The 55270-nt window shown below is 70.6% G+C and carries 53 protein-coding genes (1 of these 53 only partly in view); 25 read left to right on the top strand and 28 right to left on the bottom strand.

What is annotated here, in order from left to right; all coding sequences use genetic code 11:
* The 7 genes from ACZ7L6_RS13235 to ACZ7L6_RS13205 all read left to right on the top strand — a co-directional run.
* Positions 1-1024: the 3' portion of a BMP family lipoprotein gene (locus tag ACZ7L6_RS13235; protein ID WP_471923096.1), read on the top strand. Its footprint begins 23 nt before the window's first position; only the last 1024 of its 1047 coding nucleotides appear in the window; its start codon lies off the left edge, out of view; it ends in the stop codon at positions 1022-1024.
* Positions 1025-1346: 322 nt separating this feature from the next.
* Positions 1347-2399: a BMP family lipoprotein gene (locus ACZ7L6_RS13230; protein WP_471923092.1), complete on the top strand. Its 1053-nt coding sequence runs from the start codon at positions 1347-1349 to the stop codon at positions 2397-2399.
* A gap of 269 nt (positions 2400-2668) precedes the next feature.
* The gene (locus ACZ7L6_RS13225) at positions 2669-4246 is read left to right on the top strand and encodes an ABC transporter ATP-binding protein (RefSeq protein WP_471923088.1); all 1578 of its coding nucleotides are present in this window, start codon (positions 2669-2671) and stop codon (positions 4244-4246) included.
* The gene (locus tag ACZ7L6_RS13220) at positions 4246-5370 is read left to right on the top strand and encodes an ABC transporter permease (RefSeq protein ID WP_471923085.1); all 1125 of its coding nucleotides are present in this window, start codon (positions 4246-4248) and stop codon (positions 5368-5370) included. Before ACZ7L6_RS13225 ends, ACZ7L6_RS13220 begins: the two co-directional genes overlap by 1 nt.
* Entirely contained in the window at positions 5367-6644 is a 1278-nt protein-coding gene (locus tag ACZ7L6_RS13215) for an ABC transporter permease (RefSeq protein WP_471923081.1), read from the top strand. The genes ACZ7L6_RS13220 and ACZ7L6_RS13215 overlap by 4 nt, the downstream gene beginning before the upstream one ends.
* On the top strand, positions 6641-7048 hold the full coding sequence (locus tag ACZ7L6_RS13210) for a cytidine deaminase (protein WP_471923078.1): 408 nt from the start codon (positions 6641-6643) through the stop codon (positions 7046-7048). The genes ACZ7L6_RS13215 and ACZ7L6_RS13210 overlap by 4 nt, the downstream gene beginning before the upstream one ends.
* Before the next feature lie 94 nt (positions 7049-7142).
* On the top strand, positions 7143-8420 hold the full coding sequence (locus ACZ7L6_RS13205) for a thymidine phosphorylase (protein WP_471923074.1): 1278 nt from the start codon (positions 7143-7145) through the stop codon (positions 8418-8420).
* Between the two features lie 62 nt (positions 8421-8482).
* Here ACZ7L6_RS13205 and ACZ7L6_RS13200 read toward each other — a convergent pair whose 3' ends face one another.
* Positions 8483-9403, bottom strand: a complete 921-nt coding sequence (locus ACZ7L6_RS13200; protein ID WP_471923070.1) for an AEC family transporter — start codon at positions 9401-9403, stop codon at positions 8483-8485.
* Between the two features lie 173 nt (positions 9404-9576).
* Between ACZ7L6_RS13200 and ACZ7L6_RS13195 the strand changes: the two genes are divergently transcribed.
* Positions 9577-9963 (top strand): STAS domain-containing protein, encoded by a 387-nt coding sequence (locus ACZ7L6_RS13195; protein ID WP_471923068.1) that lies wholly within the window; start codon positions 9577-9579, stop codon positions 9961-9963.
* Here the strand turns inward: ACZ7L6_RS13195 and ACZ7L6_RS13190 are convergent.
* From ACZ7L6_RS13190 to ACZ7L6_RS13180, 3 genes are all read right to left on the bottom strand, one after another.
* A complete protein-coding gene (locus ACZ7L6_RS13190) occupies positions 9847-10863 on the bottom strand; it encodes a sigma-70 family RNA polymerase sigma factor (RefSeq protein WP_471923066.1) in 1017 nt (338 codons plus the stop codon). The two genes, ACZ7L6_RS13195 and ACZ7L6_RS13190, sit on opposite strands and share 117 nt — an antisense overlap.
* 194 nt (positions 10864-11057) lie before the next feature.
* Positions 11058-11429 carry an ATP-binding protein gene (locus ACZ7L6_RS13185; RefSeq protein ID WP_471923063.1) on the bottom strand — a complete coding sequence of 124 codons (372 nt, stop codon included), beginning with the start codon at positions 11427-11429 and terminating at the stop codon, positions 11058-11060.
* A gap of 137 nt (positions 11430-11566) precedes the next feature.
* A complete protein-coding gene (locus tag ACZ7L6_RS13180; RefSeq protein WP_471923061.1) occupies positions 11567-12730 on the bottom strand; it encodes an adenosine deaminase in 1164 nt (387 codons plus the stop codon).
* A 135-nt stretch (positions 12731-12865) separates the two neighbouring features.
* On the opposite strand from ACZ7L6_RS13180, the gene ACZ7L6_RS13175 reads away from it, so the two are divergent.
* Positions 12866-13627 carry an alpha/beta hydrolase gene (locus ACZ7L6_RS13175; RefSeq protein WP_471923059.1) on the top strand — a complete coding sequence of 254 codons (762 nt, stop codon included), beginning with the start codon at positions 12866-12868 and terminating at the stop codon, positions 13625-13627.
* A gap of 71 nt (positions 13628-13698) precedes the next feature.
* Here the strand turns inward: ACZ7L6_RS13175 and ACZ7L6_RS13170 are convergent, their stop codons facing one another.
* On the bottom strand, positions 13699-14652 hold the full coding sequence (locus tag ACZ7L6_RS13170) for a LysR family transcriptional regulator (protein WP_471923057.1): 954 nt from the start codon (positions 14650-14652) through the stop codon (positions 13699-13701).
* A gap of 63 nt (positions 14653-14715) precedes the next feature.
* Here ACZ7L6_RS13170 and ACZ7L6_RS13165 point away from each other — a divergent pair, with 63 nt between their 5' ends.
* Both ACZ7L6_RS13165 and dnaN read left to right on the top strand, forming a co-directional pair.
* Entirely contained in the window at positions 14716-15984 is a 1269-nt protein-coding gene (locus ACZ7L6_RS13165; protein ID WP_471923055.1) for an MFS transporter, read from the top strand.
* 172 nt (positions 15985-16156) lie between these two features.
* Positions 16157-17293, top strand: coding sequence for a DNA polymerase III subunit beta (gene dnaN / locus ACZ7L6_RS13160; protein WP_471923052.1), 1137 nt, complete (start codon positions 16157-16159; stop codon positions 17291-17293).
* Positions 17294-17370: 77 nt separating this feature from the next.
* On the opposite strand, the gene ACZ7L6_RS13155 is transcribed toward dnaN, so the two are convergent.
* The 5 genes from ACZ7L6_RS13155 to afsQ1 form a co-directional block, all read right to left on the bottom strand.
* Entirely contained in the window at positions 17371-17580 is a 210-nt protein-coding gene (locus tag ACZ7L6_RS13155; RefSeq protein ID WP_272112885.1) for a PspC domain-containing protein, read from the bottom strand.
* Between the two features lie 108 nt (positions 17581-17688).
* The gene (locus ACZ7L6_RS13150) at positions 17689-18240 is read right to left on the bottom strand and encodes a VanZ family protein (RefSeq protein ID WP_471923048.1); all 552 of its coding nucleotides are present in this window, start codon (positions 18238-18240) and stop codon (positions 17689-17691) included.
* A 434-nt stretch (positions 18241-18674) separates the two neighbouring features.
* Positions 18675-19310, bottom strand: coding sequence for a hypothetical protein (locus ACZ7L6_RS13145; RefSeq protein ID WP_471923046.1), 636 nt, complete (start codon positions 19308-19310; stop codon positions 18675-18677).
* Complete coding sequence (locus ACZ7L6_RS13140) at positions 19310-20890, bottom strand: ATP-binding protein (RefSeq protein ID WP_471923042.1); 1581 nt, start codon at positions 20888-20890, stop codon at positions 19310-19312. Before ACZ7L6_RS13140 ends, ACZ7L6_RS13145 begins: the two co-directional genes overlap by 1 nt.
* Positions 20887-21564 carry a two-component system response regulator AfsQ1 gene (gene afsQ1, locus ACZ7L6_RS13135; RefSeq protein WP_037886857.1) on the bottom strand — a complete coding sequence of 226 codons (678 nt, stop codon included), beginning with the start codon at positions 21562-21564 and terminating at the stop codon, positions 20887-20889. The genes ACZ7L6_RS13140 and afsQ1 overlap by 4 nt, the downstream gene beginning before the upstream one ends.
* A 281-nt stretch (positions 21565-21845) precedes the next feature.
* Between afsQ1 and ACZ7L6_RS13130 the strand changes: the two genes are divergently transcribed.
* Positions 21846-22592 (top strand): SigE family RNA polymerase sigma factor, encoded by a 747-nt coding sequence (locus ACZ7L6_RS13130; RefSeq protein ID WP_398820795.1) that lies wholly within the window; start codon positions 21846-21848, stop codon positions 22590-22592.
* 183 nt (positions 22593-22775) lie between these two features.
* Here ACZ7L6_RS13130 and ACZ7L6_RS13125 read toward each other — a convergent pair whose 3' ends face one another.
* From ACZ7L6_RS13125 to deoC, 5 genes are all read right to left on the bottom strand, one after another.
* Positions 22776-23105, bottom strand: coding sequence for a DUF6281 family protein (locus ACZ7L6_RS13125; protein ID WP_471923039.1), 330 nt, complete (start codon positions 23103-23105; stop codon positions 22776-22778).
* Positions 23106-23162: 57 nt separating this feature from the next.
* Positions 23163-23900 carry a uridine kinase family protein gene (locus ACZ7L6_RS13120; RefSeq protein WP_471923035.1) on the bottom strand — a complete coding sequence of 246 codons (738 nt, stop codon included), beginning with the start codon at positions 23898-23900 and terminating at the stop codon, positions 23163-23165.
* 116 nt (positions 23901-24016) lie between these two features.
* Entirely contained in the window at positions 24017-24943 is a 927-nt protein-coding gene (locus ACZ7L6_RS13115; RefSeq protein WP_471923032.1) for an aldehyde dehydrogenase family protein, read from the bottom strand.
* The gene (locus tag ACZ7L6_RS13110) at positions 24944-26401 is read right to left on the bottom strand and encodes an aldehyde dehydrogenase family protein (RefSeq protein WP_471923030.1); all 1458 of its coding nucleotides are present in this window, start codon (positions 26399-26401) and stop codon (positions 24944-24946) included.
* Between the two features lie 5 nt (positions 26402-26406).
* Positions 26407-27369, bottom strand: coding sequence for a deoxyribose-phosphate aldolase (deoC, locus tag ACZ7L6_RS13105; RefSeq protein ID WP_471923397.1), 963 nt, complete (start codon positions 27367-27369; stop codon positions 26407-26409).
* A gap of 114 nt (positions 27370-27483) precedes the next feature.
* On the opposite strand from deoC, the gene ACZ7L6_RS13100 reads away from it, so the two are divergent.
* Positions 27484-28179, top strand: a complete 696-nt coding sequence (locus ACZ7L6_RS13100; protein WP_471923026.1) for a PH domain-containing protein — start codon at positions 27484-27486, stop codon at positions 28177-28179.
* Between the two features lie 69 nt (positions 28180-28248).
* Here the strand turns inward: ACZ7L6_RS13100 and ACZ7L6_RS13095 are convergent, their stop codons facing one another.
* The 4 genes from ACZ7L6_RS13095 to ACZ7L6_RS13080 form a co-directional block, all read right to left on the bottom strand.
* Entirely contained in the window at positions 28249-29457 is a 1209-nt protein-coding gene (locus ACZ7L6_RS13095) for a hypothetical protein (RefSeq protein ID WP_471923024.1), read from the bottom strand.
* A gap of 190 nt (positions 29458-29647) precedes the next feature.
* A complete protein-coding gene (locus ACZ7L6_RS13090) occupies positions 29648-31279 on the bottom strand; it encodes a phospho-sugar mutase (protein ID WP_471923022.1) in 1632 nt (543 codons plus the stop codon).
* A 252-nt stretch (positions 31280-31531) separates the two neighbouring features.
* Positions 31532-32356, bottom strand: a complete 825-nt coding sequence (locus ACZ7L6_RS13085; RefSeq protein WP_471923020.1) for a purine-nucleoside phosphorylase — start codon at positions 32354-32356, stop codon at positions 31532-31534.
* 134 nt (positions 32357-32490) lie between these two features.
* Positions 32491-32928 carry a gamma-glutamylcyclotransferase family protein gene (locus ACZ7L6_RS13080; RefSeq protein WP_003998392.1) on the bottom strand — a complete coding sequence of 146 codons (438 nt, stop codon included), beginning with the start codon at positions 32926-32928 and terminating at the stop codon, positions 32491-32493.
* 96 nt (positions 32929-33024) lie between these two features.
* Here ACZ7L6_RS13080 and ACZ7L6_RS13075 point away from each other — a divergent pair, with 96 nt between their 5' ends.
* On the top strand, positions 33025-34473 hold the full coding sequence (locus tag ACZ7L6_RS13075) for an NAD(P)H-quinone dehydrogenase (RefSeq protein ID WP_471923015.1): 1449 nt from the start codon (positions 33025-33027) through the stop codon (positions 34471-34473).
* A gap of 166 nt (positions 34474-34639) precedes the next feature.
* Positions 34640-35572 carry a DeoR/GlpR family DNA-binding transcription regulator gene (locus tag ACZ7L6_RS13070; RefSeq protein WP_471923013.1) on the top strand — a complete coding sequence of 311 codons (933 nt, stop codon included), beginning with the start codon at positions 34640-34642 and terminating at the stop codon, positions 35570-35572.
* A gap of 109 nt (positions 35573-35681) precedes the next feature.
* On the opposite strand, the gene ACZ7L6_RS13065 is transcribed toward ACZ7L6_RS13070, so the two are convergent.
* Entirely contained in the window at positions 35682-36230 is a 549-nt protein-coding gene (locus ACZ7L6_RS13065) for a TetR/AcrR family transcriptional regulator (protein ID WP_471923395.1), read from the bottom strand.
* 217 nt (positions 36231-36447) lie between these two features.
* On the bottom strand, positions 36448-38223 hold the full coding sequence (locus tag ACZ7L6_RS13060; protein ID WP_471923011.1) for an acetyl/propionyl/methylcrotonyl-CoA carboxylase subunit alpha: 1776 nt from the start codon (positions 38221-38223) through the stop codon (positions 36448-36450).
* A 364-nt stretch (positions 38224-38587) separates the two neighbouring features.
* Here ACZ7L6_RS13060 and ACZ7L6_RS13055 point away from each other — a divergent pair, with 364 nt between their 5' ends.
* Positions 38588-39088 (top strand): hypothetical protein, encoded by a 501-nt coding sequence (locus ACZ7L6_RS13055; RefSeq protein WP_471923008.1) that lies wholly within the window; start codon positions 38588-38590, stop codon positions 39086-39088.
* Here the strand turns inward: ACZ7L6_RS13055 and ACZ7L6_RS13050 are convergent.
* Both ACZ7L6_RS13050 and mmpB read right to left on the bottom strand, forming a co-directional pair.
* Positions 39057-39677 (bottom strand): Maf family protein, encoded by a 621-nt coding sequence (locus ACZ7L6_RS13050; RefSeq protein ID WP_471923005.1) that lies wholly within the window; start codon positions 39675-39677, stop codon positions 39057-39059. The genes ACZ7L6_RS13055 and ACZ7L6_RS13050 overlap by 32 nt on opposite strands.
* Before the next feature lie 31 nt (positions 39678-39708).
* Entirely contained in the window at positions 39709-39837 is a 129-nt protein-coding gene (gene mmpB / locus ACZ7L6_RS13045) for a morphogenic membrane protein MmpB (protein ID WP_267132810.1), read from the bottom strand.
* A gap of 121 nt (positions 39838-39958) precedes the next feature.
* Here mmpB and ACZ7L6_RS13040 point away from each other — a divergent pair, with 121 nt between their 5' ends.
* Positions 39959-41089: an SGNH/GDSL hydrolase family protein gene (locus ACZ7L6_RS13040; protein WP_471923002.1), complete on the top strand. Its 1131-nt coding sequence runs from the start codon at positions 39959-39961 to the stop codon at positions 41087-41089.
* Between the two features lies 1 nt (position 41090).
* On the opposite strand, the gene ACZ7L6_RS13035 is transcribed toward ACZ7L6_RS13040, so the two are convergent.
* Entirely contained in the window at positions 41091-41300 is a 210-nt protein-coding gene (locus ACZ7L6_RS13035) for an acyl-CoA carboxylase epsilon subunit (RefSeq protein ID WP_234766924.1), read from the bottom strand.
* A gap of 17 nt (positions 41301-41317) precedes the next feature.
* Positions 41318-42937: an acyl-CoA carboxylase subunit beta gene (locus ACZ7L6_RS13030; protein WP_471922999.1), complete on the bottom strand. Its 1620-nt coding sequence runs from the start codon at positions 42935-42937 to the stop codon at positions 41318-41320.
* A gap of 110 nt (positions 42938-43047) precedes the next feature.
* On the opposite strand from ACZ7L6_RS13030, the gene ACZ7L6_RS13025 reads away from it, so the two are divergent.
* Together ACZ7L6_RS13025 and ACZ7L6_RS13020 are read left to right on the top strand one after the other, a co-directional pair.
* Positions 43048-43908 (top strand): biotin--[acetyl-CoA-carboxylase] ligase, encoded by an 861-nt coding sequence (locus tag ACZ7L6_RS13025; RefSeq protein WP_471922997.1) that lies wholly within the window; start codon positions 43048-43050, stop codon positions 43906-43908.
* 226 nt (positions 43909-44134) lie between these two features.
* Complete coding sequence (locus ACZ7L6_RS13020) at positions 44135-45265, top strand: adenylate/guanylate cyclase domain-containing protein (protein WP_471922993.1); 1131 nt, start codon at positions 44135-44137, stop codon at positions 45263-45265.
* Between the two features lie 123 nt (positions 45266-45388).
* Here ACZ7L6_RS13020 and ACZ7L6_RS13015 read toward each other — a convergent pair whose 3' ends face one another.
* A complete protein-coding gene (locus ACZ7L6_RS13015; protein ID WP_471922989.1) occupies positions 45389-45985 on the bottom strand; it encodes a hypothetical protein in 597 nt (198 codons plus the stop codon).
* 216 nt (positions 45986-46201) lie between these two features.
* Between ACZ7L6_RS13015 and ACZ7L6_RS13010 the strand changes: the two genes are divergently transcribed.
* From ACZ7L6_RS13010 to hutH, 3 genes are all read left to right on the top strand, one after another.
* Complete coding sequence (locus ACZ7L6_RS13010) at positions 46202-47002, top strand: enoyl-CoA hydratase/isomerase family protein (RefSeq protein ID WP_471922986.1); 801 nt, start codon at positions 46202-46204, stop codon at positions 47000-47002.
* A 130-nt stretch (positions 47003-47132) separates the two neighbouring features.
* Positions 47133-48281 (top strand): GGDEF domain-containing protein, encoded by a 1149-nt coding sequence (locus tag ACZ7L6_RS13005; RefSeq protein WP_471922984.1) that lies wholly within the window; start codon positions 47133-47135, stop codon positions 48279-48281.
* 269 nt (positions 48282-48550) lie between these two features.
* Positions 48551-50089: a histidine ammonia-lyase gene (gene hutH, locus ACZ7L6_RS13000; RefSeq protein ID WP_471923393.1), complete on the top strand. Its 1539-nt coding sequence runs from the start codon at positions 48551-48553 to the stop codon at positions 50087-50089.
* A 93-nt stretch (positions 50090-50182) separates the two neighbouring features.
* On the opposite strand, the gene ACZ7L6_RS12995 is transcribed toward hutH, so the two are convergent.
* Both ACZ7L6_RS12995 and ACZ7L6_RS12990 read right to left on the bottom strand, forming a co-directional pair.
* On the bottom strand, positions 50183-50944 hold the full coding sequence (locus tag ACZ7L6_RS12995; protein WP_471922981.1) for a hypothetical protein: 762 nt from the start codon (positions 50942-50944) through the stop codon (positions 50183-50185).
* A 153-nt stretch (positions 50945-51097) separates the two neighbouring features.
* A complete protein-coding gene (locus tag ACZ7L6_RS12990) occupies positions 51098-51433 on the bottom strand; it encodes a hypothetical protein (RefSeq protein ID WP_471922978.1) in 336 nt (111 codons plus the stop codon).
* 110 nt (positions 51434-51543) lie between these two features.
* Between ACZ7L6_RS12990 and ACZ7L6_RS12985 the strand changes: the two genes are divergently transcribed.
* The 3 genes from ACZ7L6_RS12985 to ACZ7L6_RS12975 all read left to right on the top strand — a co-directional run bounded on the left by ACZ7L6_RS12985 (position 51544) and on the right by ACZ7L6_RS12975 (position 55094).
* A complete protein-coding gene (locus tag ACZ7L6_RS12985; protein WP_471922974.1) occupies positions 51544-51897 on the top strand; it encodes a hypothetical protein in 354 nt (117 codons plus the stop codon).
* A 235-nt stretch (positions 51898-52132) separates the two neighbouring features.
* The gene (locus ACZ7L6_RS12980; RefSeq protein WP_471922972.1) at positions 52133-53383 is read left to right on the top strand and encodes a L,D-transpeptidase; all 1251 of its coding nucleotides are present in this window, start codon (positions 52133-52135) and stop codon (positions 53381-53383) included.
* Between the two features lie 235 nt (positions 53384-53618).
* The gene (locus ACZ7L6_RS12975; RefSeq protein ID WP_471922967.1) at positions 53619-55094 is read left to right on the top strand and encodes an ABC transporter permease; all 1476 of its coding nucleotides are present in this window, start codon (positions 53619-53621) and stop codon (positions 55092-55094) included.
* The last annotated feature ends 176 nt before the right edge of the window (positions 55095-55270 follow it).

The following is a 55270-nucleotide window of genomic DNA, read 5'->3' as shown; positions in this document are numbered from 1 at the left end:
CCGTGTCGCGGTGGGGGTCGCGTCGCTCGCGCTCGCTGCCACGGCGTGCGGTGGTACCAGCGGTGACAGCGGCAGCGACGGCGGCGACAAGAACCTGGGTCTCGCCATCGCCTATGACGTCGGCGGCAAGGGCGACCAGTCCTTCAACGACGCCGCGTACTCCGGTCTGGAGAAGGCGAAGAAGGAGTTCGGCTACAAGACCGCCGACATCGAGCCCACCGAGGGTGAGACGGACGCCGACAAGGAGCAGCGCCTCGCCTCGCTGGCGAAGCAGGGCTACAACCCGGTCATCGGCGTCGGCTTCGCCTACGGCCCCGCGATGGAGGCCGTGGCCAAGAAGTACCCGAAGACCACCTTCGGCATCGTCGACTCCGTGGTCGAGGGCGACAACGTCGCCTCCCTCGTCTTCGCCGAGGAGCAGGCCTCCTACCTGGCCGGCGTCGCCGCCGCCAAGGCCACGAAGACCAACGTCGTCGGCTTCATCGGTGGCGTCGACGTGCCGTTGATCCACAAGTTCGAGGCCGGCTACAAGCAGGGCGTCCAGGACACCAACCCCAAGGTCAAGGTCCTGTCGCAGTACCTGACGCAGACCGCCGAGGAGGGCGGTTTCGCCAGCCCCGACAAGGGCAAGGCCGCCGCGGAGGGTCAGATCGAGAAGAAGGCCGACGTCGAGTACGCCGCCGCCGGTCTGTCCGGTCAGGGCGTCATCGAGGCCGCCGCGAAGGCCAAGGTCTGGGCGATCGGTGTCGACTCCGACCAGTACAAGCAGGCCGCCCTCGCCAACTACAAGGCCTCCATCCTCACCTCCGCCCTCAAGGACGTCGGCGGCGCGGTCTACGCGCTCGCCAAGTCCGTCCAGGACGACAAGCCGCTGACGGGCACCCAGACCTTCGACCTGAAGGTCAACGGTGTCGGCCTGTCCGAGTCCAACCCGGAGTACGCGAAGATCCCGGGCCTCGCCGACGCCGTGAAGACGGCCAAGGAGAAGATCATCGCGGGCGAGATCAAGGTCAAGACCGAGTAGTCACAGCGGCTGTGCACCGGTGACAGCCGTGCGGCGGTGACATCTGTGAGGCGGGCGGGCACCCGAGGGTGCCCGCCCGCCTCGCCGTTCCCGGACGTCCGCGCTCCACGTCACCCACCGCCACCCTCCCTTTGCTGTCGGCAAGCCCTTGGTCAACGCCCCGCGTGCAGTTGGCCACGGGCGGATAACAAGGTGAACAGAAGGGGTGTTCCGGCCGGTCTACGCGCGTTACTCTGCAGCGAAAGCCAGCGCCGTAGCTGTGAAGCTGTCCCGAGCTGTACCGTCCGGCGCTTGGACGCCAGTACGACAGGAGCACCAACACATGCGCCGGATTTCCCGGATCACGGTCGCAGGCGCAGCGACCGCCTCTCTGGCCCTCGCGCTCTCCGCCTGCGGCGGCACCTCGACGTCCGCGTCGTCGTCGGACTCGAAGGGCGGCGACAAGGGTCTCGCCATCGCGTACGACGTCGGCGGCAAGGGCGACCAGTCCTTCAACGACGCCGCGTACGCGGGCCTTGAGCAGGCGAAGAAGGAATTCGGCTACAAGACGGCCGACGTGGAGCCCACCGAGGGTGAGACGGACGCCGACAAGGAGCAGCGACTGGTGTCGCTGGCCAAGCAGGGCTACGACCCGGTCATCGGTGTCGGCTACGCGTACGCCGCCGCCGTGAAGGGCGCCGCGGAGAAGTTCCCGAACACCACCTTCGGCATCGTGGACGACTCCACGGTCGAGGCGAAGAACGTGGCCGACCTGGTCTTCTCCGAGGAGCAGGCCTCGTACCTGGCCGGTGTCGCCGCCGCCAAGAGCACCAAGACGAACACGGTCGGCTTCGTGGGCGGCGTGGACATCCCGCTGATCCACAAGTTCCAGGCCGGCTTCGAGCAGGGCGTCCAGGACACCAACCCCAAGGTCAAGGTCCTGACCCAGTACCTCACGCAGACCGCGGAGGAGGGCGGCTTCTCCAGCCCCGACAAGGGCAAGTCGGCCGCCGAGGGCCAGATCGAGAAGAAGGCCGACGTCGTCTACGCGGCCGCCGGTCTCTCCGGCCAGGGCGTCATCGAGGCGGCCGCCGCCAACAAGGTGTGGGCCATCGGTGTCGACTCCGACCAGTACAACCAGGAAGCGCTCGCCAAGTACAAGGACTCGATCCTGACCTCGGCGATGAAGGACGTCGCCAAGGCGGTCTACAACCTGGCGAAGTCGGTCGAGGACGGCAAGCCCGCGACCGGTATCGTTCGTGGCGATCTGAAGACCGGCCAGGTGAGCCTGTCGAACTCCAACCCGAAGTTCGCGGACGACGCCGAGGTCCAGGAAGCCATCAAGACGGCCAAGGAGAAGATCGTCAGCGGCGAGATCAAGGTCAAGACGAGCTGAGCACAGCAGGGGGTGTCCCATGGCCGCCGGCAGGATCCGTGCGACACGCCCTCACACCCTGAGCAGCGGTAACCCAGGGGTTACGTCCGCTCAACGGGGTACGGGGAGGCTTTCCCAGCGGGAGTCCTTCCCCGTACCCCGTTGTCGCGGTGCGTCGGCCCCTTTTCAGGCCATAGGGGCGCTACGCGCGTAGACGACCCCCGTCCCCAGGAGAGTGCGCCATCAACGCGTCCAGCAGCCCTCCGGCCGGCGCGGCGGTCAACGGTCAGGTGACCGCCGTCGAGCTCGCCGGGATCACCAAGCGATTCCCGGGCGTCGTGGCCAACCACGACATCCACCTCAGCGTCCGCAAGGGCACCGTCCACGCCCTCGTCGGCGAGAACGGCGCCGGCAAGTCGACGCTGATGAAGATCCTCTACGGCATGCAGAAGCCGGACGAGGGCACCATCGCCGTCGACGGTGAGCAGGTCAGCTTCTCGTCGCCGGCCGACGCCATCGCCCGCGGCATCGGCATGGTGCACCAGCACTTCATGCTCGCCGACAACCTCACCGTCCTCGAGAACGTGGTGCTGGGCAGCGAGAAGCTGTACGGCATCGGCGCCAAGGCCCGCAAGAAGATCAAGGAGATCTCCGAGCGCTACGGCCTCGGCGTCAAGCCCGACCTCCTGGTCGAGGAGCTCGGTGTCGCCGCCCGCCAGCGCGTGGAGATCCTCAAGGTCCTCTACCGCGGCGCCACCACGCTGATCCTCGACGAGCCGACCGCCGTGCTCGTGCCGCAGGAGGTGGACGCGCTCTTCCAGAACCTGCGCGAGCTGAAGTCCGAGGGCCTGTCGGTCATCTTCATCTCCCACAAGCTGGGCGAGGTCCTCTCCGTCGCCGACGAGATCACCGTCATCCGCCGCGGCACGACCGTCGGTACGGCCGTCCCCTCCGAGACCACCCCGCGCCAGCTCGCCGAGATGATGGTCGGCAGCGAGCTGCCCACGCCGGAGACCGCGGAGTCGACGGTCACCGACCGTCCCGTCATCGCGGTGGAGAAGCTGCGCCTGGAGGCGGCCGGCGGCAAGGCCCTGCTGGACGACATCACCTTCACCATCCACGCGGGCGAGGTCCTGGGCATCGCCGGCGTCGAGGGCAACGGCCAGACCGAGCTGGTCGACGCGCTGATCGGCCTGAAGTCCGCCGACTCCGGCACGATCACCCTGATCGACGAGGAGATCACCGGCTGGACCACGCGCAAGCGCCGCGAACAGGGCATCGGTTACATCCCCGAGGACCGCCACCGCCACGGCCTGCTCCTGGAGGCCCCCCTCTGGGAGAACCGCATCCTCGGCCATGTCACCGAGAAGCCCAACGCCAAGGGCGTATGGCTGGACCCGAAGGCCGCGCAGCAGGACACGCGCCGCATCGTCGAGGAGTACGACGTCCGTACCCCCGGCATCGACGTCACCGCGGCCTCCCTGTCCGGCGGCAACCAGCAGAAGCTGATCGTCGGCCGCGAGATGAGCCACAAGCCGCGCTTCCTGATCGCCGCACACCCGACCCGCGGTGTGGACGTCGGTGCGCAGGCCGCGATCTGGGACCACATCCGTGAGGCCCGCCGTGAGGGCCTGGCCGTGCTGCTGATCTCCGCCGACCTGGACGAGCTGATCGGCCTGTCCGACACGCTCCGGGTGATCTACAACGGCAAGCTGGTCGCGGACGCCGACCCGGCCACCATCACCCCGGAGGAGCTCGGTTCGGCCATGACGGGTGCCGCGACCGGGCACCTCGAGCACGAAGAGACGACCCCCGAGACTCCTGACCTCCGCAAGTCTCCCGAGTCTGGTGAAGACGAGGCCCGCTGATGAAGAAGTTCGACAAGGAGCGCGTGCTCCTCGCGGTGGCCGGACCGGTCATCGCGCTCGCCGTGGCCTTCGTGCTGAGCGCGATCGTGCTGCTCGCCTCCGGCAAGAACCCGGTCGAGCCGTTCGCCGTGATGTTCGAGCAGGCCACGTTCTCCGACATCCAGGTCCTGATCATCAACCAGGCCTCGATGTACTACATCGCGGCCCTCGCGGTGGCCATCGGCTTCCGGATGAACCTGTTCAACATCGGCGTCGACGGCCAGTACCAGCTCGCCGCCATGATGACCGCCATCGTCGGCGCCCACATGAACCTGCCGGCCGCGATCCAGGTTCCGCTGCTGCTTCTCACCGCGCTGTTCACCGGCGCCTTCTGGGCCGGCATCGCCGGTGTCCTCAAGGTCACCCGGGGCGTCAGCGAGGTCGTCGCGACGATCATGCTCAACGCGATCGCGACCTCCGTCATCGCCTACCTGTGGCTGCCGAACGTCTTCGGCGTCAAGGTCGGCAACAACAACACCACCGGCGAGATGCACGAGTCCGGCTGGGTCCCCGGCATCGACATGGGCGACGCCGGCGAGATCTACGGCCTGGTCTTCCTCGCCGTCCTGCTCGGCATCGGCTACTGGGTCGTCCTCAACCGCACCCGCTTCGGCTTCGACCTGCGCGCCTCGGGCGCCTCGGAGACGGCCGCCGCGGCCTCCGGCGTCGACCCCAAGCGCATGGTCCTCACCGCCATGCTGCTCTCCGGCGCCATCTCCGGTCTCGCGGGCCTGCCGATCCTGCTCGGCGACACCCACACCTACAGCCTGAACTTCCCCACCGGCATCGGCTTCCTCGGCATCGGCATCGCGCTGCTCGGCCGCAACAGCCCGGTCGGCATCGCGTTCGCCGCCCTGCTGTGGGCCTGGCTCGACAAGGCCTCGCCCGAGCTGGACTTCCACGGCTACGACAAGGAGATCGCGGTCATCATGCAGGGCCTGATCGTGCTCTCGGTCGTCGTCTCCTACGAGGCCGTACGCGAGTGGGGCCTGCGCCGCCAGCAGCGCCGGGTCGGCGCGGAGCTGGCCGCCGGGAACGTCCTCGGCGCCGACAACAACACCAAGAAGGAGGTGGCCGGCCGATGACCACCCCGCAGACTTCAGCGGTCGACGTCAACCAGCCCACGCTGCAGCCCGCGGCACCGACGGGCCGCCGCCTGTCCTGGCCCGTCCTGCTGCTGGTCATCGCCGGAGCCCTGGCGCTGACCTCGATCGTCCGCATCATCACCGGCGCGGACGGCATCACCAACGTCAGCCAGATGTCCACCGCCCTCCAGCTCGCCGTCCCGATCGGCCTCGCCGGTCTCGGCGGTCTGTGGGCCGAGCGCGCGGGCGTCGTCAACATCGGTCTCGAGGGCATGATGATCCTCGGCACCTGGTTCGGCGCCTGGGCCGGCTTCCAGTGGGGCCCGTGGACCGGTGTCCTGGTCGGCATCATCGGCGGCTGCATCGGCGGCCTGCTGCACGCCTTCGTCACCGTCACCTTCAACGTCAACCACATCGTCTCCGGTGTGGCGATCAACATCCTCGCCCTCGGCGCCACCCGCTACCTCGCGCCCCTCGCCTTCGAGGGCCACCCGGGCGGATCCGCCAAGCAGTCCCCGGCGGTCGACTCCCTCGGCCACTTCACCGTGCCGGGCCTGTCCGACGCGCTGCGGGACCTCAACAACCAGGGCTGGTTCTTCATCTCCGACATCGCGGGCCTGCTCGGCGGCCTGGTCACCAACGTCTCGTGGCTGACCCTGATCGCCGTAGCGCTGATCCCGGCGACCTGGTGGATCCTGTGGCGTACCGCCTTCGGCCTGCGTCTGCGCTCCTGCGGTGAGAACCCGGTCGCGGCCGAGTCCCTCGGCGTCAACGTCTACAAGTACAAGTACATCGCCGTGATCATCTCCGGCGGCCTGGCCGGCCTCGGCGGCGTCTTCCTGTCCATCGTGGCCAACCCCTTCTACCTGGAGGGCCAGGTCAGCGGCCGTGGCTTCATCGGCCTCGCGGCGATGATCTTCGGTAACTGGATGCCGGGCGGTCTCGCCATCGGCGCCGGACTGTTCGGCTACACCGACAGCCTCAACCTGCGCGGCGGCTCCGAGAACGTCCACGCCCTGCTGCTGCTCGGCGCGCTCCTGCTGATCATCGGCGCCATCTGGCTCGTGATCTCCAAGCGGTACGTCCAGGCCGCGATCACCGCGGTCGTCGGCGCCCTGGTCTTCGCCTGGTACGCCGGCACCAACGAGGTCCCGAACCAGGTCGTCTCCGCCACGCCGTACGTCATCACGCTCGTCGTCCTGGTGCTGTCCGCACAGCGCCTGCGGATGCCGAAGGCGGACGGCCTGCCGTACCGGAAGGGTCAGGGCAAGTGACCTCGGCCGCCTCCCACGACGTCGACTGGGACAAGCTGCGCGCGGCGGCCCGGGACGCCATGTCCCGCGCGTACGCCCCGTACTCCGGCTACCCCGTCGGCGTCGCGGCCCTGGTCGACGACGGCCGTACGATCACCGGCTGCAACGTCGAGAACGCCTCGTACGGTCTGTCGCTGTGCGCCGAGTGCGGACTGGTCTCGGAGCTGCACAACACGGGGGGCGGCCGGCTGACGCACTTCACGTGCGTCGACGGCAAGGGCGAGATCCTGGTCCCGTGCGGCCGCTGCCGCCAGCTGCTGCACGAGTTCGGCGGCCCGGACCTGCTGCTGGAGACCCCGGCGGGGATCCTGCCGCTGTCGCAGATGCTGCCCCAGGCCTTCGGGCCGGGCCACCTCACCCAGTAACTCCTGTGCGGCCCTTCTGAGTTGCGCCTGCGAGCCGCTCAGAGGGGCCGTGCCGTTTTTTCTGACATGTTCGGCCGGAAGGAAAGCCATGGCCATGGACGCAATCTCTGTCATCCGCACCAAGCGGGACCGCGGTGAGCTCAGCGACGAGCAGATCGACTGGGTCATCGACGCGTACACCCGCGGGGAGGTCGCCGACGAGCAGATGTCCGCGCTCGCCATGGCGATCCTGCTCAACGGCATGAACCGCCGCGAGATCGCCCGCTGGACGGCCGCGATGATCGCCTCCGGCGAGCGCATGGACTTCTCGTCCCTGTCCCGTCCGACGGCCGACAAGCACTCCACGGGCGGCGTCGGCGACAAGATCACCCTGCCGCTGGCGCCCCTGGTGGCGGCCTGCGGTGCAGCCGTCCCCCAGCTGTCGGGCCGCGGCCTCGGCCACACGGGCGGCACGCTGGACAAGCTGGAGTCGATCCCGGGCTGGCGCGCCCTCCTCTCCAACGAGGAGATGCTGCACGTCCTGGACACCACCGGCGCGGTGATCTGCGCGGCGGGCGACGGCCTGGCCCCCGCGGACAAGAAGCTGTACGCACTCCGCGACGTCACCGGCACGGTCGAGGCGATCCCCCTGATCGCGTCCTCGATCATGTCGAAGAAGATCGCCGAGGGCACGGGCTCCCTGGTCCTGGACGTGAAGGTCGGCACCGGCGCCTTCATGCGAACGCTCGATGATGCGCGCGAACTGGCCTCCACGATGGTGGGCCTGGGCACCGACCACGGCGTGAAGACGGTGGCCCTGCTGACGGACATGTCGACCCCCCTGGGCCTGACGGCGGGCAATGCCCTCGAGGTCCGCGAGTCGGTGGAGGTCCTGGCGGGCGGCGGCCCCGCGGACGTGGTCGAGCTGACGATCGCCCTGGCCCGCGAAATGCTGGACGCGGCCGGCGTGAAGGACGCCGACCCGGCGAAGGCCCTGGCCGACGGCTCGGCGATGGACGTCTGGCGGCGCATGATCGCGGCCCAGGGCGGCGACCCCGACGCGGAGCTGCCGGTGGCGCGCGAGCAGCACGTGATCAAGGCCCCGTCCTCCGGTGTGCTGACCCGCCTCGACGCCTACGACATCGGTGTCGCCGCCTGGCGCCTGGGCGCGGGGCGTGCCCGCAAGGAGGACCCGGTGCAGGCGGGCGCGGGCATCGAGATGCACGCCAAGCCGGGCGACACGGTCACCGAGGGCCAGCCCCTGCTGACCCTGCACACGGATACCCCGGAGCGCTTCGAGTACGCGCTGCAGGCGGTGGAGGGCTCCTACGACATCGCGGCCGCGGGGACGGACTTCACGGCTTCGCCGGTGGTGCTGGAGCGCATCGCCTGAGATGCCTGAGCGGGCAAGGGGCCGGGACCTTCGGGTGCCGGCCCCTTCTCGCGTGACCGGGCTCAGCCGAGCAGAGCGGCGACGACCACCAGCACCGGCACCGACAACACCGTCGACACCAGGATCGAGTCCCGCGCCAGCCGCTCACCCACCCCGTAACTCGACGCGTACGTGAACAGGTTCTGCGCGGCCGGCAGTGCCGACGTCACCACCACGTCCAGCAGCTCGGCGCCCCGCAGCCCGAAAACGCCCGCCGCCAGCGCCCAGGCCGCCGCCGGCTGGCCCATCGACTTCAGGGCGACCGAGAGCAGCACCGGAACACGGTCCGGGCCCCGGCCCGGCATCGTGCTGCCGCACAAGGAGATGCCGAAGGCCAGCAGGACCGCCGGGACCGACATCCCGCCGATCAGGGTCAGCGGGTCCAGGACGGGAGCCGGGATCTTCAGTCCGGTTGCCGACACCGCGACGCCCGCCAGCGAGCCGACCGCGATCGGGTTCCGCAGCGGCGTGAGCAGCCGCTGCCACAGCGGGCCCTTCTCGCCCTCGCCGGACAGGTCGAGGATCGTCAGCGCGACGGGGGTGACACCGACGAGCTGGAAGAGCAGGACCGGCGCCACCAGCGAGGCGTCGCCCAGGACGTACACCGCGATCGGGATGCCGAGATTGCCCGAGTTGACGTAGCTGGAGCACAGGGCGCCGATCGTCGTGCGGCCCACGCCCCAGCGCCGTACGACGCCGACCGCGACGAAGACTCCGGCGGCCGCGGCCGTGCTCAGCGCGGTGACCAGGAGCCGGCTGGAGAAGATCACCGACAGGTCGGTCTGCGCGAGCGTCGTGAAGAGCAGAGCGGGGGAGGCCACGTGGAAGGCCAGCTTGGTGAGAACCTCGCGGCCCTGGTCGCCCAGGTAGCCGCGGCGGCCGATCACATAGCCCACCCCGATGACGACCGCGATCACCGCGAACCCGGTCAACACCCCCTGCACGAAACCTCCTTGGCGGGGAAGGAGCCGCAAGGTATTCGGGGGTGCACTGATGGGTGTGGCATACAGGCAACCCTCTGGGGAAGACGGGGAGTGGGTCAACGTGATCTCGGTCGGCGGACACCCCGCGCGCAAGCGCGACGAGCAGCGGGAACCGGCGAGGGGCACCTGGTCCGATGAGTTACGCCCGTCCGCCCGGTCTACCGATCGTGGACGCCATGACACCCGCTGTACTCGTGCTGGCCGGCCCCGTCACCCGGGACGAGGTGGCAGGGCTGTGCGACGACGTGCGGGCGCTGCTGGAGGCCTCCGGGGCCGGAGTCCTGGTGTGTGACGTCGGGGGGCTCGGTCCGCCGGGGCTCGGCGTCGTGGATCTGCTGGCGCGGCTGCAGCTGGCCGCCCGGCGGGCGGGGGGCCGGATCCGGCTGCGCGACGCGGACCCCGCGCTACACGCCCTCCTCGACCTGGTCGGCCTCCGCTTCGAGGTGGAGGGGGAGCCCGAACAGCGGGAACCAGCGCTGCGTGTCGAGGAAGCAGTGGAACCCGGTGATCCGGCCGTCTGATATCTCCAGGACCTGCACCGCCCAGGGGCTGAAGCCGCCCTTCTCCGGGTCCGGCTTGTACTGGGCGAACCCCGGCAGCCCGTTGACCTGGACCGGCACCAGATGCGAGCCCGCGCAGGGGGCGCCGAGTGTCGTCATGAAGCCGGTGATGTCCTTGACGCCGGTCAGCCACAGGTCGAACGGCGGCATCGTCATGATGGCGTCCTCGTGCAGCAGGGCCGTCAGCGCCGTCATGTCGTAGCCCTCGAAGGCCGCGACGTACCGCTCCAGGAGCTTTTGCTGCTCCTCGTCCAGCGGGTCGGAGACGGCGGCGTCACCGCCCGGCTGCTGCTGCTCGGCGAGCGTCGCGCGGGCCCGCTGCAGCGCGCTGTTGACCGACGCGACCGTCAGGCCGAGCAGCTCGGCGACCTCGCTCGCCTTCCAGGCCAGCACCTCGCGCAGGATCAGCACCGCCCGCTGCTTGGGCGGCAGTTGCTGCAGGGCTGCCATGAAGGCGAGCCGCACCGACTCCTTGGCGACGGCCGCCTCCGCCGGGTCGTCGGTCGTGGGCAGCACCCGGCTGTCCGGCATCGGCTCCAGCCAGGTGTTGTCCGGCCGGGGCGAGAGCGCCGCCTGCGCGAGCGGCGTCGACTCCGTCAGGTCCATCGGCCTCGCCCGCTTGTTGCCGGCGGTCAGCATGTCCAGGCACACGTTCGTCGCGATGCGGTACAGCCACGACCGGAGGCTGGAACGCCCCTCGAACTTCTCGTAGCTCCGCCAGGCACGGACCATCGTGTCCTGCACCGCGTCCTCGGCCTCGAAGGACGAGCCGAGCATGCGGTAGCAGTACCCGGTCAGTTCGACGCGGTGCTTCTCCAGCCTGACATCGAGGTCCGTCGTCGTCGCCGTACCGTCGCTCATCGTCCACCCACCCCTGTGGCCGTATCCCGTGGTGCGCATCGTCGCGCCCACCACCTCGGAAGCTACCGCAGCCCACTGACAATGGCCCCCGGAGCGGACGAAAGCGCAGGTCAAATGGCCTTTCGCCGACACACCGCTGGGGCGCGCCCCCGTCCGAGGGCGCGCCCCAGCGGTGCTGTGGCGGTGAGGCGGGCTCAGGCGAGCGGAGCGCCGTTCAGCGGCAGGCCCTCGGTGGGCAGCACGTTGGTGGGCAGGACCTGCATCGGCACACCGCCGAGCAGCGCGGCCGCCACGCCGGTCGGGCCGCCGACCACGGCCTGCTCGGCAGCCGGCTGCGCGGCGGCCACCCCGGTGGTGAGCGCCTCCTGTCCCTGGGCCAGACCCGCGGTGGCGGCCGGCGTCGCCTGGGAGATGTTCTCGGCCGGGAGCGTCCTGGTCACGGTGTCCAGTGCCGCACCGGCGGCCTCCGGGCTGACCGGCGCGGCGTTCGCGGCGCCGGCGCCCGCGGCGGCGAAGGCGACACCGAGAGCGGCGACACCGAGGGTCTTGGCAGCAGACTGCTTCATGAAATGCGTCCTCGAAATTCGTTACGGGGTTGTGAGCGGTTCTCGACCGTAAACACGCCCCGCACACCTCCGCAAACATCGAAATGCGGACGGATTGTGAATGAGGTTCGCGCTCCGTGTGGGTGCAGGCCCGCCCGTCACCCCTCTTCAGCAGCAGAGTCGCTGGTAGACGTGGTCTGTCGGAAAAGCCACTCGGACTTCAGTTCGGCATATCCGGGCTTGATCACGTCATTGATCATGGCCAGTCGTTCATCGAAAGGAATGAACGATGATTTCATCGCATTGACGGAGAACCACTGCATGTCGTCGAGCGTGTAACCGAATGCCTCGACAAGGTGCTCGAATTCCCGGCTCATGCTGGTGTGGGACATGAGGCGGTTGTCGGTGTTCACCGTCGCGCGGAAGTGGAGGCGGCGCAGCAGCCCGATGGGGTGGGCGGCGTACGAGTCGGCGGCGCCCGTCTGGAGGTTGGAGCTCGGGCACAGCTCCAGCGGGATGCGCTTGTCCCGTACGTACGAGGCGAGCCGGCCGAGCTTCACCGCGCCGTCGGCGTGCACCTGGATGTCGTCGATGATCCGCACCCCGTGTCCGAGCCGGTCGGCACCGCACCACTGCAGGGCCTGCCAGATGGACGGCAGGCCGAAGGCCTCGCCCGCGTGGATGGTGAAGTGGTTGTTCTCGCGCTTGAGGTACTCGAAGGCGTCGAGATGCCGGGTCGGCGGGTGACCGGCCTCGGCGCCCGCGATGTCGAAGCCGACGACGCCCAGGTCGCGGTAGCGGTTGGCGAGTTCGGCGATCTCCAGAGCCCGGGCGGCGTGCCGCATGGCGGTGAGCAGGGCTCCCACGCGGATGCGGTGGCCGTTCTCACGGGCGATCCGCTCGCCCTCGCGGAAGCCCTCGTTGACGGCCTCGACGACCGCTTCGAGGCTGAGCCCGCCTTCCAGGTGCTGTTCGGGCGCGTAGCGCACCTCGGCGTAGACGACCCCGTCCTCGGCGAGGTCCTCGGCGCACTCGCGCGCCACCCGGACGAGGGCGTTGCGGGTCTGCATGACGCCGACGGTGTGCCTGAACGTCTCCAGATACCGCTCCAGGGAGCCGGAGTCGGCGGCCTCGTGGAACCAGACGCCGAGCTTGTCGGGGTCCGTCTCGGGCAGCTGGGTGTAGCCCGTCTCGCGGGCGAGCTCGACGATGGTGCCGGGGCGCAGCCCGCCGTCGAGGTGGTCGTGCAGCAGAACCTTCGGGGCCCGGCGGATCTGGTCCGAGCTCGGGATGTTCGCCTTGGGGGCAGTCTCGCTCGTCATTTCCGCACTGTAAGGCCTACGCGTGTAGATCGCTTGCTGATCGTTCCATTTCTTTCGGCTGTACGAATCCGTCGATACGTAACGGTGACCCCACGGACGGGTGGCGTACACCCTTGCTTCTGACACTGTTCTGTCATGGCACAGCAAGCGACGCCGGTTCGCAGGGCCCGGCTGGGCAGGGCGATCGGGCCGGAGCCGACAGCGGTGAGCGGCGTGGTGCTCCTTCTTCCCGGTGGTGACGAGGTCTCACATCGCAGGCCGGCGCCGCTGTTGGCGACCTCGTATCTGCGCACCCTGGGGCGCCGTCTGGTGCGGGCGGGGCGCGGGGAGGGACTCGCCGCGCATGTCGTCCACTACCGCTTCCGAGGGTGGAACGGCAGCGCCGCGAACCATGCGAGCGATGCGTTGTGGGCCGCGGACGAGGTCGTACGGCGCTATGGAGACGTCCCTGTGTGCCTCGCCGGGATCGACATGGGCGGGCGGGCGGCCCTGCATGCGGGCGGTCATGAAGCCGTCAACTCGGTGCTGGCGATAGCGCCTTGGCTGCCGGAGGAGGACGTGGCGGCCTCACCCGAACCGGTGAAACAGCTCGGAGGGCGGCGGGTGATGATCGTGCACGGCACGAATGACGAGGTCTGCGACCCCGAGCTGTCCTTCCGGCTGGCGGCGCGGGCGAAGAAGGCGAATCGGGAGGTGTGCCGGTTCGAAGTGCACTCGGATCGGCACGGGTTGCATCAGCACCGGGATGAAGTCCTCGCATTGGCCGGGGACTTCGTTATGGGGGTGTTGTTCGGGCGGGGTTTCTCCCGGCCTGTTCAGGATGCGTTTGCGGCTCCGCCTCCCTTGGGGCTTCGGATGCCGTTGGCTGCGGGGTTCGGTAAGTCGTTGCGGCGGTAGCGCCGTTGGGGTGGATGGTTCGTTGGCGGGTGCGGGTTGTGTGTGGTTGACCGCGCAGTTCCCCGCGCCCCTCAGGTGGGCAACAGGTTGCCCCTTCTTGAGAGCAAGAACTTCTTGAAGGCGGCCACCGGGGGTGTGTCCGGGCGGTCGGCCAGCCATGCCACGCCGATCTCCCGTGCCGCTCTCGGGGCCGTGACCGTCAGCTCGGCCACCCCAGGGCGTGGCACCGCAGGTGGAGGCAGGAGGGCGACTCCGAGACCCGCCGCCACCAGGCCCCGCAGTGTCTCCGCCTCCTCTCCCTCGAAGGCGATGCGGGGCTTGAAGCCCGCCTCCTTGCACAGGTCGTCCGTGATGCGGCGGAGGCCGTAGCCGGGCTCCAGGGTCACGAAGATCTCGTCGGCGGCCTCTGCCAGGCGGATGCGTCTGCGGGCGGCGAGGGGGTGGTCGGCGGGGACGACCAGGCGGAGTTTCTGTTCGTCCAGGCGGCGGGCCACCAGGTCCGGGGCGTCCGGGACCGGGGAGGTCAGGCACAGGTCCAGTTCGCCCGCTCGCAGGCGTTCGATCATCGCCTCGCCGTAGTTCTGGACCAGGCTGAAGCGGACGCGGGGGTGGTCGGCGCGAAAGGCGTGGATGAGGCCGGGGACCGTTTCCGCGCCCATGGTGTGCAGGAAGCCGAAGGCGACTTTGCCGGTGGCCGGGTCGGCGTCGGCCCGTACCTCGTCGGCGGCGCGCCGGATCTCGGCGAGGGCGCGTTCCGCCGAGGCGAGGAAGGTGCGGCCGGCGGGGGTCAGGGAGACCGTACGGCCGTGGCGGGCGAACAGGTCGACGCCCAGGTCCTGTTCCAGGCGGACCATGGCACGGGAGAGCGTGGACTGCGGGACCTGCATCTCCTGGGCGGCCCGGGTGACGTGCTCGGTGCGGGCGACCCCGGCGAAGTAGGCGAGGCGTGGGGCGAGCAACATCGTCATGTCTTCTGTGTCACTGGATGGTGACAGGCGAGGCTGTGAGCTGTGTTGATGCGTCATGGGAACGATTATGGCGAGTTCATGCATTGGACGGATGAGTGGGGTCGTACGTAGCTTCGAAGCATGTCTCCCGCCAGTACCGGGGCGTCCACCACCGTGGGCGCCGCACCCGTTGTCCCTGTCGTCGACTCCCGTATGGCCCCGGGCGGCCCCGGCTACCGCCGGATGAGCCTCGCCCTCTTCCTCGCCGGTGTCGCGACCTTCGCGCTGCTCTACTCCACGCAGGCACTTCTGCCGCTGATCTCCGGCGAGTTCGGGGTGGCGGCGAGCGAGGCCAGCTGGACGGTGGCGGCGGCGACGGGCGGTCTGGCCCTGTTCGTGCTGCCCATGAGCGCGCTGTCGGAGCGGTTCGGACGCCGTACGGTCATGACGGCGTCGCTGGCGGTCGCGGTGACCGTCGGGCTGCTGGTCCCCTTCGCGCCCAACCTGACCGCCCTGGTCGTGCTGCGGGCGGTCCAGGGCGCGGCGCTGGCGGGTCTGCCGGCCTCGGCGACGGCGTATCTCGCCGAGGAGGTCCGGCCGAAGGCGCTGGTCACGGCGATCGGGCTGTTCGTCGCGGGCAACAGCGTCGGCGGGATGAGCGGCCGTGTGATCACCGGCTGGGTCGCACAGGAGTGGGGCTGGCGGGTCGCGGTCGGCGTGATCGGCGCCCTCGCGGTGGCCTGTGCGGTCGCCTTCCGGCTGCTGCTTCCGGCGCCGCGGCACTTCAAGCCGGGCTCGCTGCGGCCGCGGGTGCTCGTGCGGACGGTGCGCGGCCATCTCTCCGATCCGCTGCTGTGCCGTCTGTACGCGATCGGCGCGCTGTTCATGACGGTCTTCGGCGGCGTGTACACGGTGATCGGTTACCGCCTGACGGAAGCGCCGTTCGGCCTGCCCCAGGGCATCATCGGCTCGATCTTCCTGGTGTACCTCGTCGGCACGGTGTCGGCGTCGACGGCGGGCCGGTTGGTGGGCCGCCTGGGCCGCCGAGGCGCGCTGTACGCGGCGGGCGGTACGACGGCCGCGGGACTGCTGCTGTCCCTCGCGGGCTCCCTCCCGCTGGTCCTGCTGGGCCTGGTCCTCATCACCGGCGGCTTCTTCGCGGGGCACGCGGTGGCGTCCTCCGCGGTCAGCAAGACGGCGACGCACGGCCGCGCCCAGGCCTCGGCGCTGTACCAGTCCGCCTACTACATCGGCTCCAGCGCGGGCAGCACGGTGGGTGCCGTCGCCTTCCACGCCGGCGGCTGGACCGGGACCGTCGGGGTGGGCCTGCTGGCGGTGCTCGGCGTCGTGACGATCACCGTCCTCGGAACGCGTGCGGCTCGGGCCCAGCAGCGGCTCGCGACGGCCTGAGCCGCACGTCCGCTTCCCCCTGACCGGGGTCGGCCGGTCAGGGGGATTGCCGCTCCCACCTGGGGTTTCCCGCTACGGCGGCCGTTGTCACGCGCTGCTGTCAGGGGCGTTGTCGGTGGGTCCGGACAGCCTCCGCGATCACTGACCAGTGAGCCGAGCAGGGGGACATGCGATGGAGTTCCGGATCGAGCGCGCCGACTTCGCCGAGGCCGTGGGCTGGGCCGGTCGAGCCCTTCCTTCGCGCACTCCGGTGCCGGTGCTGGGCGGCCTGCTGCTGACGGCGGAGGCCGGCCGGCTCACGCTGTCGGGCTTCGACTTCGAGGCCGCGGCACGCATCACGGTGGACGCCGCGACCGGTGCGGCCGGGGAGGTGCTGGTTCCCGGCCGTCGGCTGCTGGACATCTGCCGGGTGCTGCCGGACGGGCCGGTGAACTGTGCCCTGGAAGGAACGCGGTTCATCGTGGAGGCGGCCGGCACGAGCTTCGGGCTGTCGACACTGTCGCGGGAGGAGTATCCGGCGCTTCCGCCACAACCCGCGCCGTACGGCGGTGTGGACGCCGCCGCGTTCGCCACGGCCGTCGGGCAGGTCGCCGTGGCTGCGGGCCGGGACGAGACGCTGCCGGTGCTGACGGGCGTACAGCTGCGCCTGGACGGCGACTCCATGACGCTGGCCGCGTCGGACCGCTATCGCTATGCCGTACGGCGGTTGGAGTGGAAACCGGAGGGGACGGCTCCAGGCGACGGCGCCCGGGAGGCCCTGGTGCCCGCACGGCGGCTGCTCGACGTCGCCCGGTCGATGGCCCGGTGCGGGGTGATCCGGGTCGGGCTGGAGCAGGCGGCGAGTTGCGGCCTTGCCGGCTTCGAGGGCGGGGGCATGCGGAGCGCCGTACGCCTGCTGGACGGGCGGCTGCCGGCGTACGGCTCGCTGTTCGACATGGCGGCGGCCGCGGTCGCCGAGGTGGAGTGCGGGGTGTTCGCGGAGGCCGTACGCCGGGTGGCTGTGGTGGCCGAGGCCGGCAGTCCGGTGCGGTTGGACTTCTCGGCCGACGGATCGGTGCTGCTGCGCGCCGGATACGGCGACGATGTGGCGGCGCAGCGGCTGCCGGCCGTGCTGAGCGGTGCGGAGGAGGTGACCGTGGCGTTCAATCCGGCGTATCTGCTGGACGCGCTGAACTCCTTCGAGGCGCCTCGGCTGCGGATGGAGATGCTGGGGACGGGGCAGCGGGCGTTGCTGAGCGGGGTCGAGGACGAAGGCGGGGCGGTCGGTCCGCACCGGCATCTGCTGATGTCCGTGAAGCAGTTGGTGTGACGTGTGTCCGGGTTGGCGTGAAAACGGGTGGCGCCCCGCTCGCCGAAGCGAGGACGGGGCGCCTTCGGTTCTGCGGGTCACCAGGCCGTGCGTGTCCTGTTCGCCTTGTCCTCCGAGGGGAGCAGGATCCACAGGGCTATGTAGAGCAGGAACTGCGGGCCCGGGAGCAGGCAGGAGATCAGGAAGATCACGCGCATCGTCGTCGCGGAGGTGCCGAAGCGCCGTGCCAGCGCGGCGCACACTCCGCCGATCATGCGGCCATGGGTGGGTCGGGCGAGCGCGGTCATGGTGCGGCTCCTTCGCGAGCGTCGGCCGAAGGCCCCCTTGTGGGGCCTTCCGAGTGGTTGCCTCATCTGACATCCACGCTATGGCGACGAAGCGGGCAAAGCGTCACTCTATGGAGCTATCCCGACCCTGGGAATCGTCGGGGTCCGACCCTGAGTGAGCTCCTCCTGGGGGGTCGTCGTCCGGTGTGCTCGGTGGGACCTGCGGCGGAGCCAGGCGCGGGCCGCGGGGACGATCGTCGTGTGCGCGAGGGCCACGCCCACGGTGTTCAGCAGGAGCGAGTCGATGTCCACGACCTGGCCCGGGACGTCGGTCTGCAGCAGTTCGATGCCCAGCGAGATCAGGGCGCCTGCGGCGACCGTGCGGACCAGGGAGCCGAGGGGGGAGGCGTCGAGCCTGCCGTGCGTCATCGGGATGAGCACCCCCAGCGGGGCGAGCAGCGCGAGGCCCTCGATGATGCGGCGGGCGGCCTCCTGCCAGCCCAGGGCCAGGTCGGCTCTTATCCCGGCGAACGGTCGCAGGTTGGCCGGCATCACCCAGGGGACGTCCAGGGGGCGCAGCGTGAGCCAGGCGACGAACGCGAGATGCGCGACCAGGAGCACACCCCCCGTCGCACGGATGCGGATCGCGGCGCTGCCGCCGATGGAGCCATGACGCTGCACGCCCCCCTAGACGCGCCCCCCGGCAGGATCGGTTCCGGGAGACACGGGACGGGTGTGAGGCATCCGCCACACGGGCCTCCGGCGGTTGGTTCGGGGGTGCCGTGCGGCTGGGTCAGGGTGCGCGTAGCGCCTACGGTCGGTGGGTGGGTCGGGGTCGCGCCGGGGGTGCCTTGCTCGCCCCCGCCGCCCCTACCCGTCCCATCCTCCAGGGGCGCTGCCCCTTCGACCCCGCCAGGGGGCTCCGCCCCCTGGACCCCCGCTCCTCAAACGCCGGAGGGGCTGGTTTCAGCCCGGGCCGCAGGCCCCCAGCGGGGCGCCCACGCCGGCCTGCGCAGCGGCACCCCGCTGGCGCCGGGCTGCGCGACCCACCCCTGCTCAGCCCCCACGCCGGGCACCCCCCCGGCCGACGGACTCGGTGCTCTCGTGATGTCGCGTCAGCCGTCCGTCACCTCGGTCGAGGGGGGCTCGTTGGTGCCCGGTCTCGTGCGGACCTCGTCCGTGCACTCGTAGCGGCGTGGGGGTGCCTGCGTGGGGCCGCCCAGGATGACCGAGCCGTCGCCCTCGGCGGCTGTCGAGTCCGAGAAGGTGCAGACGATCTGGGCGAGGGCGTACGACGTGAGGTCGCTCGGGGGCGTGCTCAGGCGCAGGGTCTCGTCGGGGTCGTCGCGGCGCGGCCCGCTCACGCTCATGGCGCCGCGCACGTCCGTCGTGTAACCGGCCTCCTTCTCGTCGGCCGACGGGGACGCCTCCAGCGCGTCGAGCAGGCCCTGAGCCACCAGCACGCGCCGCTCCGAGTCCGCCGTGCCGTCCGGCACCCGTACCGTCCGCTCGACCGCCACCAGTTGCGAGCCGCACAGCAGGAACACCTGCACCGGAAGCCCGCGCGACGCCTGCGTCGACACGTTCGGTTCGGAGAGGGAGCAGTGCACGCGCGAGGGCGCGGGGCCGAAGTCCGTCGGCACCTCCGTGGACCGTATGCCGCAGCCGGTCAGGAGGGCGGCGGCCAGCGCCGAGAGTGTCAGCACGCGGCCTATGTGCGGGTGCCGTTCCCGGGGGGAGGCCACGTTCATCAGGCGTCCCCCTTCTTCGCGTCGCCGGCGCCCTTGCCGTTGCCCTCGTTGCCGTTCGTCTGCTGGGCCAGTTCCGAGGCGTCCCGGGGCAGCCGCAGGGTGAACACCGCGCCGCCCTCGGGAGAGTTGGCGGCGGTGATCTCGCCGCCGTGGATGTGGGCGTTCTCCAGGGCGATGGACAGGCCGAGGCCGCTGCCCTCGGAGCGCGGGCGGGAGGCGCTGGCTTTGTAGAAGCGGTCGAAGACGTGCGGGAGGACGTCCTCGGGGATGCCGGGGCCGTGGTCGCGTACGTCGATCACGATCGAGTCGTCCGCCTCACGGACCGCGACCCGGACCGGCGAGCCGCCGTGCTTGAGCGCGTTGCCGATGAGGTTGGCCAGGATGACGTCCAGGCGACGGGGGTCCAGGCGGGCCATGATGCCGCGCTCGGCGACCAGGTCGACCGCGTCCAGCCAGGCACGGGCGTCGATGCACGCCGTGATCTGGTCGGCTATGTCGACGTCGTCGAGGACGAGGCGGGCCGTGCCCGCGTCGAAACGGGTGACCTCCATCAGGTTCTCGACCAGGTCGTTGAGGCGGCGCGTCTCGCTGACGACGAGGCGTACGGCGGGTTCGATCATGGGGTCCATGGAGCCGGACTCCGCCTCCAGCTCCTCCTCCAGGACCTCGGTGACCGCGGTGATCGCGGTGAGCGGTGTGCGCAGTTCGTGGGACATGTCCGCCACGAAGCGCCGGGACGCCTCGTCGCGTGCGGCCATGTCGGCGACCCGCTTCTCCAGTGCCTCGGCGGCGTTGTTGAAGGTCCGGGACAGGTCGGCCAGTTCGTCCGTCCCGGAGACCCTGAGGCGGGTGTCCAGCTTGCCCTCGCCGAGCCGGCTGGCGGCGACACCGAGACGCTGCACCGGCTTCAGTACGGTCGTGGCGGCGGCCTGCGCGAGCAGCGCGGAGCCGATCAGAGCCAGGCCCGTGGCGATACCGAGCGACCAGGCCAGGGAGTTGAGGTCCTTGGCCTCCTGCTCCAGGGACTTCAGCATGTAGCCGGTCGGACCCCCGCCGTTCACGCGCGTGCCGGCGATCAGGTACGGGGTGTCGTCGTCCGAGATCCGCTGCCAGTACAGGCGGTACTCGGACTTGTTGTCGACCTGCTGTTTCTCGTTCACCGCCGTGCGCAGCGACTTGGGCACGTCCGCGAGCGTGAAACCGTCCAGGCCGCCGGAGCTTCCGTACACGGGATTGCCGTCGGCGTCCTGGGCGACCAGCAGGACGGAGAACCGCTCGCTGCTGTTGGCCATCTGCCCGGCGGTGTGCTGCAGTTCGTCCTGCGTCGGCTCCTGCGGCAGCAGACCCGCGCGGTTCTGCATCTCCTGCTCGAAGTCGCGCAGCACCGCGTCCTGGGTGCGCCTGAGCACCGCCTCGCGGTTGAGCCAGTAGGCGATCCCGGAGGCGGACACGGCGGCCGTGAGCGCCACCAGGCCGAAGACGACCACCAGCCGCAGTCGCAGGCTGGTGAAGCGCAGCCTCGACCACACTCCCTTGCGAGCCGCGACCCAGCCGCGGAACCCCCCTTGCACGTCTGTCACTGAGGCGCGTCCAGGCGGTAGCCGACACCACGGACGGTACGGATCAGGGTGGGGGAGGAGGGTACGTCCTCGACCTTGGCGCGCAGCCGCTGGACGCAGGCGTCCACGAGGCGGGAGTCGCCCAGGTAGTCGTGTTCCCAGACCAGGCGCAGCAGCTGCTGGCGGGACAGGGCCTGACCGGGGCGGCGTGACAGTTCGAGCAGCAGGCGCAGCTCGGTCGGGGTGAGCTGGAGGTCCTCGCCGTTCTTCGTCACGGTCATCGCCGCACGGTCGATGACCAGGCTGCCGAAGGTCGCCGCGTCGTTCGACTCCCGCTCCCCGCGCCGCAGCACGGCCCGGATCCGGGCGTCGAGGACCCGCCCCTGGACGGGTTTGACGACGTAGTCGTCCGCGCCGGACTCCAGTCCGACCACGACGTCGATGTCGTCGCTGCGCGCGGTCAGCAGGATGATCGGCAGTTGGTCGGTGCGCCGGATACGGCGGCACACCTCGAAGCCGTCGATGCCGGGCAGCATCACGTCCAGCACGATCAGGTCCGGCCGCTGCTCACGCAGCAGTTTCAGGCCGTCCTCGCCGGTGGCAGCCGTGGCCACACGGTGTCCCTGGCGCGTCAGTGAGAGCTCCAGGGCCGTGCGGATGGCGTCGTCGTCCTCGATCAGCAACAGGGAAGGCACGGGGGTCATTCTGGCCCATGCGAGGCGGTCTTTCGACACCTGTACGAGCTGTACGGCTACGCGCACGTAGCGCTCCGTTCTGTGGTCGTGCTGTCCCGCGCCTGGGAGCCGCCTCTGACACAGGCCCCTGTGACAGGTCTGTGACAGTCGGCGGACACGGCCATGAAGGTGCCCGGGCAAGCTTTTCGGCACAGGCAGGACAGCAAGCCGCACCACAGCAAGCCGCACCACAGCAAGACGCACGAAGCAGAACACCGGAAGTCCACGACGGGGGGCGCGAGATGAACACGCTGCACGGCACCAGCACCAGCGCAGTGATCACGCGCCTGCACGACGTGAACGGGGGCCGGGGTTCGGAGAAGTCCGGTGCCGTGAGCGGGCGGGGGTGCGCTCGCGGCACCGGGCGTCAGCACACCGCTTACATGACGGTGGTCGACGGTTTCACGGGGGAAGCTCACGGGGGAGCCGCGTACAGGGAGGACTCGGGGGAGCGGCGTCGCTCGCTGTCGGAGGCGGAGTTCACCGCCTACGTCCAGGAGCGCCGCGCCTCCCTGTACGCAACCGCCTACCACCTGACCGGTGACCGGTTCGAGGCCGAGGACCTGCTCCAGAGCGCGCTGTTCTCGACGTACAAGGCCTGGGACCGGATCAGCGACAAGGCCGCGGTCGGCGGATACCTCCGCCGCACCATGACCAACCTGCACATCAGCGCGTGGCGCCGCCGCAAGCTGAACGAGTACCCGACCGAGGAGCTGCCGGAGACGCCCGGCGACACGGACGCGATGCGCGGCACCGAGCTGCGCGCCGTCCTGTGGCAGGCGCTCGCCCGCCTCCCCGAACTCCAGCGGACGATGCTGGTCCTGCGTTACTACGAGGGCCGCACCGACCCGGAGATCGCGGAGATCCTCGACATCAGTGTCGGCACGGTGAAGTCCAGCATCTGGCGGTCGCTCCGCCGGCTGCGCGAGGACGAGGTCCTCAGCTTCGGCCGTGACGAGGAGGACGCCTTCGGGGAGCTTGTCGCCTGAAGGTGGTGGGGGGCCGCTCGGGGGAGCGGTAGCAAGTGGGGGGACCCACGGGGGTCGGGGGGCCCACGGGGGACCAACGGGGGAATGTAACGGGGGGTGCTCCACCACGGGGGAAACGGGGGAGCACAACGATTGCGGGGCTGGAGGGCCGGGGGGTCCGTCCAGTCCCGCTTCGCTGTGCGGTCAGCGGGCAGCCATGGGAGCGGCCTCGGCGGGACTGTCGCCGACGGCGATGGCCTCGGTGGGAGCGACCCCCTCGATCGCGTAGGCGCCGGTCGTGCTCTCGGGGATGCCGGTGCCCGGGTCGTTCGGGGTGTCGTCGCACTCCGCGACCGTGGCGGCGCCCAGCCGTTCGCCGACGCTGAACTCGGACTTCTCGGTGGGCAGATAGTCGCGGCCGTCGTAGGTCACCAGGCCCGAGCAGGAGGCGTCGCCGGAGACCCCGCCGCCAGTGACCGTGCAACTGGCCGCCGCCAGCATCGCGACCGCCACGAGCAGAACTGCACGCTTCATCGTCGTCCTCTCCGTCACAAGATCTCAGGCCTACGACGGAGACGGCGCCGAAGTCGTTCAGCTCGCCGACGTCGAAGCCGCCGAAGCAGGGCAGCGGCCCGCCGCGGCCGCGGTGAGGCGGCCGAGGGCCTCGTCCCGGTCGCAGGCGTGGGCGCCGAGGGCGGTCTGGCGGGCGATGATCGAGCGTTCCAGGCGCATCAGGCGCCAGCCGCGGCGCAGCAGGAAGGGCACCGACTTGCGGCCCTCCTTCAGGTCGCGCAGGAAGCGGCGGCGGAAGGTCTTCACCGGGCCGCGGCTCAGGCACAGCGCGTCGGCCAGGACGCCGAGTTCCCGGCAGCGCGTGACGATCTCGGCGGCGAAGATGCCCTCCGCGATGAACAGCGGGGTCCGCCCGATCTCGACGGTCTCCGCGCCGGTGCGGGCGCTGAGCGAGATGTCGTACAGCGGCACGTCGGTACGGCCCGTGCGGCACAGTTCCACGATCGCCGCCACGGCCGTGTCGGCGTCCCACGAGCCGGGGTGGTCCCAGTCGATGTCGGAGCTCCCGGGGACCTGCGGCAGGGTCGGGTCGTCGCCCTCTTTGTAGAAGTCGTCGAGCCGCAGGACCGGAAGACCGGAACGGGCCGCGAGAAGGGACTTGCCGGAGCCGGAAGGGCCGCAGAGCAGCACGACTCGCGTCGGTATGGGCGGTTGGGAACTCACGGGACACCAGTGTGAGGCATTGCCGGGGCGCAGAACGACCCGGCGGACGTTGTTTGATGCGCGCGTCACACGCCGACTACACCGTGCGTTCATCCGGCTACCTTGCGCACCGGTGACAGCGGAGAGCCGCGCCTCCCCGGGACGGCGGGGAAGCGCGGCTCTCCAGTCTCAGTGCCCGTCGGCCGTCAGGACGTCACGTCCTCATGCCCTCAGTACGACGAACCGGACGCGCCCAGCGACCCCGTCGGGTGCCAGACGGTCTTGGTCTCCAGGAACGCCGTCATACGGTCGATGCCGGGGTCGGCCGACCAGTCGACCTCGTCCACAGGCTGTGGACGCAGGACGCGCTTCAGGTTGTCCGCCGCGGCGATCTCCAGCTCCTTCGCCAGTACGTCGTCGGCGCCCGCGAGATCGATCGCGTTGACGTCCTGATGCGCGGCCAGCGGTGCCGCGATCTCCGCCGTACGGCCGGAGAGGACGTTGACGACACCGCCGGGCAGGTCGGAGGTGGCCAGGACCTCGCCGAGGGAGAGGGCCGGGAGCGGGGACTTCTCGGAGGCCACGACCACGGCCGTGTTGCCGGTCGCGATCACCGGGGCGACCACCGAGACCAGGCCCAGGAACGACGACTCCTGCGGGGCCAGTACGGCCACCACGCCCGTCGGCTCGGGAGAGGAGAGGTTGAAGAACGGGCCCGCGACCGGGTTCCCGCCGCCGACCACCTGGGCGATCTTGTCGGTCCAGCCCGCGTACCAGACCCAGCGGTCGATCGCCGCGTCGACCTGCGCAGCCGCCTTCGACTTCGACAGGCCCTCGGCGTCGGCGACTTCGCGGACGTACTGCTCGCGGCGGCCCTCCAGCATCTCGGCGATGCGGTAGAGGATCTGGCCCCGGTTGTAGGCGGTGGCCCCGGACCAGGCGCCGAACGCCTTGCGCGCGGCGACCACCGCGTCACGGGCGTCCTTGCGGGAGGAGAGAGGTACGTTCGCCAGCCATTCGCCCTTGGAGTCGCTCACCTCGTACACCCGGCCGCTCTCGGAACGCGGGAACTTCCCGCCGACGTACAGCTTGTAGGTCTTGAAGACGGAGAGCCGCTCGGCGCGCTCGGTCTTGTCGTTCTTGTCAACTGTGCTCATTTATCGCTCGCCCTCCGGGCTCGACGGGGCGAGGTACGCCTCCAGGCCGTGGCGGCCGCCCTCGCGGCCGAAGCCCGACTCCTTGTAGCCGCCGAACGGCGAGGTCGGGTCGAACTTGTTGAACGTGTTGGACCAGACGACGCCGGCCCGGAGCTTGTTCGCGACGGCCAGGATCCTCGAGCCCTTCTCCGTCCAGATGCCCGCGGACAGGCCGTACGGGGTGTTGTTGGCCTTGGCGACGGCCTCGTCCGGCGTGCGGAAGGTGAGGACCGACAGGACCGGGCCGAAGATCTCGTCACGGGCGATCCGGTGCGCCTGGGTGACGTTCGTGAAGAGCGTCGGGGCGAACCAGTAGCCGGAGGTCGGGATCTCGCAGGCCGGGGACCAGCGCTCGGCGCCCTCCGCCTCGCCCTGCTCGACGAGCGTGGTGATGCGGGAGAGCTGCTCCTCGGAGTTGATCGCGCCGATGTCGGTGTTCTTGTCGAGGGGGTCACCGAGGCGGAGCGTGGAGAGCCTGCGCTTGAGGGAGTCCAGCAGCTCGTCCTGGATCGACTCCTGGACCAGCAGACGGCTGCCCGCGCAGCAGACCTGGCCCTGGTTGAAGAAGATCCCGTTGACGATGCCTTCGACGGCCTGGTCGATCGGGGCGTCGTCGAAGACGATGTTGGCGCCCTTGCCGCCGAGCTCCAGGGTGAGCTTCTTGCGGCTGCCGGCGACCGTGCGGGCGATCTCCTTGCCGACGGCCGTGGAGCCGGTGAAGGCGACCTTGTTCACGTCCGGGTGCGCGACGAGCGCGGCGCCCGTGTCGCCGTACCCCGGAAGGATGTTGACGACGCCCTTGGGCAGGCCTGCCTGGCGGCAGATGTCCGCGAAGAACAGGGCGGAGAGCGGGGTGGTCTCGGCCGGCTTCAGGACGACCGTGTTGCCAGTCGCGAGGGCCGGGGCGATCTTCCACGCCAGCATCAGCAGCGGGAAGTTCCAGGGGATGACCTGGCCCGCCACGCCCAGCGGCTTCGGCGAGGAACCGAACCCGGCGTGCTCCAGCTTGTCGGCCCAGCCCGCGTAGTAGAAGAAGTGCGCGGCGACCAGGGGGAGGTCGGCGTCGCGCGTCTCCTTGATCGGCTTGCCGTTGTCCAGGGTCTCCAGGACCGCCAGCTCGCGGCTGCGCTCCTGGATGATCCGGGCGATGCGGAACAGGTACTTCGCGCGCTCGGAGCCGGGCAGAGCCGACCACTTCCCGAAGGCCTTGCGGGCGGCCTTCACGGCGCGGTCCACGTCCGCCTCGCCGGCCTGGGCGATCTCGGAGAGGACCTCCTCGGTGGACGGCGAGACGGTCTTGAAGACCTTGCCGTCGGCGGCCTCGGTGAACTCGCCGTCGATGAACAGGCCGTACGAGGGCGCGATGTCGACGATTGCGCGGGACTCGGGGGCCGGTGCGTATTCGAATGCCGATGCCATGGTGATCAGTCCACCGTCACGTAGTCGGGGCCGGAGTAGCGGCCGGTGGCCAGCTTCTGACGCTGCATCAGCAGGTCGTTCAGGAGCGAGGAGGCGCCGAAGCGGAACCAGTGGTTGTCCAGCCAGTCCTCGCCGACGGTCTCGTTGACCAGAACCAAGAATTTGATCGCGTCCTTGGAGGTGCGGATCCCGCCGGCCGGCTTCACGCCGACCTGGATGCCGGTCTGGGCACGGAAGTCGCGTACCGCTTCCAGCATAAGGAGCGTGTTTGCGGGGGTGGCGTTAACGGCGACCTTGCCGGTGGACGTCTTGATGAAGTCGGCGCCGGCCAGCATGCCGAGCCAGCTCGCCCGCCGGATGTTGTCGTACGTCGACAGCTCGCCGGTCTCGAAGATGACCTTGAGGCGGGCGCTCGTCCCGCAGGCCTCCTTCACGGCGACGATCTCGTCGTACACCTTCATGTAGTTGCCCGCGAGGAACGCCCCGCGGTCGATGACCATGTCCACCTCGTCCGCGCCGGCCGAGACGGCGTCGCGCACGTCGGCCAGCTTCACGTCGAGGGCGGCGCGGCCGGCCGGGAAGGCGGTGGCGACGGAGGCGACCTTCACGCCGGACCCGGCGACGGCCTCCTTGGCGGTGGCCACCATGTCGGGGTAGACGCACACGGCCGCGGTCGCCGGGGTCGTACGGTCGGTGGGATCGGGGTGGACCGCCTTGGCGCCGAGCGCCCGGACCTTGCCCGGGGTGTCCGCGCCTTCCAGCGTCGTCAGGTCGACCATCGAGATGGCGAGGTCGATGGCGTACGCCTTGGCGGTCGTCTTGATGGAACGGGTACCGAGGGACGCGGCCCGCCCCTCCAGGCCGACCGCGTCGACGCCGGGCAGCCCGTGGAGGAAGCGGCGCAGCGTGCTGTCGGACGCGGTGACGTCCGTAAGTGCGTGAGCTGCGGTGGGTGCATTGGTGGGCATGGTCACCAGACGAGCATATCTACGCGCGTAGCAGCTGTACAGGCCCGGATGCTCATCTTGTGCGGGGGGTGGTGCGTATGAGCGGCGTCCGAGGCATCGGGCAGAATCGGGCTCATGACGACCCCCGAGCCTCAGTCACCCTCACCGGACCCCGTGTCGAAGGACCGGGTCTACCGCTCGCACATGGGCATCGTCGGTGGTGTCCTGCTGCTGGCCGTCGTGCTCTGGCTCGGCATCGACGCGCTGGTGCGTGGCGAGGGGCGCACCCAGTGGCTGGCTCTCGCGGCGCTGATCCTGATCGTGCCGCTGGTGTCCGCCTTCACCCTGCGGCCCGCCGTCTACGCCAACGAGGACCGGCTGCGCATCCGCAACCCCCTCCGCGTGATCGTGCTGCCCTGGGGGCAGATCGCCTCGCTGCGGTCCGGTTACTCCAACGAGGTCGTCGCCAAGGCCGGCACCAAGTTCCAGCTCTGGGCGCTTCCCGTCTCGCTGCGGGCCCGCAAGAAGGCGGCGCGCCGGTCGACCCGGGCGTCCGCGCAACGGGGCACCGGCGCGCGGGGTGAGCGGGACGGCCGCGGGGGACTGAGCCTGGACAGGCTCGAGTTCGGGACGCCGGGGGCGGACACGGCTGCCCATGGGCCGGTACGGGCCGAGACCGACCAGGTCATGGACGACCTGCGGGAACTGCTGGAGCGCCGGGAGAACGCGGAGTCCGCGCAGGGTGAGGTCACCGTGCGGTGGGCTTATGAGGTGGTCGGGCCGGCGATTGCCGGGGCCGTGCTGCTGCTGATCCTGCTTGCCCTGAACTGACAGCCGCGCGTAGGCGCTGCAGCGCAGGCCGCCGCTCACCCGACCCGCGCCGCGAACCGGCATCCGGCTTCACGGCGCGCTCGGCCACACCAACGCCATGTACGCGCCGCAGTACGCCGAGCCGATGACCGCCGCCGCGAGGGCCAGGGTGCGGTGGCGGGCGGAGGCGCGTGACAGGTGCAGGGCGAGGGGGAGCAGGAGCGGGAAGGCGGGGAGCAGGAAGCGGGCGCGGGGGAAGTAGACGCCGCCGCTGCCCAGGACGATCGCCAGCAGTACGGCAGTGAAGACCAGCAGCGGCACCGGCTGCCGGTCCCACACCGACAGCCCGAACAGCACGACGGACCCGATCAGCGTGAGCGTCACCAGCACCAGGAACAGTTCGGGCGTCGAGTCGTACGCCAGCAGCCGCCGCATCCAGCGCAGGGTCTCGCGGCCGCCGTCCAGCTCGTTGTGCCACAGCCGCTGTACGGCGAAGTAGCCGTCCCAGCGGCCGAGGCGCAGGCTCACCCAGCCGACGTATCCGCACCAGCCGAGGGGCGCGATCGCGGCGGCCGCGAGGGTACGCAGGGAGAAGCGGCGGCGCAGGGCGAGCAGGGCGGTCACCGTGACCGCCGCCGCCACCGCGATGCCGGTGGGGCGGGTCAGGCCCGCGAGCGCCGCGAGCCCGGCCGCGGTGAGGAGGCGGCCGGTGAGCACGGCGTACAGCGACCAGGCGGCGAGCGCCGTGAACAGGGACTCGGTGTAGCCCATCCACTGCACGAGGCCGACCGGGAACGCGGCCCACAGGACGGTGAGCAGGACGCCGACGCGGCGGCCGTGCAGCCGGTCGCCGACGGCGAACACTCCCCACGCGGCGACGACGGAGGCGATGACGGCGAGGGCGAGGCCGGTGCCGGCACGCGTGCCCGGCGTGACCGCCGCGACCGCCTTGACCAGGACCGGGTAGAGCGGGAAGAAGGCGAGGTTGTTGGAGCTGGGCGCGGTGCCGAGCTCGCGCGCGTAGCCGTGGTCGGCGATGCCGAGATACCAGTCGGCGTCCCACTGCGTCGCCAGGATCGGCCAGACGCCGTGCCGCTGCCGGTGCGCCCAGTCGGCGAGGAGCAGCAGGCCCGTGCCGCGTACGGCGAGGTAGGCGAGGAGGGCGGGGGCCGCGTGGCGCAGGGCGCGCAGCGGGTCGGACAGGGCGCGCCGGAGCGGCGGGGGCGGTGAGCCGGAGCGGAGGTCGGTGCCGGGGGCGGTGGTCGCTCGGGGTGTCGGCCGGAATGCGGTCGAGGACACGGCGGCGGCTCCAGGCTGCTCGGTGGTGCGTTTCCGCTCCACCGTTGCCCGGCCGGTGCGGCGGGGCGTGGAACCCGGGTCAACCGTCGTGGGGAAATCACCCGATGGGGTGCCTCCGGGTGGGGGCACCCCATGGAGGGCGACTGAGGGTTCGCGTACGGGCCGAGCGCACCCGCGGCTCGCGTACGGCTCAGATGCCGGCCGCCGTCGACAGGTCCCGCTTGATCGCCGCCAGCAGGTCGGCCGCCTTGGCGCGGGCGGCCGGGAGGTCGGCGTGGGTCGCGACCGGGACGACGACCTCCAGGTAGCACTTCAGCTTGGGCTCCGTGCCGCTGGGGCGGACGATGACGCGGGCGCCCTCCAGCGTGTAGCGCAGGCCGTCGGTGGGCGGGAGCGTCTCAGTGCCCCGGGTGAGGTCCTCGGCGCGGGTGACGGCCAGACCGGCGAGCTCGGTCGGCGGCTGCTCGCGCAGGCGGCGCATGGCGTTCGCGATGACGGACAGGTCCTGGACGCGGACCGAGAGCTGGTCGGTGGCGTGCAGGCCGTGCTCCACGGCGAGGTCGTCGAGGAGGTCGAGGAGCGTGCGGCCCTCGGCCTTGAGGACGGAGGCGAGCTCGGTGATCAGCAGGGCGGCGGTGATGCCGTCCTTGTCGCGTACGCCCTCGGGGTCGACGCAGTAGCCGAGGGCCTCCTCGTAGCCGTAGCGCAGGCCGTCGACGCGGGCGATCCACTTGAAGCCGGTGAGCGTCTCCTCGTAACCCAGCCCCGCCTTCTCGGCGATCCGGCCGAGGAGGGAGGAGGAGACGATGGACTCCGCGAAGGTGCCCTGCGCTCCGCGGTTCACCAGATGGGCGGCGAGGAGCGCGCCGACCTCGTCGCCGCGCAGCATCCGCCAGTCCTCGCCGTCCTTGACGGCCGCGGCGCAGCGGTCGGCGTCGGGGTCGTTGGCGATGACGAGGTCGGGGTCGGTCTCGCGGGCCTTGGCGAAGGCGAGGTCCATCGCGCCGGGCTCTTCCGGGTTGGGGAAGGCGACGGTGGGGAAGTCCGGGTCGGGGTCGGCCTGCTCCGCGACGAGGGCGGGGGCGGGGAAGCCGGCGCGTTCGAACGCGGCGAGGAGGACGTCCTTGCCGACGCCGTGCATCGCCGTGTAGACGGTGCGGGCGGTGCGGGGGGAGTCCGGGGCGATAACCGCGTCCGTGCGGGCGAGGTAGGCGTCGAGGACGCTGTCGTCGAGGGTCTCCCAGCCCTCCGTGGGGCGGGGGACCACGGTGAGGGACGGGACGGCGGCGATCTCCTCCGCGATCTCGATGTCCGCGGGCGGCACGATCTGGGAGCCGTCGCCGAGGTAGACCTTGTAGCCGTTGTCGCGGGGCGGGTTGTGGCTGGCGGTGACCTCTACTCCGGCGACCGCGCCGAGGTGCCTTATGGCGTAGGCGAGGACGGGGGTGGGGAGAGGGCGGGGCAGTACGGCGGCGCGCAGGCCCGCGCCCGTCATCACGGCGGCGGTGTCGCGGGCGAAGTCCTCCGACTTGTGGCGGGCGTCGTAGCCGATGACGACGAGGCCGCCTTCGTGGCCCTGCTTCTTGAGGTACGCGGCGAGGCCGGCGGCGGCGCGGATGACGACCGTGCGGTTCATGCGCATGGGCCCGGCGCCGAGTTCTCCTCGCAGGCCTGCCGTGCCGAACTGGAGGATGCCGCTGAAGCGTGCGGCGAGCTCGTCGACGTCCGCGGCGTCGATGAGCTTGGCGAGTTCGTCGCGGGTCTCCGGGTCGGGGTCCTCGGCGAGCCATGCCTGGGCCTTGGCGATGAGATCGTCGTGCACGTCGGTCAGCCTCTCGTTCGTGTCGTTCGGAGCGGGGTGGGTGCGGGCCCGCAGGGATTCGCCCCCGCCGCCCCTACCCGTCCCATCCTCCAGGGGCTCCGCCCCTTCGACCCCGTTCCTGGGGGCCGCGCCCCCAGACCCCCGCTTCGGCCCTGAAGGGGCCTCGTCCTCAAACGCCGGACGGGCTGGGTGAGTCAGCCCCTCCGGCGTTCGAGGAGCGGGGGTCCAGGGGCGGCGGGGGCGAGAAACGCCTTACAGCCGGCCCAGGACCTGCGCCAGCAGCGACCCCATCCGCGTCGCCGAGTCACGGCCCGCCTGCAGAACCTCCTCGTGGTTCAGGGGCTCACCCGTCATACCCGCGGCGAGGTTGGTGACCAGCGAGATACCCAGAACCTCGGCACCCGCCTCACGCGCCGCGATGGCTTCGAGCACCGTCGACATGCCCACCAGGTCCGCCCCGATGACCCGCGCCATCCGGATCTCGGCCGGCGTCTCGTAGTGCGGGCCGGGGAACTGGGCGTAGACGCCCTCCTCCAGCGTGGGGTCGATCTCCTTGCACAGGGCGCGCAGGCGGGGGGAGTAGAGGTCGGTGAGGTCGACGAAGTTCGCGCCGATGATCGGGGACGTCGCCGTGAGGTTGATGTGGTCGCTGATCAGGACCGGCTGGCCGGGACGCATGCCCTCGCGCAGGCCACCGCAGCCGTTGGTGAGGACCACCGTCTTGCAGCCGGCGGCGACCGCGGTACGGACGCCGTGGGCCACGGCCGCCACACCACGGCCCTCGTAGTAGTGCGTGCGGCCCAGGAAGACCAGGGCGCGCTTGTTGCCGATCCGGTAGGAGCGGATCTTGCCGCCGTGCCCTTCCACCGCGGGCGGGGGGAACCCGGGCAGCTCGGTGACCAGGAACTCGGCCTCGGGTGCGCCGAGGGCGTCCACGGCCGGAGCCCAGCCGGAGCCCATCACGAGGGCGACGTCGTGGGTCTCGGCGCCCGTGAGTTCGCGCAGGCGCGCGGCGGCGGCGTCGGCGGCGGCGTGGGGGTCGCCCTGGATGTCGTCCGGAAGAAGAGATGCGTTCACGCGACTGAGGGTAGCCGGTTTGGGCCTACGCGCGTAGATGACAGAGCTCACGGGATGGCGATTGTTGTTTTGTCGTTTCCGACGAAGTGGGGAGAGAGGGGCGGGAGAGGCGCGGGTGCGGGTACCGGACGGCCTCAGCAGGGCCGCTTGCGCAGCTCCATCACGTAGTCGTGCGGTGCCCCCGCCGACTCCGCCGCGTCCGCGATCTCGCCGAGGTAGCGCGCCGACGGCAGCCCGCCCTCGTAGGCGTTCAGCACGTACACCCATGCGGGCTCCTCACCCTCCAGCGTGTGCACGCGGACCCGGAGCCGCCGGTAGATGCCGAGGCCGACGCCCTCCCAGCGGTCGAGGGACTCCTCGTCCATGGGCGCGATGTCGTACAGCGCGACGAAGACCTGCTCGCCCGGCTCCTCGACGAGCGTCGCCAGCGCACCGTCCCAGCCGAGCTGCTCGCCCCCGAAGGTCAGCCGCCACCCGTTGAGCCAGCCGGTGGCGCGCAGCGGCGAGTGCGGGGCGCGGCGGGTCATCAGCCGCGCATCGAGATTGCCGGCGTAGGCGGCGTAGAGCGACATGGACAGAGGGTACGGCAGGCGAATCGTCGGCCCCTCCCGTAACAGTGGTGTCTCGGGCGGCCCCCCAGGCGGTCGCACTGTGATGCGTGCGGGACAATGGAGTACGTGACTCGGATCGTGATCATCGGTGGCGGACCCGGCGGATACGAAGCGGCGCTGGTCGCCGCGCAGCTCGGCGCGGAGGTGACCGTCGTCGACTGCGACGGTCTGGGCGGGGCGTCGGTGCTCACCGACTGCGTGCCGTCGAAGACCCTGATCGCCACGGCCGAGGTGATGACCACCTTCGATTCCTCGTACGAGGAGCTCGGCATCATCGTCGCCGACGACACGCCGTACATCGACACGCCCGCGCGTGTCGTGGGGGTCGACCTGGGCAAGGTCAACCGGCGTGTGAAGCGGCTCGCGCTCGCGCAGTCGCACGACATCACGGCTTCGGTGACGCGTGCCGGTGCCCGGGTCCTGCGCGGGCGCGGGCGGCTGGAGGGCATGCAGGCCCTCGACGGTTCGCGCAAGGTCGTGGTGCGGGCCGCGGACGGGACCGAGGAGACGCTCACCGCGGACGCCGTGCTCATCGCGACCGGTGGGCACCCGCGTGAGCTGCCCGACGCCCAGCCCGACGGCGAGCGCATCCTGAACTGGACCCAGGTCTACGACCTCACCGAGCTGCCTGAGGAGCTCATCGTGGTCGGGTCCGGTGTCACCGGTGCCGAGTTCGCCGGCGCCTACCAGGCGCTCGGGTCGCGGGTCACCCTCGTCTCGTCCCGGGACCGCGTGCTGCCGGGTGAGGACCCGGACGCCGCCGCCGTACTGGAGGACGTCTTCCGGCGCCGCGGCATGAACGTCATGGCCCGCTCGCGTGCCGCCGCCGCCAAGCGGGTCGGCGACCGCGTCGAGGTCACCCTCGCCGACGGGCGTGTCATCAGCGGCAGCCACTGCCTCATGGCCGTCGGCGCCATCCCGAACTCCGAGGGCATGGGCCTGGAGGAGGCCGGCGTCAAACTGCGCGAGTCCGGGCACATCTGGACCGACAAGGTGTCCAGGACGACCGCGCCAGGTGTGTACGCCGCGGGTGACGTCACCGGCGTGTTCGCTCTGGCCTCGGTGGCGGCGATGCAGGGACGTATCGCCATGTACCACTTCCTCGGTGACGCGGTGGCCCCGCTGAACCTGAAGACCGTCTCCTCCAACGTCTTCACCGACCCCGAGATCGCCACCGTCGGCTACACGCAGGCCGACGTCGACGCGGGCAAGATCGACGCCCGCGTGGTCAAGCTGCCGCTGCTGCGCAACCCGCGCGCCAAGATGCAGGGCATCCGGGACGGCTTCGTCAAGATCTTCTGCCGGCCGGGTACCGGCATCGTGGTCGGCGGTGTGGTCGTCTCCCCGCGCGCCTCGGAACTGATCCACCCGATCTCGATCGCGGTCGACAACAATCTGACGGTCGAACAGATCGCGAACGCCTTCACCGTGTACCCCTCCCTTTCGGGCTCGATCGCCGAGGTGGCACGGCAGCTGCACACGCGGAAGTCCGGCGGCGAACTCTGACGGCCAGAACCAACTCCTCGCTGGTCACGGGGAGTTGTCGACCATGCGTACGGCATAGGCGGCGGGACTAGGCCCTATACCACCTCTTGCCCTCGCGTGCGAACAACTTCTGTTATTCGGCGCAAACTGCTGAAACCAGACGGTCGTTGGGGTTACTGTCAGTTTCGTGTTCGCTGCAGAACGTCGCCAATTGATCCTCGAAATGGTGCGAGCGAACGGGGCCGTGTCGCTCCGTGAGCTCGCCCGCGTCGTCCAGACCTCCGAAGTGACCGTACGGCGGGACGTGCGCGCACTGGAGGCAGAAGGACTCCTCGACCGCCGGCATGGCGGTGCGGTATTGCCGGGCGGGTTCACGCGGGAGTCCGGCTTTCCGCAGAAGTCACATCTCGCGACCGCCGAGAAGACGGCCATCGCCGACCTCGCCGCGAACTTCGTGGAGGAGGGCGAGGCGATCGTCGTCGGGGCGGGGACCACCACGCAGGAGCTGGCACGCCGGCTCGCGCGCATCCCCGGTCTGACCGTCGTCACCAACTCCCTCCTGGTGGCGCAGGCGTTGGCCCATGCCAACCGGGTCGAGGTCGTGATGACCGGCGGTACGCTCCGCGGCTCGAATTACGCCCTGGTGGGCAGCGGCGCCGAGCAGTCCCTGCAGGGGCTGCGGGTGTCCCGGGCCTTCCTGTCCGGGAGCGGCCTGACGGCCGAGCGCGGGCTGTCCACGTCCAACATGCTCTCGGCGTCCGTCGACCGGGCGCTCGTCCAGGCGGCCTCGGAGGTCGTCGTCCTCGCCGATCACACCAAGCTCGGCACCGACACGATGTTCCAGACGGTGCCCACGGAGGTCATCACCCGTCTGGTCACCGACGAACCGCCGGTCCATGACGACCGCGCCCACACCGAGCTGCAGGCCCTCGCCGATCAGGGGGTGCAGATCGCCGTGGCCGGGGCGACCGGGGCGTCGGGGGGTGACGAGGTCCCGGCGCGGCGGCGCCCCTTGCCGGGGCCTAGGCGGGGGCAGGGGTTGCGGCCCGCTGCGGCGGTGCTCGGGGACCAAGGGGCCGAGCGGGAGCGGGCCCGGGTCGCGGATCTGCGTCGGCGTTGACAGTGCGGTTGAGCGCCGTTTCGCCGTAGGGGGCTCGTGTCGTCGTGCGGGGCGCGGGTTGTGTGTGGTTGCTCGCGCAGTTCCCCGCGCCCTTCAGGTCGGCTGCCGTTCAGTCTGCTGTCAAGCCCCTCAGCGTCAGCATCAGCAACCGGTCCGCCAAGTCCGGGTCCCCCGGTGTCTCCTCCGCCGCCAGTGCGATCGCATGCGTGAGTTGGAGCAGGTCGCCGATCGCCACGTCCTCCCGGACCGTGCCCGCCTGCTGTGCTCGGGCCAGTAGAGCGCCGCCTGCTTGTCTGATGGGGTCGCTGCAGCGGGCGAGGGCCGAGGACTTGTCGTGGGAGACGGACATCAGGGCGTGGGCGAGGCCGCGGTACTCGCCTGCGTGGGTGACCATCTCGCGCAGCCAGGTCACCAGGGCCGCGCAGGGCTCCGGGGCATGCAGGAGTTCGTGGGAGCGGGACAGCAGGTCGCCGACCGCGTCCTCGAAGACGGCGCTCAACAGGGCGTCCCGGTTGGGGAAGTGGCGGTACAGCGTGCCGATGCCTACGCCCGCCCGGCGGGCCACGTCCTCCAACGACGCGTCCGTGCCGTGCTCGGCGAAGGCGGAGCGGGCCTCGGTGAGCAGGCGCTCGTAGTTGCGGCGGGCATCGGCCCGCATGGTGCGCGGCGGGGCCGGCACAGCCGCCGCAGCCCCGTCCCCCGCACCTCCGCGTGAGGTCGCGCCCACCATGGTTCCCACCTGCCCTCTCTCGCGCCCCGGTGTGCCTCCAGGATGCCACTGAGGGGGAACAGTCCCGGGAAACGAGGCGCCCGGCGCACTGGGTGCTCCAGTTCGCCGGGCGCTCCGGGACGTCGTACGGAAATCCTCGTACGGCTCAGTCCTTGATCTCGCAGATGGCCGCGCCGGAGGTGAGGGAGGCGCCGACCTCGGCCGACAGGCCCTTGATGGTGCCGGACTTGTGGGCGTTGAGGGGCTGTTCCATCTTCATCGCCTCGAGGACGACGATCAGGTCGCCTTCCTTGACCTCCTGGCCCTCCTCGACGGCCACCTTGACGATGGTGCCCTGCATCGGGGAGGCGAGGGTGTCGCCGGAAGCCACCGGGCCGGACTTCTTCGCCGCGCGGCGCTTGGGCTTGGCCCCGGCGGCCAGGCCGGTGCGGGCCAGGGTCATGCCGAGGGAGGCCGGGAGGGAGACCTCCAGGCGCTTGCCGCCGACCTCGACCACGACCGTCTCACGGCCGGCCTCCTCCTCCGCCTCGGTGGCGTCGGTGGGGGCGGCGAAGGGCTTGATGTCGTTGACGAACTCGGTCTCGATCCAGCGGGTGTGGACCGTGAAGGGGTCCTGGCTGCCGGTGAGTTCGGGGGCGAAGGCCGGGTCGGTGACCACCTTGCGGTGGAACGGGATCGCCGTGGCCATGCCCTCGACCTGGAACTCGTTCAGCGCGCGGGCCGCGCGCTGCAGGGCCTGCTCACGGGTGGCGCCGGTGACGATCAGCTTGGCCAGCAGCGAGTCCCAGGCCGGGCCGATCACGGAGCCGGACTCCACGCCCGCGTCCAGGCGCACGCCCGGGCCGGTCGGCGGGTTGAACGTGGTCACCGTGCCGGGGGCCGGCAGGAAGTTGCGGCCCGGGTCCTCGCCGTTGATGCGGAACTCGAAGGAGTGGCCGCGCAGCGGCGGGTCGTCGTAGCCGAGTTCCTCGCCGTCGGCGATGCGGAACATCTCCCGCACCAGGTCGATGCCGGCGACCTCCTCGGTGACCGGGTGCTCGACCTGCAGGCGGGTGTTGACCTCCAGGAAGGAGATCGTGCCGTCGTTGCCCACGAGGAACTCGACGGTGCCGGCGCCGACGTAGCCGGCCTCCTTCAGGATGGCCTTGGAGGACGAGTACAGCTCGGCGACCTGCTCGTCGGAGAGGAACGGCGCCGGGGCCTCCTCGACCAGCTTCTGGTGCCGGCGCTGCAGCGAGCAGTCACGGGTGGAGACCACGACCACGTTGCCGTGCTGGTCGGCCAGGCACTGGGTCTCGACGTGGCGGGGCTTGTCGAGGTAGCGCTCGACGAAGCACTCGCCGCGGCCGAAGGCGGCGACGGCCTCACGCACGGCGGAGTCGTAGAGCTCGGGGACCTCTTCGAGGGTGCGGGCGACCTTCAGGCCGCGTCCGCCGCCGCCGAAGGCGGCCTTGATGGCGATCGGCAGGCCGTGCTCCTCCGCGAAGGCGACGACCTCCTCGGCGCCGGAGACCGGGTCGGGCGTACCGGCGACGAGCGGGGCGCCCGCGCGCTGGGCGATGTGCCGGGCGGCCACCTTGTCGCCGAGGTCGCGGATGGCCTGCGGCGGCGGGCCGATCCAGATCAGCCCGGCGTCCAGGACGGCCTGGGCGAAGTCGGCGTTCTCGGACAGGAACCCGTAGCCGGGGTGGATGGCGTCCGCGCCGGACTCGCGGGCGGCCTTCAGGACTTTGTCGATGTCCAGGTAGCTGGTGGCCGGGGTGTCACCGCCCAGGGCGAACGCCTCATCAGCGGCGCGGACATGCAGAGCGTCCCGGTCCGGGTCCGCGTAGACGGCCACGCTCGCGATCCCGGCGTCCCGGCAGGCCCGGGCCACGCGGACAGCGATTTCGCCACGGTTGGCGATGAGCACCTTGCGCACGATTGAGGCTCCCTCCTTGAAACAAGCCGAGTTTAGGGACTGCCGACACGCCACATCGACCCGTCCCCAGTGGTGAGCTTGCCCACACGGAGCGTGATTCCAGGCTCGCTCGACCTGCGAAATCCCATGTCGCGCCTCGGCACGCAGGTCTCTCCCGGAAAACCCTAGCCCTCCGCTGTGGTCAAGGTCTCTGTCATCACGTGCTGCGGGCCACTCGGTTTCTTTGTGGAATCCCTACGAATGGCCCAATGATTCTTTGCCGGCCGCAGAACCCTTGTCCCCGGGTTTACCCGTTAGTAGCGTTCGCGATGTATCGAACGTACTTCGGGTAACAAGGGTTCGGCTCGAGAGTGGGTGGGGACCGGTGGTGCGCAGGCCGGTGGCGTGGGTGGTGGCGGTCGTCCTCTTTGTCGAGGGGCTCGGCATCGCGGCCGTGCAGTGGTTCCTCGGGGTCGTCGTCGACCGGCAGGACATGTCCCTCGCGGGGCTGGATCCGGACGTGATGTCGATGTCCTCGAAGATCGGCGGCCTGGTCTTCGGCGCCTACTTCGCGCTGTGCGGGCTGGTCGCCCTGCTCGTGGGCGTGCGCGACCGCGCTCCGGCCGGCTTCGGGCGCATCCTGCTGATCAGCGCGGCCGTGGTGCACGGGCTGCTGGGCGCGTTCGCCTGGGGGCTGGTGGGCTGGACGGCGTTCCTGTTCATGGTCGTCGTCCTCGGCCTCATAGTGCTGCTGCTGATGACGTACGACGCCCAGGGCGCGCCCGGGGAGCCCGCCGACGCCGTTCCCGACGGCGGCAAGGGCGACGACGGCTCCGCTGCGGGCGGCTCGCCCGTCACGCCTCCGCCGGCGCCCACAACTCCGTGATGCCGATGCCCAGTTGGCTCAGCAGGCGCCGTACCAGCGGCAGGCTGATGCCGATCACGTTGCCGTGGTCGCCGTCGATGCCGTCGATGAACGGGGCCGAGCGGCCGTCCAGGGTGAACGCCCCGGCGACGTAGAGCGGTTCGCCGGAGGCGACGTACGCCGCGATCTCCTCGTCGGTCGGCTCGCCGAAGCGGACGACCGTGGAGGCGGTGGCCGAGGTGTACCGGCCGGTGACGGTGTCGTAGATGCAGTGCCCGGTCTGCAGCGTGCCCGCGCGGCCGCGCATCGACTTCCAGCGGGCCGTGGCCTCCTCGGCGTCCGCCGGCTTGCCCAGGGCCTGGCCGTCCAGTTCGAGGACCGAGTCGCAGCCGATCACGATGGCGCCCTTGACCTCCGGCTTCGCCGCCACGACGGAGGCCTTCGCCTCGGCCAGGGCCAGCGCCAGCTCGGCGGGGGTGGGCGCGGTGACGGCGTCCTCGTCGACGCCGCTCACGATGACCTCGGGGTCCAGGCCGGCCTGCCGGAGCAGATTGAGCCGGGCGGGGGACTGGGAGGCGAGGACGAGTCGGCGGCGGGGCTGATCAGTCATGCGGTCAGCGTATCGGCGCGCCCGGCCGGGCTCACCTCAGTCCGAGCACGATCATCGTGAGCACCATGGCCAGCGCCATGAGAACGCCCAGCCGCCGCAACATCTCCTGCATCTCGCGCAGTTCCTCGGGCGGCTCGTTCTCGGGGTCGGACCACAGCATGCCTTCCATCGTCGGCCGGGGATCCGGGGCGGCGCCTGAGTACGCGTACTCAACTTTCCTCCAAACGGTGCTACGGTTCCATTACCGCCTAATGGAATCGTAGACCCGTTTGGGAGATCTCATGTTCACCACCGCCTGGACCGCGTCACCTCAGCCGCCCAGCGAGGGCTTCACACCCAACTGGTCCCGCGAGGGCTTCTGGCGCCAGTCGTTGCGGCAGGTCGTACGGTTGTCGGCGGGTGGCGGCCGGGTGCGGGTGAGGCTGTCCAACGCGTACGGCACCTCTCCCGTGCGCGTCGCGGGCGCGAGCGCGGGGCGTACCGCCGTCGGGGCAGCCGTGGAGCCGGGGTCGCTCACCCGGCTCACCTTCGGCGGGTCGGGTGAGGCCGAGATACCGGCGCGCGGGGAGATCGTCAGCGACGACGTCCCGCTCGCCGTCGCCGCCGGGGAGTCGGTGACCGTCACCCTGTACTTCGCCACCACGACCGGCCCCGCGACCTTCCACGCGCAGGCCTTCACGACGAGCCACCGGGGCGAGGGCGACCTGTCGGCGGACACGGGAGGCGAGGGCTTCGACGCCGCGGCCGAGTCCTGGTACTTCCTGTCGGCGGTGGAGGCCGACGCCGGCCGCGCGGACGCCGTCGCGCTCTTCGGGGACTCGATCACGGACGGGTTCGGTTCGACGGTGGGGGCGAACCGGCGGTGGTCGGACGTCCTCGCCGAGCGCACCGGGCGACCGGTTCTGAATGCGGGGATCGGTGGGAACCTGCTGCTCAACGACTCGGCCTGGTACGGCGAGAAGGGCGTTCACCGACTGCGCCGGGACGTCCTCGACCGGCCCGGCGTGGACACGCTCGTCGTCCTGCTCGGCCTCAACGACATCGGCTTCAGCGAGACGGACGAGCAGCCGACGTACAAACCGGCGCCGGTGGTGGAGGCGGAGGAACTCGTCGCCGGGCACCGGGAGTTGATACGGCAGGGCAGGGCGGCGGGGCTGAGGGTGGTCGGCTGCACGCTGCTGCCGTTCGGGGGCTCGGACCACTGGGGCGAACATGCGGCCAAGGTGGGCCACGAGCTGAACGAGTGGATTCGCTGCGCGGGGGAGTACGACGCGGTGGCGGACCTCAACCGGGCGCTGGCCGATCCGGCGGACCCGGACCGGCTGCGCCCGGCGTACGACTTCGGCGATCACCTTCACCCGAATGACGCGGGGTACGAGGTGATGGCCGAAGTCCTGGCGGCGAACCTCTGACCTAACCGGGCCAGTAGGTGCGTGCCCACGTCGCCGGGCCCGGCTGGGGCAGGCGGTGGGCTGCGATGCGGGACGGGTCCGACCACCCGTCCCGCGGCTCGGGTGCGCCGGGCGGCGTGGCTGCTGCCGCCGCGGCGCGGGCGCGGACCACCGCCAGGGCGGCGGCCAGCTCCTCCGGTGTCGGGTTGCCCCGTAGGACCTTGATGTTCATGACGGCTCCCAGCAGGCCTAGAGGGGGATGTTGCCGTGCTTCTTCGGAGGCAGGGATTCCCGCTTGGTGCGCAGCTGACGCAGGCCCCGTACGACATGCAGGCGGGTGTCGGACGGCATGATGACCGCGTCGATGTAGCCGCGCTCGGCCGCGACGTAGGGGTTGAGGAGGGTGTCCTCGTACTCCTGGATCAGCCGGGCGCGCACCGCCTCGACGTCCTCGCCGCTCGCCTCCGCCTCGGCGATGGTGCGCCGGTGCAGGATGTTGACCGCGCCCTGGGCGCCCATGACGGCGATCTGGGCGGTCGGCCAGGCGAGGTTGAGGTCGGCCCCGAGGTGCTTGGAGCCCATGACGTCGTAGGCGCCGCCGAAGGCCTTGCGCGTGATGACCGTGATGAGCGGAACCGTCGCCTCGGCGTAGGCGTAGATCAGCTTGGCGCCGCGGCGGATGATGCCGGTGTGCTCCTGGTCCACGCCCGGGAGGAAGCCGGGGACGTCGACGAAGGTGATGACCGGGACGTTGAAGGCGTCGCAGGTCCGCACGAACCGCGCGGCCTTCTCGCTCGCGTCGATGTCCAGGCAGCCGGCGAACTGCATCGGCTGGTTGGCGACGATGCCGACGGGACGGCCCTCGACCCGCCCGAACCCGGTGATGATGTTCGGCGCGAACAGCGGCTGGGTCTCGAAGAACTCGGCGTCGTCCAGGACGTGTTCGATCACCGCGTGCATGTCGTACGGCTGGTTGGCGCTGTCCGGCACGATGGTGTCCAGCTCGCGGTCCTCGTCGGTGACCGAGAGCTCCGCCTCCTCCGGGAACGCCGGGGGCTCGGACAGGTTGTTGGACGGCAGGTACGACAGCAGCTGCTTGACGTACTCGATGGCGTCCTTCTCGTCACCCGCCATGTGATGCGCCACGCCGGAGGCCGAGTTGTGGGTCCGGGCGCCGCCCAGCTCCTCGAAGCCGACGTCCTCGCCGGTGACCGTCTTGATGACGTCCGGGCCGGTGATGAACATGTGCGAGGTCTGGTCGACCATGACCGTGAAGTCGGTGATGGCGGGGGAGTAGACCGCGCCGCCCGCGCAGGGCCCGACGACGAGGCTGATCTGCGGGATGACCCCTGACGCGTGGGTGTTGCGGCGGAAGATCTCGCCGTACGCGCCGAGGGAGGCGACGCCCTCCTGGATGCGGGCGCCGCCGGAGTCGTTGATGCCGATGACCGGGCAGCCGGTCTTCAGCGCGAAGTCCATGACCTTGACGATCTTCTGCCCGTAGACCTCGCCCAGCGCACCGCCGAAGACGGTGAAGTCCTGGGAGAAGACGGCGACGGGGCGGCCGTCGACGGTGCCGTACCCGGTGACGACACCGTCGCCGTACGGGCGGTTCTTGTCCAGCCCGAAGTTGGTGGAGCGGTGCCGGGCGAACTCGTCGAGCTCGACGAACGACCCCTCGTCGAGGAGCAGCTCGATGCGCTCACGAGCCGTCAACTTGCCCTTGGCGTGCTGCTTTTCGACGGCGCGTGCGGAGCCGGCGTGCGTCGCTTCATCGATACGGCGCTGGAGATCCGCGAGCTTGCCCGCGGTGGTGTGGATGTCGATCCCTTGGGCTTGGATCTCGTGACGCTCTTCCGGCTCGGACATCGGGATGTGGCTCCCTGCCTGCTCAAAAGGGGGGACGGTTACTCATCCGTAGAGTAGTGGCGGGCCTACGAATCAGCAGTGCGGCGTTTCACACACCTAGGGTGGCTTGCATGACGCCACGCGATGCATCAGACGACAGCCGTTGGTCCGACCTGGACCGTCCGCCGCTGAACGCCGCCGCACTGCGGCGGGGGCTCGTGCGGGAGGGCGGGTTGTGGCGTGAGGTGGAGTTGGTGCAGAGCACCGGCTCCACCAACACCGACCTGGTGGACCTGGCGACCGAGGGCAAGGCGAGCGAGGGCGCGGTCCTCGTCGCCGAGGAGCAGACGGCCGGCAAGGGGCGCCTGGAGCGGCAGTGGACGGCACCGGCCCGCTCCGGGCTGTTCTTCTCCGTACTGCTGAATCCGGCCGAGGTACCGGTGGCCCGGTGGGGCTGGCTGCCGTTGCTGACGGGCGTCGCCGTGGCGACGGGCCTGTCGCGGGCGGCGGGTGTCGATACGGCACTCAAGTGGCCGAACGACCTCCTGGTGACCGTCGGCGGGGAGGAGCGCAAGGCCGGCGGGATCCTCGCCGAGCGGGCCGGGGACGCGGGGGTGGTCATCGGCGTCGGCATCAACGTCACGCTGCGTGAGGACGAGCTGCCGGTGCCGCAGGCGGGGTCGCTGGCGCTGGCCGGTGCCGTGAGCACGGACCGGGATCCGCTGCTGCGGGGGGTGCTGCGGTCGCTGGAGGACTGGTACGGGCGGTGGCGGGCCGCGGTGGGGGATCCCGTGGTGAGCGAGCTGCAGGAGACGTATGCGGCGGGGTGCGCGACTTTGGGGAAGGTCGTGCGGGCCGAGTTGCCGGGGGAGCGGGCGATCGTGGGGGAGGCCGTGGCGATCGACGGGGACGGGCGGTTGGTGCTGGCTACGGAGGCGGGGGTGCAGGAGCCTGTGGGGGCGGGGGACATCGTGCATCTGCGGCTGGCGTGAGTATGCCGACCCAGCCCGTCCGGCGCTTGAGGACGAGGCCCGTTCAGGGCCGAAGCGGGGGTCTGGGGGCGGTAGCCCCCAGCGAGGCCGGCAGCCACGCCGGTGCCCCACCACCAGACGGTCACTGGAACCGTCGGCTCAACCTAACGGAGTGAGCTGGCGCACACCTGCCGTACAGTGAAGGCCGGTCGATTACTGACCGCGGCAGATCGGAAGGGCAGCAGGCGTGACCGTCGACGACACGGGCTCCGGCACGGGCGCGGACGGCCGGGTGGACCCCCACGCCGCCGACCCCGGCGAGGATCCGCTCGCGCTGCGCCTCGAACAGCTCATCCTCGGCGCCGAGCGGCGCTACACCCCGTTTCAGGCGGCCCGTAGCGCCGGTGTCTCCATGGAGCTGGCGTCCCGGTTCTGGCGGGCCATGGGGTTCGCCGACATCGGGCAGGCCAAGGCGCTGACCGAGGCCGACGTACTGGCGCTCAGGCGCCTCGCCGGTCTCGTCGAGGCAGGGCTGCTCAGCGAGGCCATGGCCGTGCAGGTGGCCAGATCCACCGGGCAGACCACCGCCCGGCTGGCCGAATGGCAGATCGACTCCTTCCTGGAGGGCCTCACCGAGCCCCCGGAGCCGGGCATGACGCGGACCGAGGTGACGTATCCCCTGGTCGAGCTGCTCCTGCCCGAGCTGGAGGAGTTCCTCGTCTACGTCTGGCGCCGCCAGCTCGCCGCCGCGACCGGCCGGGTCGTCCAGGCCGCCGACGACGAGGAGATGGTCGACCGCAGGCTGGCGGTCGGATTCGCCGACCTCGTCGGGTTCACCCGGCTGACCCGCCGTATGGAGGAAGAGGAACTCGGCGAACTCGTCGAGGCCTTCGAGACCACCGCGGCCGACCTCGTGGCCGCGCGCGGCGGACGGCTGATCAAGACGCTCGGTGACGAGGTTCTGTACGCGGCGGACGACGCCGGCGTCGCCGCGGAGATCGCGCTGCGGCTCATCGAGACGATGGCCAACGACGAGACGATGCCCGAGCTGCGCGTCGGCATCGCCTTCGGCACGGTGACCACTCGAATGGGCGATGTCTTCGGTACGACCGTGAACCTTGCCTCCCGGCTGACGTCGATAGCCCCGCGCGATGCCGTGCTCGTCGACAGCGCGTTCGCGGAGGAACTCATCCGAACGGGGGAGGCGCCCGCGTCGGAGGCGGAGGCGGCCGAGGCCGCGGCCGCCGCGGAGAAGGAGGGGGAGGAGCCGCCGGTGTATCGGTTTGCGCTGCAGCCGATGTGGCAGCGGCCCGTGCGCGGCTTGGGCGTCGTGGAGCCGTGGCTTTTGACGCGGAGGGCGTCCGCCGGGAGCGAGTGAGCGCCGTCGGGGTGATGGTTGTGCGTCGGCTGCGGGCTTGTTGTGGCTGGTCGCGCCCACGCGGCGGAGCCGCACATTCATACAGCCCCGCGCCCCTTTGGGGCGTTGCAGCGAGGGGCGTTGTCAGTCGTCCTCGGTCGGGGTGTCCACGCACAGGCCGATGACTGGGACGCAGACCGCTTCGTCCTCGGGCTGAGTCGGCTCGGGTGCCGGGGGATTTGTCGCGGGTCGGCTGGGTGTCGGGGTCGGGGCCGGTGCGTGGTCGGTCGGTGCCGTTGGACGGTGTGACGGGGTGGGTACCGGGTTGTCGTCTGACGTGGCGGAGGCGCCGGGGCGTGGTGCGGCCGTGGCGTTCGTGGTCGGTACGACGATCGTGTCCGTCGTGGGTGTCGTGCCCAGGCCGCCCATGGCGTAGGTCGAGGACGGGCTTGGTTTCGGGTGGGGCGTCGGGGGCGTGGCGGCTGCGTCGGTCGAGAGGTCCGTGTCCGTGCCGAGGGCCGGGGTGGGGGCGGAGTCCGCTGCCTCGACGCCGGTGACGTCGGAGTCGGGGGTCAGGCGTACGAGGCTCAGGGCGCCGGCCGCCAGGGCGAGGCCTCCGGCGGCTAGGAGGGCCTTGCGGGGGCGGGGGCGGCGGTGTCGGCCGCGAGGGCCGAAGAGGCTGGTGGTGCCAGGAGTCTGTGCCGTCCCTCCGGGCGACGGCCCTTCCGCCGTACCGTCCATCACGTCCCCTCCCAGCACGCCCGCGCCCCCAATGCGCCGTGGTGTCGCGCACGTTATGCGCTGTCCTTGGCGGTGCGGGGGGAGTTGCGCGGGATGTCACTCGAACGGGGTGTCGGGCCTCGACTCGGGAACCGCTCGTGGTGGGCCTTTCCCCGGAGGGGTCCGGCTGCGATGATCGGGGCGAGTGTTGTTAACCCGCGTTAACCGGAGGGTGTCATGAGTGAGGAGCGGTACGGGGAGTTCGTGGCTGTGCGGCGGCACGGTGACGGGCATGTCGCGGAGCTCGCCCTCGACCGGCCCAAGGCCATGAACGCCGTCTCGAGCGAGATGGCCCGTTCGATCGCGGGGGCGTGCGCGGCGCTGGGTGCGGACAAGAGCGTGCGGGTGGTGGTGCTGACCTCGACGCATGAGCGGGCGTTCTGTGTCGGGGCGGATCTGAAGGAGCGGAACTCCTTCAGTGACGCGGACCTGGTGCGGCAGCGGCCGGTGGCGCGGGGGGCGTACACGGGGGTGCTGGAGCTGCCCGTGCCGGCGATCGCGGCGGTGCATGGCTTCGCGCTGGGCGGTGGCTTCGAGTTGGCGTTGTCCTGCGATGTGATCGTGGCCGACCGTACGGCTGTGGTGGGGCTGCCCGAGGTGTCCGTCGGGGTGATCCCTGGCGGTGGGGGCACGCAGTTGCTGCCGCGGCGGGTGGGGGCCGCCCGGGCGGCGGAGCTGATCTTCACGGCACGCAGGGTCGAGGCCGTGGAGGCCCGTGAGCTGGGGTTGGTGGACGTGCTCGTGGAGGAGGGGCGGGATCGGGAGGAGGCGCTGGCCCTGGGCTCCCGGATGGCGGCGAACTCGCCGGTGGGACTGCGCGCCGCCAAGCGGGCGTTGCGGGTGGGGCACGGGCTGGATCTGCGGGCCGGACTGGAGGTCGAGGACGCGGCGTGGCGGGCGGTGGCGTTCTCGGGGGACCGGGCGGAGGGCGTGGCGGCGTTCAATGAGAAGCGGCGGCCCGAGTGGCCGGGGGAGTAGGGGGCCGAGGGGCGCCGGACCGGTGGGGCGGGGCGTCCCTCCCGTAGGCGCGCCCCTCCCGTGGATGCGCCCGTCACTCCAAGCGGCCCCTCAATGTCCCAGTTCGCCCTAAACCTCCTAGCCTGGAGGGATGGGTGAGGACAGACGGCTCGCTGCCGTGGTGGCGTTGGCGCAGGGGATGGCGGCGGCGCACACCCCGCGTGAGTCCTGGCGGGCGGCTGCGCTCGGGGCGTGCCGGGCGTTGGCCGGGAGCTTTGCCGCGCTGTCGGTGTGGGAACGGGAGCTCGGGCGGTTGCGGGTGCTCGTGAACGTGGGGGACCGGGCTCGGGGGGAGGAGGAGTTTCCGGCGGACGAGGCCTATCCGGTGCATCAGTTCCCGGAGATCACCGAGTTCCTGCACGAGCGGTGGGCTGCCGGGGGTGAGCCCAACGCCTGGGTGGAGACGGCCGACGGGCCGTCCGCCGGTCACCCCGGGTACTGCCATCAGCGGGTGGCCGCGCTACGGCGTCGTGGGCGGGGGTGCTGTGTCGTCGCGCCCATCGTGCTGAACGGGCGGGCCTGGGGGGAGCTGTATGTCGCCCGGTCCGTCGGTGCTCCTGTCTTCGACCGGGGTGACGCCGACTTCGCCACCGTGCTGGCCTCCGTCGTGGCTGCCGGGCTCGCTCAGAGCGAGCGGCTGGAGGAGGCTCGGCGGCTGGCGTTCACCGATGCGCTGACCGGGCTTGCCAATCGGCGGGCGGTCGATGTGCGGCTGGAGGAGGCGATCGAGCGGCACCGGAGTCAGGGCGTCGCGGTCAGCCTTGTCGTCTGCGACCTCAACGGGCTCAAGCGGGTCAATGACACGCAGGGGCATGCTGTCGGGGACCGGCTGCTCGAGCGGTTCGGGTCGGTGTTGTCGCTGTGCGGGGCGATGCTGCCGGGTGCTCTTGCCGCGCGGCTCGGTGGGGACGAGTTCTGTCTGCTTGCGGTCGGGTCGCCTGCGGATGATGTGGTGAAGGCCGCGGATGAACTCTGCCGGCGGGCCGGGGAGTTGGAGCTCGGGGAGGGGGTGGCGTGCGGGGTGGCGTCCACCGAGGATGCGATTGGGGTTGTGCGGTCCGCTCGGCGGTTGTTCCGTCTCGCTGACGCGGCGCAGTATCAGGCCAAGGCTGTGCGGGCCGACAGGCCTGTTGTCGCGGGGCGGGAGGGGCCGGACGACCCGGTCGTGCGGCTTGCCGATGCGGAGCCCTCCGGGGAGGGGGCTGTGGAGCGGCGGCGGTTCCGGGGGCGTCTGCCGTGACGCTGCGCTGGCCGGCGCCGGGGTTTCTCGCCCCCGCCGCCCCTACCCGTCCCATCCTGAAGGGGCTCTGCCCCTTCGACCCCGCCAGGGGGCTCCGCCCCCTGGACCCCCGTCGGCCCTGAAGGGGCCTCGTCCTCAAACGCCGGACGGGCTGGATTGCCTGGACCGGCGCCGAGAGGTGACCGTCCCGGACTCGGCGTTGTAAGGGTCGTACCGGGTGGCCACTAGTGACATCTTCGTCTTCACTGCGTACGCTCCTGAATATGGATATGCACACTGTGGTGGTGGGGACGTCCGGGGTCACCGCGTCCGACGTCCTCGCCGTGGCGCGCGGCGGGGCCCGGGTCGAGTTGTCGGCGGAGGCGGTCGCGGCGCTGGCCGCGGCTCGCGAGATCGTGGATGCGCTGGCGGCCAAGCCCGACCCCGTCTACGGCGTCTCCACCGGCTTCGGGGCCCTGGCGACCCGGCACATCAGCCAGGAGCTGCGGGCCCAGCTGCAGCGCAACATCGTCCGTTCGCACGCCGCGGGGATGGGGCCGCGGGTGGAGCGGGAGGTGGTGCGGGCGCTGATGTTCCTGCGGCTGAAGACCGTCTGCTCGGGGCACACGGGCGTACGGCCCGAGGTCGCGCAGACCATGGCCGATGTTCTCAATGCCGGTATCACGCCTGTTGTTCATGAGTATGGGTCGCTGGGGTGCTCCGGTGATCTCGCTCCTCTTTCGCACTGCGCCCTCACACTGATGGGGGAAGGGGACGCCGAAGGGCCGGACGGGGTCGTGCGGCCCGCCGGTGAGCTGCTCGCCGCGCACGGCATCGCGCCCGTCGAGCTGAGGGAGAAGGAGGGGCTCGCCCTCCTCAACGGCACCGACGGCATGCTCGGCATGCTGATCATGGCCCTCGCCGATCTGGACATGCTGTACAAGTCCGCCGACGTCACCGCCGCCCTCAGCCTCGAAGCGCTCCTCGGCACGGACAAGGTGCTCGCGCCCGAGCTGCACGCCATCCGGCCGCACCCGGGGCAGGGCGCCTCCGCCGCCAACATGCTGGCCGTGCTGAAGGGGTCGGGGCTGACCGGGCATCACCAGGACGACGCGCCCCGCGTGCAGGACGCGTACTCGGTGCGGTGCGCCCCGCAGGTCGCCGGCGCCGGGCGGGACACCATGGCGCATGCGCGGGTCGTCGCCGAGCGGGAGCTGGCCTCCGCCGTCGACAACCCCGTTGTGCTGCCTGACGGGCGCGTCGAGTCCAACGGCAACTTCCACGGGGCGCCCGTCGCCTACGTGCTCGACTTCCTCGCCATCGCCGCCGCCGACCTCGCCTCGATCGCCGAGCGGCGGACGGACCGGCTTCTCGACAAGAACCGCAGCCACGGGCTGCCGCCGTTCCTGGCCGACGACGCGGGTGTCGACTCGGGGCTGATGATCGCCCAGTACACCCAGGCCGCCCTGGTCAGCGAGATGAAGAGGCTGGCCGTGCCCGCGTCCGCCGACTCCATTCCCTCCTCCGCCATGCAGGAGGACCACGTCTCCATGGGCTGGTCCGCCGCCCGCAAGCTGCGTACCGCCATCGACAACCTCACGCGGGTCGTCGCCGTCGAGCTGTACGCCGCCACGCGCGCCATCGAGCTGCGCGAAGGGCTCGTCCCGGCCCCGGCCTCGCAGTCCGTCATCGACGCCGCACGGACCGCCGGGGTCCACGGCCCCGGGCCCGACCGGTTCCTGGCACCCGACCTCGCCGCGGCCGACGCGTTCGTGCGCGGCGGGGAGTTGGTCGCGGCGGCGGAGAAGGTCACCGGGCCGCTTCAGTGACACCCGGCGCACTTCGGTGACGTGGAAACGGGGCCCTGTCGTACGACCGACAGGGCCCCGTGCTGCGGGCGGTTGCTCAAGCTTCGCGGCGGGTTACTTCAGCTTCTTCGCCTGCGCGTCGATGAGGGCGGCCGGGACGTCGTACGGCTTGTCCGTCATCATCAGGCCGAGGTTCATCGTGTAGTACGTGGCGATCGTGCTGCCGTGGCGCACCACCTCGACGTGCGTGGTGCCCACGTCGCCGTCCTCCATGTCGCTGACCGCGGTGAACGCCACCGACTCGTCACCGGCCCCGGACGCCTTCTCCGTGGCGAGCTTGGTGACCTTCTGGTCCGCGCCCTGCATGGTGAGGGGGAAGCCGCCGGAGCAGCTCTTCACCGCGTCCGCCACGGACTTGAAGGTCTGCTCGGCGCCGTCACCGTCGTAGGAGGAGAGGCCGACGACGGTCATGTCGAGGCTCAGCGCGTCGGTGAACGAGTCCTCGAACTCGCCCTCGCTCAGGTCCTCCAGGGACTTGGAGGCCGTGTCGGTGGGCTTCTTCTCCTCGGTGGCCATGACGGCCGTGTTCGACGCCGAGTCGCCCGGCGCCTGGCCGCTCATGGCGTAGGCGAGCGGCCGGCACTGCTCCTCGCTGCTCGTGACCTGTTCCTTGGACTTCGGCAGCTGCTTGCCGGAGGCGTCCACCTTGTACCCGGCGACATCGCCCTGGGCGATGATCGACTTCTTCAACTCCGCGGAACTGAGCGCCTTCGCGTCAGAACCGCCGGAGTCGCCTCCGCAACCCGTGACAAGGGCGAGCGACAGCGCGCTCACGGCAACCGTGGCGGCCACACGCACGCCCGATGATCTCTTCATGCGCGGACTATGAAGCCCAGGTGAAAGGATCGTCAAGTGATTTCAAAAACCTACGCGTTCCGGGCGCCCGACCGTGCGACAACCGGGGCGTTCCGGGCACCTGGCCGTGCGGCAGCCGACGCCTGACCGTGCGGCAGCCGTGGCGTTCCGGGTTCAGAACCCGAGGCGTTCCCGGCGCACCGAGTAGGCGACGAAGCCCGCGCCCAGCGCGAGGAAGGCGGTGCCGCCGACGACGTACGGCGTGGTGTCGAAGCTTCCGGTGTCGGCGAGCCGGGTGCCGCCAGCGGTCGTGTCCGTGGCCTCGGAGGCGGCCCGCGCCTGCTGCGTGACCTGCGCCGACGGGGCCGCCGACGGGTCCGTTCTCGCCGGTTCCTCGCCCGTCGCGTTGGCGGAGGGCACGAACCACAGGGCGCCCAGCAGGGCCCCCGCGGCAGTGGCGGTCAGCAGCGATCGGCGTGCGGTGGACGACGATCGGTGAGCGGCGGACACGGAATATCGATCCCCTTGTGGTGCTGGCGAATTGGCCGTGTGGGGCGATGTTAGTGAAAGTCGCGGGTCACGGGAAAGTCACGGGGGAGATGAGCCGTACGCTCCGGTGCATGAGTACTCCAGAAACATCACGGTTTGTACGGCTTCGCGTGGAAGTCGTTCTCGAAGTGGACGACGAGGACGCGCTCACCAGGGCCGCACTCCGGCGCATCGCCGGCGACAGCACCATGCCGGCCGACGAACGGGCCCACGCGGAGGGCAGTGTGACGGAAGACACCGCCGAGGCGCTCGCCTATCTCGTCGATCCGTTCGACCTGGTCAGCGACGTACCGGGGATCGAGCTCGCCCAGGCCTCCTGGTCCAGCGAGCGCATCGACCACGACCCGGATTCGCCGGAGTGGGACCTCGACGACGATGATGTCGACGAGGACTTCGACGACGAAGCGCCGAACAGGGTCGGCTGAGGCGTCTTGGGGAAAACGTGACCCCGGGCGGCAACCGCCGCCCGGGGTTTTGTCGTCTCAAGCTGCGCACTGACCGACATCCGCACCATCCGTCACGGCGGCCTCCGCCGCGGCGCACGTGGTGTGCCCCACACATACCAGCTATGTGGAACGGGACGAACCGGTCGTAGCGTTGAAGATCCTTGACGGGGACTCTCGGGGTTTTTGGGATTCGGGAACAATGGAGAAGCGTGTGATGACGAACAGTAAGCGGCGCAAGGGCCTCACGGTCGCGTCCGCACTGCTCGGCGGTGTCCTGGTGCTCTCGGCCTGCTCCGGCGGCGACGACAACGCCTCGGGCAGCGACGGCGGCGACTCCTCGCAGTCCAAGGTCGACGAGGCGGCCGCCAAGAAGACCTCCGAGGCCCAGATCAAGATCACGCCCGAGGACGGCACCGACAACGCCTCCATCAACAACTCCGCCACCGTCACCGTGAGCAAGGGCACGCTCACCGAGGTGACGATGACGACAGCCGACGGCGCCGCGGTCGAGGGCGAGATATCCGCCGACAAGACCAGCTGGAAGCCGAGCGGCCAGCTGGAGCGCTCCACGACCTACAAGATCGCGGTGGCCGCGAAGGACGCCAAGGGCCTCGAGGCCCATGAGAACGCCTCCTTCACCACCGTCTCCCCGAACAACAGCTTCCTCGGCTACTTCACGCCGGAGGACGGCTCCACGGTCGGCGTGGGCATGCCCGTGTCGATCAACTTCGACAAGGCGATCAGCAACAAGGCGGCCGTCCAGAAGGGCATCACCGTCTCCAGCACCAGCGGCCAGGAAGTCGTCTGCCACTGGTTCAACGACACCCGCATGGACTGCCGGCCCGACGACTACTGGCAGGAGGGCTCGACCGTCACCATGAAGATGGCCCTGGACGGCGTCGAGGGCTCCGACGGTGTCTACGGCGTCCAGGAGAAGACGGTCACCTTCAAGATCGGCCGCAACCAGATCAGTTACGTCGACGCGAAGACCAAGCAGATGAAGGTCACGCAGGACGGCAAGACCATCAAGACCATCCCGATCTCCGCCGGTTCGCCGGAGAACAAGACCTACGAAGGCATCATGGTGATGTCGGAGAAGTTCAAGGAGACGCGCATGAACGGCGCGACCGTGGGCTTCACCGACGACGACGGCAAGGGCGAGTACGACATCAAGGACGTGCCGCACGCCATCCGCCTGTCCACCTCCGGCACCTTCGTGCACGGCAACTACTGGGGCGCGAAGTCCATCTTCGGCAGCGTGAACACCAGCCACGGCTGCGTGGGCCTGTCCGACACCAAGGGCGCCAACGACAAGGGCACCGCGGGCTACTGGTTCTACAACAACTCGATCATCGGTGACGTCGTGGTCGTCCAGAACACCGGCGACAAGACGATCGCGCCGGACAACGGCCTCAACGGCTGGAACATGGACTGGGCGCAGTGGAAGGCCGGTTCGGCCGTCTGACGGCCTGCCGTATGGAGTGGCCTGGTCCAATGACCTAGTGGCCCAGTGGCCCAGTGGCCCAGTGGCCCAGTGGCCCAGTGGCCCAGTGGTCTCAGTGGTCCTACAGCTGCCTCACAGCTGACCGATGCCGCCCTCAGGGGCGGCATCGGCGTTTCCGGGGGCGGTCTCAGCCTTCTCATCCATCTCTTATTTCGGCCTTATCCCTTCATCACGCGCCGTACCTAGCTTGCGGCGCATGTTCTTCACCTACCTGAGGCGCGAGCTGCGCCGCCGCAGAAAGGCGGCCCTCGTCGTCGCCTCCGGCCTCGCGCTGGGCATCGCGCTGGTCATCGTGGTCAACTCCGTGTCCTCCGGCATGAGCAAGGCTCAGGACAAGGTCCTGCAGTCCCTGTACGGCCTGGGCACGGACATGACCGTCACCAAGGCCGCCGAGCCGGCCGCGAACAGCTCGGAGCGGCCCCGCTTCCAGTTCGACGCGCAGGACAGCGACTCCGACGAGGAGCAGAGCACCGACCGCGTCATGGTCCAGGGCTTCCAGACGCTGTCGAGCTCGACCGTGACCAAGGTCGGCTCGCAGAGCGGCGTCTCCGATGCCGTGGGCGGGCTGAGCCTTCAGGTCATCAAGGTCAGCGGGCAGTTCACGCGGGGGCAGTTCCAGCAGGACCAGAACAGTGGGGGTCAGCAGGGCGGGGGTCCCGGGCAGGGTGCCGGGGGCACCGGGCAGCCGCAGGGCGAAGTGCGCGGCGGGGGCGCCGACTTCGACGTCAACAACTACTCCGTCTACGGCACCGACGTCACCAAGCCGGCGCTCGGGCCGCTGACCTCCTCGAAGATCAGCAGCGGACGCACCTTCAAGACGACAGAGACCAACACCAAGGTCGTCGTCGTCGACACCTCCTACGCCAAGGAGAAGAAGCTCAAGGTCGGCTCCACCGTCACCATCAAGGGCACCAAGTTCAAGGTCATCGGCATCGCCACGCCCGACAGCGGGGATGCAGCCGCCAACCTCTACATCCCGTTGAAGCAGGCGCAGACGCTCGCCGACGCGAAGAACAAGGTCACCACGATCTACGTCAAGGCGACCGACTCCCAGCAGATCGACTCCGTCAAGTCGGCCATCCAGAAGAACATCTCCGGTACGACGGTGACGACCTCCGCGGACCTCGCGGACACGGTGTCCGGCTCCCTGTCGACGGCGTCTTCCCTGGCGACCAGCGTCGGCAAGTGGCTGTCCATCGCGGTGCTGGTGGCGGCCTTCCTCGTGGCCGGGCTGCTGACGTCCTCGGCGGTGTCGCGCCGGGTGCGGGAGTTCGGGACGCTGAAGGCGCTGGGGTGGAAGTCGGGGCGGGTGACCCGGCAGGTGGTCGGCGAGGCGGTCGTCAACGGGCTGCTCGGTGGGGTGCTGGGTATCGCGGTCGGGCTCGCGGGGGCGTATGTCGTTACGGCCATCAGCCCGACGCTGCAGGCCCAGTTGGGCGGCGGTGCCGGGGGCGGTGGCGGCATGGGCGGTCCGGGTGGGGGCGGCTTCGGCGGCCCCGCACGCCAGGCCGCGTCCCGGACGCTGGACGTCGCGCTGACTGCGCCGGTCAGTCTTACGACGGTTGCGCTCGCGGTCGGCCTTGCTGTGACGGGCGGGCTGATAGCCGGTGCGTTCGGCGGCTGGCGGGCGTCCCGGCTCCGTCCGGCGGATGCACTGCGCCGCGTCGAGTAGCTGACGTCCGCGACGGCTGGGGCGGGGGCGGGTGCGCAGCCCGGCGCAACGGGGTGCCGCGTCTTTGGGACGGGCGCCGCCCCAGCGGCACGACTGCCCGCAGCTACGCAGGTTGCAGCGGCTGTGCGGGCTGCGGCGGTGCGCAGCCAGGCAGGCTGCGGCGGCGCGCAGCTACG

It is taken from the genome of Streptomyces sp. NPDC107522, from assembly GCF_055657525.1.
This window is presented reverse-complemented; position numbering and strand designations above follow the sequence as displayed.

What these genes read in the sequence shown, in the direction of transcription:
- ACZ7L6_RS13115 (WP_471923032.1), bottom strand. Translation starts at nt 24,943, where the DNA reads ATGAGCACAGTTGACAAGAACGACAAGACCGAGCGCGCCGAGCGGCTC.
- ACZ7L6_RS13065 (WP_471923395.1), bottom strand. Translation starts at nt 36,230, where the DNA reads ATGCGGGCCGATGCCCGCCGCAACTACGAGCGCCTGCTCACCGAGGCC.
- ACZ7L6_RS13165 (WP_471923055.1), top strand. Translation starts at nt 14,716, where the DNA reads ATGTCTCCCGCCAGTACCGGGGCGTCCACCACCGTGGGCGCCGCACCC.
- ACZ7L6_RS13205 (WP_471923074.1), top strand. Translation starts at nt 7,143, where the DNA reads ATGGACGCAATCTCTGTCATCCGCACCAAGCGGGACCGCGGTGAGCTC.
- ACZ7L6_RS13170 (WP_471923057.1), bottom strand. Translation starts at nt 14,652, where the DNA reads ATGACGCATCAACACAGCTCACAGCCTCGCCTGTCACCATCCAGTGAC.
- hutH (WP_471923393.1), top strand. Translation starts at nt 48,551, where the DNA reads ATGCACACTGTGGTGGTGGGGACGTCCGGGGTCACCGCGTCCGACGTC.
- ACZ7L6_RS13185 (WP_471923063.1), bottom strand. Translation starts at nt 11,429, where the DNA reads ATGAAGCAGTCTGCTGCCAAGACCCTCGGTGTCGCCGCTCTCGGTGTC.
- dnaN (WP_471923052.1), top strand. Translation starts at nt 16,157, where the DNA reads ATGGAGTTCCGGATCGAGCGCGCCGACTTCGCCGAGGCCGTGGGCTGG.
- ACZ7L6_RS13030 (WP_471922999.1), bottom strand. Translation starts at nt 42,937, where the DNA reads ATGTCCGAGCCGGAAGAGCGTCACGAGATCCAAGCCCAAGGGATCGAC.
- ACZ7L6_RS13220 (WP_471923085.1), top strand. Translation starts at nt 4,246, where the DNA reads ATGAAGAAGTTCGACAAGGAGCGCGTGCTCCTCGCGGTGGCCGGACCG.
- ACZ7L6_RS12975 (WP_471922967.1), top strand. Translation starts at nt 53,619, where the DNA reads ATGTTCTTCACCTACCTGAGGCGCGAGCTGCGCCGCCGCAGAAAGGCG.
- ACZ7L6_RS13215 (WP_471923081.1), top strand. Translation starts at nt 5,367, where the DNA reads ATGACCACCCCGCAGACTTCAGCGGTCGACGTCAACCAGCCCACGCTG.
- ACZ7L6_RS12985 (WP_471922974.1), top strand. Translation starts at nt 51,544, where the DNA reads ATGAGTACTCCAGAAACATCACGGTTTGTACGGCTTCGCGTGGAAGTC.
- ACZ7L6_RS13130 (WP_398820795.1), top strand. Translation starts at nt 21,846, where the DNA reads ATGAACACGCTGCACGGCACCAGCACCAGCGCAGTGATCACGCGCCTG.
- ACZ7L6_RS13100 (WP_471923026.1), top strand. Translation starts at nt 27,484, where the DNA reads ATGACGACCCCCGAGCCTCAGTCACCCTCACCGGACCCCGTGTCGAAG.
- deoC (WP_471923397.1), bottom strand. Translation starts at nt 27,369, where the DNA reads ATGCCCACCAATGCACCCACCGCAGCTCACGCACTTACGGACGTCACC.
- ACZ7L6_RS13035 (WP_234766924.1), bottom strand. Translation starts at nt 41,300, where the DNA reads ATGAACATCAAGGTCCTACGGGGCAACCCGACACCGGAGGAGCTGGCC.
- ACZ7L6_RS13145 (WP_471923046.1), bottom strand. Translation starts at nt 19,310, where the DNA reads ATGAACGTGGCCTCCCCCCGGGAACGGCACCCGCACATAGGCCGCGTG.
- ACZ7L6_RS13050 (WP_471923005.1), bottom strand. Translation starts at nt 39,677, where the DNA reads ATGACTGATCAGCCCCGCCGCCGACTCGTCCTCGCCTCCCAGTCCCCC.
- ACZ7L6_RS13110 (WP_471923030.1), bottom strand. Translation starts at nt 26,401, where the DNA reads ATGGCATCGGCATTCGAATACGCACCGGCCCCCGAGTCCCGCGCAATC.
- ACZ7L6_RS13155 (WP_272112885.1), bottom strand. Translation starts at nt 17,580, where the DNA reads ATGACCGCGCTCGCCCGACCCACCCATGGCCGCATGATCGGCGGAGTG.
- ACZ7L6_RS13175 (WP_471923059.1), top strand. Translation starts at nt 12,866, where the DNA reads ATGGCACAGCAAGCGACGCCGGTTCGCAGGGCCCGGCTGGGCAGGGCG.
- mmpB (WP_267132810.1), bottom strand. Translation starts at nt 39,837, where the DNA reads ATGCTGTGGTCCGACCCCGAGAACGAGCCGCCCGAGGAACTGCGCGAG.
- ACZ7L6_RS12995 (WP_471922981.1), bottom strand. Translation starts at nt 50,944, where the DNA reads ATGAAGAGATCATCGGGCGTGCGTGTGGCCGCCACGGTTGCCGTGAGC.
- ACZ7L6_RS13025 (WP_471922997.1), top strand. Translation starts at nt 43,048, where the DNA reads ATGACGCCACGCGATGCATCAGACGACAGCCGTTGGTCCGACCTGGAC.
- ACZ7L6_RS13180 (WP_471923061.1), bottom strand. Translation starts at nt 12,730, where the DNA reads ATGACGAGCGAGACTGCCCCCAAGGCGAACATCCCGAGCTCGGACCAG.
- ACZ7L6_RS13120 (WP_471923035.1), bottom strand. Translation starts at nt 23,900, where the DNA reads ATGAACGCACGGTGTAGTCGGCGTGTGACGCGCGCATCAAACAACGTC.
- ACZ7L6_RS13015 (WP_471922989.1), bottom strand. Translation starts at nt 45,985, where the DNA reads ATGGACGGTACGGCGGAAGGGCCGTCGCCCGGAGGGACGGCACAGACT.
- ACZ7L6_RS12980 (WP_471922972.1), top strand. Translation starts at nt 52,133, where the DNA reads ATGACGAACAGTAAGCGGCGCAAGGGCCTCACGGTCGCGTCCGCACTG.
- ACZ7L6_RS13080 (WP_003998392.1), bottom strand. Translation starts at nt 32,928, where the DNA reads ATGTCGCTCTACGCCGCCTACGCCGGCAATCTCGATGCGCGGCTGATG.
- ACZ7L6_RS13075 (WP_471923015.1), top strand. Translation starts at nt 33,025, where the DNA reads ATGGAGTACGTGACTCGGATCGTGATCATCGGTGGCGGACCCGGCGGA.
- ACZ7L6_RS13005 (WP_471922984.1), top strand. Translation starts at nt 47,133, where the DNA reads ATGGGTGAGGACAGACGGCTCGCTGCCGTGGTGGCGTTGGCGCAGGGG.
- ACZ7L6_RS13125 (WP_471923039.1), bottom strand. Translation starts at nt 23,105, where the DNA reads ATGAAGCGTGCAGTTCTGCTCGTGGCGGTCGCGATGCTGGCGGCGGCC.
- ACZ7L6_RS13190 (WP_471923066.1), bottom strand. Translation starts at nt 10,863, where the DNA reads ATGAGCGACGGTACGGCGACGACGACGGACCTCGATGTCAGGCTGGAG.
- ACZ7L6_RS13010 (WP_471922986.1), top strand. Translation starts at nt 46,202, where the DNA reads ATGAGTGAGGAGCGGTACGGGGAGTTCGTGGCTGTGCGGCGGCACGGT.
- ACZ7L6_RS13230 (WP_471923092.1), top strand. Translation starts at nt 1,347, where the DNA reads ATGCGCCGGATTTCCCGGATCACGGTCGCAGGCGCAGCGACCGCCTCT.
- ACZ7L6_RS13195 (WP_471923068.1), top strand. Translation starts at nt 9,577, where the DNA reads ATGAGTTACGCCCGTCCGCCCGGTCTACCGATCGTGGACGCCATGACA.
- ACZ7L6_RS13040 (WP_471923002.1), top strand. Translation starts at nt 39,959, where the DNA reads ATGTTCACCACCGCCTGGACCGCGTCACCTCAGCCGCCCAGCGAGGGC.